Below are 57,334 nucleotides of genomic sequence, written 5' to 3' on the forward strand. Positions count from 1 at the left end.
CAAAAACTCAGCTACTTTTACCAAGCGGCGTTTGGCAGCGCTATCAAGGGTTTAACCTAATGAAGCTAGAAATAGCACGAGGTTTGTTTCTGTTGGGGGCCTTGGGCATCGCATCCCTGGCCCTGGCTGCCTGGGAGCAGCCCCGCACAGAAGTCCTCAGCGCGGTGCACAGTGGCGGGCAATGCCCGCTGCCACGGATCGCCAAGACCGCTGGGGTCACGCAGCCTGATCATCAGCTTTTGCTGTTTATGTTTGGGATGTCCCAAGGCATGAGGCCTGCGAGTTGAAGAGATTGACGCCCCGATAAAAGGCCTCGCATAGCGAGGCCTTTTTTGTGGACCACGGCAGAGCCCGAGCGCGCAACTACATCCCTTGTAGGAGCCGGCTTGCCGGCGATGACGCCAGTAAGAACACCTCGGGGATGTCAGGTATCCAACGTGATCGTTAACGACCATCGCCGGCAAGCCGGCTCCTACAGTGGGCGTCAACGATCAGGTCAGTGCCGTTACCGCGCCCATGGATAGGTACTCAATCAGCCAAGGGATCACGCTTGGCCAGCAACGTATAAACACACGGCAACACAAACAAAGTGAACAAGGTGCCCACCGACATCCCCGTGGCAATCACCATTCCGATATCAAACCGACTGACCGCCCCGGCCCCCGTGGCAAAGATCAACGGCACCATGCCAAACACCATCGCCGCCGTGGTCATCAATACCGGGCGCAGGCGAATCGCCGCGGCTTCTTCTACCGCTTCTCGGGGTGTCAGGCCCTTGTCCTTGCGCAACTGGTTGGCAAACTCGACGATCAGGATCCCATGCTTGCTGATCAGACCGATCAACGTCACCAACCCCACCTGGGTGTAGATGTTCATGCTCGACCAGCCGAGGAACAACGGGATCAACGCGCCGCAGATCGACAGCGGCACCGTCACCAGTATCACCAGCGGGTCACGGAAGCTCTCGAACTGTGCCGCCAGCACCAGGAAGATGATCGCCAGCGCCAGGCCAAAGGTGACCCACAGCGCGCTGCCTTCCTGGATGAACTGGCGCGAGGCGCCGCTGTAGTCGAAGGCATAGCCGGCCGGGGTTTCTTCGATGGCAATCTGGCGCACGGTGTCGATAGCCTCGCCCATGCTGACAATCGGGAAGCCCGAGATCAGCGCCGAGTTGAGTTGCTGGAACTGGTTCAGTTGGCGCGGGCGGGCACGGTCGCTGACGCTGATCAAGGTCGACAGCGGCAGCAGTTCGCCCTGGGTGTTTTTCACGTAGTAATTGTTCAGCCACTCGGGGTTGTCCCGGTAGGCCCGTTCCACCTGGGCGATCACCTTGTAGCTGCGCCCATCAATGGTGAACCGGTTGATCTCTGCCTCCGCCAGCAAGGTCGCCAGGGTGCTGCCCAAGTCCTGCATCGACACCCCCATCTGCGCCGCCTTGGCGCGGTCGATGTCCACCACCACCTCGGGCTTGTCGAACGCCAGATCGATATCCACGAAGGCGAACTTGCCCGACTCCATGGCGCGCTTTTTCACACGGGCGGCCACTTGCAGCAACGACTCGTAGTCATTGGGGGTGTTGATCACAAAACCGAAGGGCAGGCCTTCACCGGTGCCCGGTAGCGACGGCAAATTGAAGCCGAACACCTGCAAGCCGGGGATCTGCTCCAGGCGTTTCTGCACCTCAGGCAGGATCTGCATTTGCGTGCGGTCGCGCTCGTTCCACGGCTTGAGCAGGAAGCCGCCGATACCCGATTGCACCCCGTTGAACCCATTGATCTGGAACGAGGAGTAGTACTCCGGGAAGTCCTTGAAGATTGCGATGAACTCGTCGGTGTAGGTGTTCAGGTAGTCCAGGTTGGTCGGCTGCGGCGCGCTGGCCATCATGAAGATGATGCCCTGGTCTTCGTCGGGGGCCAGTTGCGACTGAGTGAACTTGAGGAACACCGGGATCAGGCACAGCACGATCAAGGCAAACACAATCACCATCGGCCGGGTGTTCAATGTGCCATGCAGCATTGTCTGGTAGCGGCGCTTGAGGCCTTCGAAGATGCGGTCCAGGCGGTGGCTCAGGCCGCTGGGGTTTTCGTCGTGGCGCAACAGCAGGGCGCACATCATCGGCGACAGGGTCAGGGCGACGATGCCGGAAATCACCACCGCACCGGCCAGGGTCAGGGCGAACTCCTTGAACAACGCCCCGGTCAGCCCCTCCAGGAAGCCGATGGGCGCGTACACCGCCGCCAGGGTGATAGTCATCGACACCACCGGCACGGCAATCTCCCGCGCACCTTCCAACGCGGCGTCCAGCGGCGTCTTGCCGTCTTCTATGTGGCGATGGATGTTTTCCACCACCACAATCGCATCATCCACCACCAGGCCAATAGCCAGCACCATCGCCAGCAGCGTCAGCAGGTTGATGGAGTAGCCCATCAATTGCATGAAAAACAGCACGCCAATCATCGACAGCGGGATGGTCACCACCGGGATCACCACCGAGCGCAGCGCCCCGAGAAACAGGAACACCACGACGATCACGATCAACACCGCTTCAAACAAGGTCTTGACCACCTCGTTGATGGAGGCCTGGATAAACAGCGTGGCGTCGTAGGCGATTTCTGCCTTGAGGTTGGGCGGCAACTGGGATTCCAGCTCCGGCATCAGTTTGCGCACTTCCTTGATCACATCCAGCGGGTTGGCGCTGGGCGTGGCCTTGATGCCGATGTACACCGAGGGCGTGCCGCCAAAGGAGCTGATGGCGTTGTAGTTTTCCGCGCCCATTTCCACCCGCGCCACGTCGCCGAGCAGCACCCGGCTGTCGCCATCGGTCTTGACGGTGATGGCGGCGAAGGCTTCGGCGGTCTTCAGGTCGGTATTGGCGTTGATGCTGGTGACCACATACTCACCCTTCACTTCGCCGGCGGCGGAGAGGAAGTTGTAGTTGCGCACGGCATTGGTGACGTCGCTGGCGCTCAGGCCAAAGCCGGCGAGCTTGACCGGGTCCAGCCACAGGCGCATGGCAAATACCTGGTTGCCGAGGATCTCGGCTTCGGCCATGCCGGGCAGGGTCGCCAGCTTGGGCTGGATCACCCGCGACAGGTAATCGGTGATCTGCGGGTTGCTCAGTTGCTGGCTGGAGAAGCTGATGTACATCAGCGCCGAGGCATCCGCGGCCTCCTTGCTCAACACCGGGTCTTCGGCGTCCTGGGGCAGCTTGTTCTTGACCTCGTTGGCCTTGGCCAGCAGTTCGGTAAACAGCCGGTCGCTGTTGGCGCCGATCCGCGCATAGATGGAAATCACCGAGAAGTTCTGGCGACTGACCGAGGTCATGTAGTCGATGCCTTCGGCGCTCGCCAGGCTTTGCTGCAGCGGTTGGGTGATGTAGCCCTGGATCGTCTCGGCATTGGCCCCGGGGTAAGCGGTAGTCACCGTGATCAGGGCATTTTCCATGGACGGGTATTGGCGCAGCGGCAGTTTGCTGTAGGCCTGGAAACCCAGGAGCACGATCAGCAGGCTGACCACCATCGCCAGTACCGGGCGGCGGATAAACGTGTCGGTAAACGCCATGGCTCAGTTCCTTGAACCGTCGTTGCGCGGAGGTTGGCCAGGGCTGGCCGGCAAGTTTTTATCCGCCGTGATGGCGATGTGCGCACCGGTGTCGAGCTTGATCTGCCCGGCGCTGATCACTTGCTCGCCACTGCTCAGGCCCTGGGTGACCAGCACCAGGCCGTCGCGTCGTTCGCCGGTCTCGATAAAGCGCCGCTCCGCGATCAGGATCGGTTGGCCATTGGCATCTTCTTCGAGGCTGCCGTCCTCGGTCTTTTTCTGCGCTACGACGTAGGCGGAATTGCCGTAGAGGGTGTAGGTAATTGCACTTTCCGGTATCACCACCTGGGCCTGCGGGTCGGGCAACAGTACCTGCAGGCTGCTGAACATGCCCGGCAGCAGTTTAGTGTCCGGGTTGGCCAGGGTGGCCCGCACCAGCACGTTGCGGGTGCTGCTCTCGACTTTCGGGTTGATCGCACTGAGGGTGCCGGGGAAGGTCTGCCTGGGGTAGGCCGAGACTTGCACCTGCACCCCCTGGCCGACGGCCAGCTTGGGCACCGATTGTTCGGGCACATAAAAGTCGACGTAGAGGCTGCTCAGGTCCTGCAAGGTGGCGATCACCGTGCCACTGGCCAGGTAGTCGCCCACATCGACCTGACGGATGCCGATAGTGCCGCTGAATGGCGCGACGATGTGTTTCTTGGCCAGGGAAGCCTTGAGCTGGTTGACCGTGGCCTTGTTTTTTTGCAGTTGCGCCGAGAGCCGGTCGAACTCGCCTTTGGAGATCGCCTGGCTGCCCACCAGTTGGCTGCCGCGCCCGTAATCGAGCTGGGCCAGGCCCAGGTCGGCCTGAGCGGTTTGCAGCAGGGCGTCTTCGACCGCGCTGTCGAGTTGCACCAGCGGTTGCCCGGCCTTGACCTTCTGGCCGGACTCGAACTGTACGTCCTTGACCGTTCCGGCAATCTCCAGGGCCAGGTTCACCCCCTGCAAGGCCTTGAGCGTACCCACCGCCGGCAGGCGCTGTTGCCAGGGTTGCTCGACCGCCGTGGCCACCGCCACGCTGATCGCCGGCTTGGGCGCGGAAAAGACCTGGATCTGCTGATAGATGGAAAAGGCTTTATAGCCCGCCAACAGCAGGACGATTAACAGGACAACGGCCAACATGATCAGCATGCGACGACGCAGCATATTCCGGTTCCTTGGAAAAAACTGAGGCAGACGAAGACGAACGATTGGGCACATTACTCCGAGTTTCGGCGCGATTCCAACTGGTAAATGCCGCCGCGTGCGCACAGGCTCAAGGGCAATGGTTTTGAGGCGCAGGGGAGTGGGAAAGGGGGGCAGGCCTTTCCCGCAGGAGGTCAGGGGGCGGGCGTATCGCGCTTGGCCAGCACCGTATACACGCAAGGCAGGACGAACAACGTGAACAAGGTGCCGATGGACATGCCGGTGGCGATCACCATGCCGATATCAAAACGGCTGACCGCCCCCGGACCGCTGGAAAACACCAGCGGGACCACCCCCAGTACGGTGGCGATCGTGGTCATCAGTACCGGCCGCAAGCGAGTCGCGGCGGCTTCCTCGATGGCGGCCCGCGCAGACAAGCCTTGCTCCTTGCGCAACTGGTTGGCGAATTCGACGATGAGGATGCCGTGCTTGCTGATCAGGCCGATCAGTGTGACCAGGCCTATTTGTGTGTAGATGTTCAGGGTCGACCAGCCGAGGAACAGCGCGATCAGCGCACCGCAGATCGACAGCGGCACGGTCACCAGGATCACCAGTGGGTCACGCAGGCTTTCAAACTGTGCCGCCAGCACCAGGCCGATGATCGCCAGGGCCAGGCCGAAGGTGCCCCACAGCGCATTGCCCTCCTGCACGAACTGGCGCGTGGCATTGCTGTAGTCAAAGGTGTAGCCCGCCGGTGCCTCCTCCCGGGCGATGGTTTGCACGGTCTCCAGCGCGTTGCTCATGCCGACGATCGGATACGCCGAGACCAGCACCGAATTGAGCTGCTGGAACTGGTTCAACTGCCGTGGGCGTACCTGTTGGCTGGACACGCTGATCAGTGTCGACAACGGTAACAACTGGCCCTTGGCATTTTTTACGTGGTAGTGACTCAGCCAGCCCGGATTGTCCCGGTAGCTGCGTTCGACCTGGGCAATCACTTTGTAGAGATTGCCATCGATCCTGAAACGATTGATTTCTGTCTCTGCCAGCAGGGTCGCCAGGGTCAGGCTCAGGTCTTCCATGGACACGCCCATCTGCGCGGCCTTGACCCGGTCGATGTCAATCATCACCTCGGGCCGGTCGAACGCCAGGTCGATATCCACGTAGGCAAATTTCCCAGAATCGATTGCCCGTTGCTTGACGCGTTCGGCCACCTCCAGCATCGATGTGTGGTCCTGCTGGGAACTGATCACAAAACCAAAGGGCAGGCCCTCGCCGGTGCCCGGCAAGGACGGCAGGTTAAAGGCAAACACTTGCAGGCCGGGGATGCTGTCGAGCTTTTTGCGCAGGGGCGCCAGGACCTCCATCTGCGTACGCTTGCGCAGGTTCCAGGGCTGCAACTGGAAACCACCAACCCCTGAATGCACACCGTCCAGGCCATTGATCTGGAACGAGGCCTGGTATTCGGGCAGGGTCTTGAACTGCTCGATAAACGCCTGAGTGTAGGTATTGAGGTAGGCCAGGTTGGTCGGCTGCGGCGCACTGGCGAGGATAAAGATCAGGCCCTGGTCCTCATCGGGGGCCAGTTCCGAGAGGGTGAAGATGAGCATGGCCGGAATCAGGCCGAGTACCAGCAGGGCGAACACGATAACCACCGACTGTGCCCCCATGATCTGGTGCAGGCGGCGCTGATAGCGTTGTTTCAGGCTATTGAAGAACCGGTCGAGGATCAGCGCCAGGCCCTGTGGCTGTTGTTCCGGGCGCAGCAACAGGGCGCACATCATCGGTGACAGGGTCAGTGCGACGATGCCGGAAATCACCACGGCGCCGGCCAGGGTCAGGGCAAACTCCTTGAACAGCGCACCGGTCAGGCCCTGGAGAAAGCCGATGGGCGTATACACCGCCGCCAGGGTGATGGTCATGGAGATCACCGGCATACACACCTCCCTGGCACCCTTGATCGCGGCCTCGAGGGGAGATCGGCCTTTTTCGATATGCCGGTGGATGTTTTCCATCATCACAATGGCGTCATCGACCACCAGGCCGATGGCCAGCACCATGGCCAGCAGCGTCAGGACGTTGATCGAATAACCCATCAGTTGCATGAAAAACAGGCTGCCGATCAGCGACAGCGGAATGGTGATGACGGGAATCACCACCGAGCGCAAGGAGCCGAGAAACAGGAACACCACCAGCACCACAATCAGGATGGCTTCCATCAGGCTCGACAGAACGTGCTCGATTGAGGCGTTGATATACAGCGTCGAGTCGTAGGCAATGTCCGCATGCAGTTGGGGCGGTAGTTGCGCCTGCAATAGTGGCATCAGGTCGCGCACGCGCTTGCCCAGCTCCAGCGGGTTGGCATCGGGGGTGGGCTTGATGCTGATATAGGTTGCGGGCAGGCCGTTGAAAGAGCTGAAGCTGTCGTAGTTCTGGGCGCCTAGCTCCACTCGCGCTACATCACCGAGACGCACCTGGCTGTCGCCGCTGGTTTTCAAGGTAATGGCCCGGAAGCCTTCAGCCGATTGCAGTTCGGTATTGGCCGTGACGCTGGTTACCACGTACTCGCCGGTGGCATCGCCGGCGATAGACTGCACGTTGTAGCGCTTGATGGCCTGGGTCACATCGCTGGCGCTCAAGCCAAACCCGGCGAGCTTCAGCGGGTCGAGCCACAGGCGCATGGCAAAGCTCTGGTTGCCGATGATCTGCGCCTCGGCCATGCCCGGTAACGTCACCAGGCGCGGCTGTACCACCCGCAGCAGGAAGTTGGTGATTTGCGCGTTGTTCATGGTGTCGCTGGAAAAGCTCAGGTACATCAGCGCGGTGTTGTCTGCGGCGACTTTGCTCAGGACCGGATCGTCAATATCCCGGGGCAGTTGATTGCGCACTTCATTGGTCTTGGCCAGCAGCTCGGTGAACAAGCGGTCGCTGTCGGCACCGACGCGGCCATAGATGGAAATACTCGACACATTCTGCCGGCTGGAAGAGCGCATGTAGTCGATGCCTTGCGCGCTTGCCAGGCTTTTCTGCAACGGTTGCGTGATATAGCTCTGCACGGTCTCGGCGCTGGAGCCCGGCGCGAGCGTGGTCACCGTGATCAGTGCACTTTCCATCTGCGGGAACTGGCGCAGCGGCAGTTTCCCGTAGGCCTGCCAGCCCAGCAGCACGATCAACAGGCTGACGACCAAGGCCAGCACGGGGCGGCGGATAAACAGGTCGGTGAAGGTCATTCGGCGTGCTCCGGAGGGGGCGCCAAGGGCGGTTCATCGGGTTGCGTGCGATCAATACTGATATGCACCGGGGTGCCGTTCTGCAGCTTGATCTGGCCCGCCGTGACGACCTGTTCGCCTTTGGCCAGGCCCTTGGCAATCACGATATCGCCATCGCGTCGCTCGCCCGTTTCAACCAGGCGTTGTTCAGCGATCAGGCCCCCTGGGCCCTCATTGCCGGTGTGGGGTTTCACGACGTATACGTACTGGCCGTATGGGCTGTAGGCGATCGCGCTTTCCTGGATCACGACATGGGAGGAGGGGGTGTCCAACAGCACCTGCAAATGGGCGAACATCCCCGGTAGCAGATATTTGTCCGGGTTGGCCAGGGTCGCACGCACCAACACATTTCGCGTGTTGTCGTCGACGATGGGGTCGATGGCACTGATGCTGGCGCGACTGAAAAGCCCTGGCCGTGCCGAAACTTCAACCTGCACCGGCTGGCCGATCTTGATCAGTTGGACGGCCTGCTCGGGGACATGAAAGTCCACGTAAAGGCTGCGGGTGTCCTGCAGGCTGGCGATCACCGTGGAGCTTTGCAGGTAGTCACCGATGTTGACCTGACGGATACCGATAGTGCCGTCGAACGGCGCGACGATCTGTTTTTTTGCCAGGGCCCAGCGGCGCTGTGCAACCAGGGCCTTGTTGCGGTTGAGCTCGGCGGACAGGCGATCGAACTCGCCCTGGGAGATGGCATTGATACCCACCAGTTGGTGCCCACGCTGAAAGTTCTGCAGCGCCAGGCTGCGATCGGCCAGGGCCACGTCCAACTCGGCCTGTTCGGCCTGGTGTTCGAGCTGCAGCAGGGTTTGCCCGGCCTTGACCGCCTGCCCCGAGTCGAAGTGCAACTGAGTGACGACGCCGGGTACCTCGATACTCAGGTTGATACCTTGCAACGCCTTGAGCGTACCGGCCGCGGGCAACTGGCGCTGCCAGGGTTTTTCCACGGCATTGGCCACGGCCACGCTGACGGGGGGCTTGGGCGCATGCAGCAATTGCAGTTGCTGGTAAATCCAGAATGCCTTGTAGCTGGCAAGCATCAGCACGACCAAGAGGACGATGCTGAGCATGGTAATCATCCGGCGGCCCGGCATAGTTGCTTCCTTGTGAGGGTGACGTGGTGCGTGGGGCGCACGCAGGAGCGCCGCTGGCACGGTGAGCCACGCAGTCTTCACGAGAAAGGCGGGTGCTATAAGACGCAAAGTCGCGAGTGTGTGTGTGAAGTCTGCTCCCTCGTCGAGGGGCGTTTTCACAGGTCGCGTAGGATTTTTTCAGTGGGGCGGCTCCCAGGTATCAGCCCGGGAGCGCTGCGATGGCGTCAGATCAAATGCAGGTGGTTATCCCAGAACCCAGTTGGCAGATCCAGGGGCTTGGCCACCAGTTGAGGCTGGCGGCAATCGTAGAAACGGCAGCGGCCCTGGCCGGATGTCACGACAAACCCGTCCGCTACCGCACCCACGCCGGCACAGTCGGGCAACGGTCCGTCCAGGCGCAGTTCGCCGCTGTCCATGTCCCAGATAAAGAAGCGATTGCCCCGTGGCGCGGTCAGTGCCACCAGGCGCAGTTCACTGTGTACCGCCACGCTGGCGGTGTAGTGCCCCATGGCCTGCAACTGCTCGTCCGCCACCGGGAACGCCACGAACGGCTGGCCCGGACGCTTGATCGCCAGCAGCTCGGAACGCTCCTGTGACGGGCCCATGAACTGTTGCCCGGTGAGGATCGTGCCATCGCTGGCGATCCCCATATGGCGCACGCTGTTCATGGGCTGGCCGAGGGTTTCCTTGCTCAGTAGCGTGCCGTCGCGCTGCATCAGTACCAGGCTGGGTTCCATGGCGTTGAGGTTCATCTCGACCCGGCTTTCGGCCTCGGTGCGGATCCCGCCATTGGCCACGATCAGAGTCTCGCCATCGGGCATCCACGACACCTGGTGCGGGCCGATGCCGTGGGTGGAAAGCTCCCCACTGTGCACCAGGCGCTCACCTTCGAACCGGTACACCCCCAACAGGCCGCGACCGGGGTCGGTGGTGTCGTTTTCCGTGGCATACAGCCAGTCGCCACTCTTGTGGATCACCGCATGCCCATAAAAGTGCCGGTTGGCCTGGGACGTCACGGTTTGCAGCAGCGTGCCGTCGCGCAGGTCCACCAGGTAGCTCTCGGTGCCCGGGCGGCGGGCCACGAACAGCGCGATGGGCAGGCTCGGGTGGTTGATGATGTCGTGGCAACGCTGGCCAACCTGGGTGGCGAACACCTGGCTGCCATCCAGGCGATAGCCCACGGCGTAGTGCTTGCCGTCGCCATCATCCCGGGCCGACAGCAGCAGCGGGCTGTCGCCCTTGCGCTTGAACAGCGTCCAGCCGCCCAGGGTGATTGCACTGAGCAGCACGCTACCAATGGCCAAAGCCTGTCGCCTGAGCATCATCAGTCACCGTCGTTGGCATTGAAGCCCAGTTGGATGCCCAGCGCCTTGGCCAGTTCGCCTTCGTGCAGGCGGTGGACGACGTTGAGGCTGTCGTAGATAGCGTTGAGTTGCTCGCGCCCGGCGTCGTCGGCCAGCAGTTCATTGAGCGAACGCTGGTTGCTGTCGAACAGTTTCAGGGAGGCTGCGTAGGCTGCGTCGATCTTCTCGGCCAGAGGCTTCTGGTCGGCAGGCAGCAGGCCGCGCAGGCCCTTGTTGTCGACCCCGGCCCAAACGGTCTGGGCCGCCGCGAGGCTGGCTCGCAAGCCTTGCAGGGACGATTGGCTGCGCCACGCATCGGCCTGGAACGGCTGGGGGATGCCCTTGGACAGGCGACCCATCGGTGTGCCGAGTTTTTTCTTCAGGGTGTCCAGGGCCGTGACCTGCACGCGCAGCAGTTCGGCGATGGCTTCGTGGGAATCGGCGTAGCGCTGGTTAGGAAACTTGGTCATCTGCGCCAGCATGCCGTCGGTGCTGTTCCAACTGGCCAGAATTTCTTCGGCCAATTGCTTCTGGCGCTCGCCGATGGCGATCAGCAGCGGGCAGTAGCGGGCTTTCTGGGCGTCGTTGGCAATGTCGGTCTTGGCGTCATACAGGATGTATTCGTAGGCCGACAGGCCTTGCACCACAACGCTGGACTTGGCCAGGGCAGCGGCATCGATCTGCGGCTGGGCGGTGGCCAGTTGCTCGACCTGACGGCCAACGAGGTTTTTCTTGTCTGGCCAGAACTGCACCTGCCAGGCGCGATTGCCCTCGGCCAGCGGGCCGATCAGCAGCGGTTGCAACTCGGCCCAGGCTTTTTGCGCGTGGAGGAAGTCGGCGCGGGCGGTCTCCAGGGATTCCTTGCCTTGGCAGTAAGCCAGGGCGCTGACGGCCAACTGCCGGTCAGCTTCGACCCAGCGGCTGTAGGTCGGCAGGATCACTTGCTTGGCAATGGCCGCCGAGGTGACCGCTTGCGGATCCTGCGGCGCGCAGGCGCCAAGGGCCAGGGCGGCGAGGCTGGTGAACAACAACTTGGGACGGAACATGTCGAGCTCCCTTCAATAATTGGGGCAAAGCTTATAGAGAATTCAGGAACGCGAGCAATGCTGCTCGCTGCTGCGCATTAAAAGACAACACCTGTTGCTGCGCCGCCTGGGCTTCACCGCCGTGCCACAGCACGGCTTCAAGCAGGTTGCGGGCGCGGCCGTCATGCAGGAACTGGGTGTGGCCACTGACGTTTTGTGTCAGGCCAATGCCCCACAACGGCGGCGTGCGCCAGTCGCGGCCACCGGCCTTGAATTCGGTACGGTTATCGGCCAGGCCCTCGCCCATGTCGTGCAGCAGCAAGTCGCTGTACGGGCGGATGACCTGGTTGGCCAGCTCCGGCTCGGCGGCATTGCTGGCCGTGGTGAACGTGGGCGTGTGGCACGCCTGGCACCCGGCCTGGAAAAACAAGTTTTTGCCGGCCAGCACCTGTTGCGCATTGACATCACGGCGCGCCGGTACGGCCAGGTTGCGGGTGTAGAACAGCACCAGGCGCAGGATGTTATCGCTGACTTCCTGCTCGCCATTTTCGCCATTGCCGTTGGGCGCCTGCTTACAGGCAACCTGTGCGTCGGTGCAGTCGTCCATGGGCCGCAGGCGGGTGGTCAGGCCCATATCACCAGAGAACGCGTGAACATTTTGTTGATTGAGGTTCGGCTGCCCGGCTTTCCAGCCAAAGCGCCCGAGCACGGTTTTTTGCTGGGCATCATCCCAGACCCAGTTCGGGCGGCCGAGCACGCCGTTTTTGTCCGGGCGTTTGCTGGCGTTTTGCAGGATGTCCGCGTCGCTGATGGCTTCGAGCAAGCCCAGGCCGATCATCGGCGGTGCTACACGGGCGGAAAACCGCGTATCCGGGTGCATCGGCCCGTAGCCGAGCTGGGTGATCTGCAGGCTCGGCTTGCGCAACTCCACCACCGTGCCGTCCTTGAACGTGACGTTGACCGGGGTGTAGTCGACCCGCACCTTGCCTTCCGGGACCACGCCGGGCACGGCCATGTCCTGCAACTGCCCGCCATACACCGGCTCGGGCACGATCCCCAACTGTTCGATGACCTTGGCATAGGGCGGCGAATCCGGGATCGACAGGCGCACCAGCATGGACACCGCGTTGCTGGCCTCAGGCAAGGGCGGATGACCGCGGCCATCCTTGATATGGCAGTTCTGGCAGGCATTGGTGTTGAACAGCGGCCCCAGCCCATCACGGGCGGTGGTGGTGGCCGGGGCGATCACCCACGGATTGCGGAAAAAGCTGTTGCCGACGCTGAAGTCCAGGCGGCGCGTTGGCGCCAGGTTGGCCGAGGGCAGCGAAAAGGCATTCTGGTCGGTCTTCCTTACCGTCGTGCTGCCTCCCGAACGCGCCTCACCCGGCTCGGCCTGGGTAAACGTCGGCGGCGGGGCGTCATCGCAGGCACTCAGGCTCATGGCCATCAAGAGTGCAGACAGGCGAAGAGGCAAGCGGGGCATCGATAATCCTGGAAGACGGGCGACGGTGGATGAAATTCAGGGGGCAAAGTCTAACAGGGCGGGGCGGATTGAATAAGAGCAATTATCGTTTGCTCCAATCTGATGCATTCCCGCTAGAATGGCCGCACATTTTTCCTGGAGGTGGCCAATGCAGGCTCTCGACGCTTTGCTCAACCGTGTTTCCGTACCGCGCCTGCTGGAGCCGGCCCCCACTGCCGAGCAGCGCGAAGTGCTGTTCGCGGCAGCCATGCGTGCACCGGATCACGGCCAACTGCGGCCTTGGCGCTTCCTCACCGTGGAAGGCGCGGCCCGTGAGCAAATGGGCACCCTGCTGGCCGAAGCGGCCCGCCTGCAAGACCCCGAGGCCCCGCAAGCGGTGATCGACAAGGCGCAGAACGGCCCATTGCGTGCGCCGCTGGTGGTGGTGGTGATTGCCCGTCTGCAGGAACACTTCAAGGTGCCCAAGTCCGAGCAGTTGCTGGCGGCGGCCTGTGCGGCCCACGGTATTTTGCTGGCGGCGTATGCCCAGGGGATCGGTGCGGTGTGGCGCACCGGCGAGTTGTCGTATTCGGCGCATGTGGCCAAGGGCCTGGGGTTGAGCGCGGGTGAGGAAGTGATTGGCTTCCTTTATCTGGGGACCGCGCAGAACCCGCCGCGTACGGCGGCCAAAGAAGACATCACGGCGTTTGTCAGCGCCTGGACCGGTCTCTGACCCACCGCAAACCTATGTGGGAGCGGGCAAGCCCGCTCCCACATTTGATCTTCACTGCTTTGAGCATTGCGTTCGCTTAACTGATCGGTATTAGGGCAAGTCCCCTCCCACATGGGGTATTTCATTGTTTTCAGGACCTGGGCTTACACCCGGAACTGATCCATCAGTTTCATCTGCTGATTGGCCAATGCATTCAATTGGCTGCTGATCGCCGCTGATTCAGTGGCCTGGCCAGTCAATGTCTCGGTCACGGTACGGATCGCCGAAACGTTGCGGTTGACCTCTTCGGCCACGGCGCTCTGTTCTTCGGCGGCGCTGGCGATTTGCAGGTTCATGTCGCTGATCACCGTCACCGCATCGCTGATCTTGCCCAGGGCCTGGACCGCCTGCTGGATCTGCCCGGCGTTGTTCTGTGCCTGGCTCTGGCTCGAATGCATGGTGGTCACCACCCCACGGGTCGCACTCTGGATGCGTTCGATCACCAGGCGGATTTCTTCCACCGAATCCTGGGTGCGCCGCGCCAGGTTACGTACCTCGTCCGCCACTACCGCAAACCCCCGCCCGCTTTCCCCGGCGCGCGCGGCTTCAATCGCGGCATTGAGGGCCAGCAGGTTGGTCTGCTCGGCAATGCTGCGGATCACCTCCAGCACCGAGCCGATCTGCTCACTGTTGACCGCCAGGGCTTCGACTTCAGTCACCGCCTTGCTGACTTCTTCGGCGAGGGTGGTGATATCGCGGGTGCTGCGCTCGATAATCGCCAGGCCTTCGCGGGCCGATTGATCGGCGCCGCGCGCTGCACTGGCCGCGTTTGAGGCGCTGTTGGCCACATCATGGGCGGTGGCGCTCATCTCGTTGGAGGCGGTTGCCACCTGGTCGATCTCGCGGAACTGTACCTGCATGCCTTCGCTGGTCTGGCGGGCGATTTCCGAGGACTGGTCGGCGGTGCCGCGGGCTTCGGTGATGCTCTGCTTGATCTGGGCGATGGTCGGTTGCAGTTTGTCGAGGAAGCGGTTGAACCAACTGACCAGCTCCCCCAGTTCGTCTTTTTTCGTGTAGGCCAGGCGTTGGGTCAGGTCGCCGTCGCCGCTGGCAATGTCCTTGAGCATCGCCGCCACGCTGTTGATCGGGCGGGTCACGCCGGTAGCGGTCAGCCACATCAGCAGCAGGCCCAGCAGGCCGGCTACGGCGCCGACCAACAGCGCTTGCAGCGTGTCACGGGCCTGGGCCTCGTCGAGGACCCCTTGCAGCTTGACCGAGTCGGCCAGCAGCACGTCCTTGGGCAGTTTGATCACCACGCCCCAAGGCTTGGCATCGGCAATCGGCTTGACCGGATACACCGCGCGAATCGTATCGTCCTGCTCGCGGACCTTGCGCGTGTCACTGGACAGCAGTTGCACGATCTCTTTGCCTTCGGCGCCGAGCACATCGACGATGCTCTTGCCGACCTTGTCCGGCTCGCCGCTGAAGCTGGCAATCAGGCCACTGCTGGAGAGGATTTCCATGATCCCGGCGCCGTCAAACAGCTCTTTTTGCGCGGTATTGGCCGCCGCTTGCAGGGCATCCAGCGCAATGTCGACGCCGATCACCCCAATGACCTTGCCGTCGGCCAGCAGCGGCAGGGAGATGGTGGTCATCAGCATCGACTTGCCGGCGACTTCATCGGCGTACGGGTCCAGCAGGCAAACGTTGCGGGTATCCCGTGGGCAGGTGTACCAGATGTTGTAGGGCGTACCGCTGAGGTTGAGGGTGGTCTTGGTCAGGTCCGCTTCCACCATCACGGTGTTCAGCCCTTCGCCACCGGCACGGCTCCAGTAGCTGGAGAACCGCCCGGCCTCGTTGGAGGCGCGCAGCTTGTCGTCGATAAATTCGCTGTCCTTGCCATCCAGGCCGTTGGGTTCAAACGACAACCAGATCCCCAGCACCTTGGTATTGCGCTCGAACGCAGTCTTGATCCGCTGGTTGAGTTCCTCGCGCACGGTGGCCGCTTCCAGCGAACGCTTGGCGGCCATGTTACGCAGGTCCTTGACCTGGTCGGCGAGGGCGGTGACCACCAACAGGCTCTCGCCGAAGGCTTTCTGCACCTGCACGGCCTGCTCGGCGGCCTTGGCCTGGAGCAGGTTCTCCACGCTGGCGGTGAGCATGCGCGAGCTGGACGCGCTGACCAGTTGGTCGTTCTGGTTGGACTGGTAGATATTCAGGCTGACGATCAGCGCAATCACCCCCAACAGGCAGAGACCGGACAGCAGCACGATTTTCAAGCGGATGGAGAGGGTGTCGAACATGGGCTTACTCGCGATTGGACTTGTTGGTGTGCAAGCAGGGCAACGGCCAAGTCCATTCGGCGCTATGCCCGGAACATCGGCACCGACGGGTAATTCATGAGGAATAGGCGATGAGCGGTAGGGCGCTCAGGCAGCGGTTCGCGCGAGGCGTTCGGGGCGTGACCAGATCCACAGGTTGCCCAGGCTCATACCGGCGATGGCCAGGTAGATCGGCCAGCCGTGATCGAGCATCACCAGCATCAGGCCGGCACACAGCAACATGCTCACGGTGGCGCTGACCTTGGCTCGACGGGCGATGATCTTGCCGTTGCGCCAGTTGAACAGGATCGGCCCGAACAGCCGGTGGTTTTCCAGCCAGGCGCTCAGGCGCGGCGAGCTCTTGGTGGCGGCCCAGGCGGCCAGCAGGATGAATTCGGTGGTGGGCAGGCCCGGCACGACAATCGCGATCAAGCCGATCCCCAGGCTGACATAGGCCAGCAGGCCGAACAGGATTCGGGCGAGTTTGGAGGAGGATTGGACGGGGGCTGTCATAGGTACGATTTGTCAGGGTTTCGAAAAATCTGAAAATGGAGCGCGATCAACATGTGGGAGCGGGCTTGCCTGCGATGCAGACGCTGCGGTGTATCAGTTAGACCGCAGCGATGCTATCGCAGGCAAGCCCGCTCCCACACAACCCCGCTCTCACATTCATTGCATTCCAGCAGCGCGATCAGGCCAGTTCTGGGGCGCTAGCGTACGCCTGTTCCAGCAACACGGTGAAGCGTACAAACGCATCCACGGCACCTTTTTCTGCTGCGGCTTCTTCTTCGGCGCTCAGTTCCAGGCTGTCGAGGGTGCGGGTGAAGCTCTTCCAGCCTTCTGCACGACCACCGGCTGGCTCGCCCAGGTGACGGGCACCGAAGGTTTCGCTCAGGCCCAGGCCGACGGCACGCTTGATCAGGAACGCTGCGCCCAGCTTGGAACCTTCGGACACGAACAGCCAGCCCAGGGCCTGGGCCTTGCTCGGGTTCTGCACGGCACCGGCCACGGGGGCGGGTACTTCGGTTTCCAGGTCGGCCAGGTCCAGCTTGGCGGCTTCGGCGCGGCAGCGCTCGGCCAGGTCCGGCACCAGCTTGATCAGCTCGGGATCGTTGTACAGCGCCACCAGTTCCGATTGGAACAGGTACTGCGCCACCACGAAACGGGCGAAGTTGGCCTGGGTTTCAAACGGGGCGTGAGCCTTGACCAGGGCATCGAGCTTGGTGTGCGGCTCGTGGGTGATCTGGTTCAGGCGCTGGGAGCGCAGGCTTGCGCGTTCTGCGGTAGTGGAAGCGGTCATTGGATGTCCTTGAGAAGGAAAAGCGCCTTGTTGCCAGGCTGTTATTACTAGACGAACAAGAAGACGCGTCACAGTAAAAAATCCTCACCCCGCCGGCGATAAAACCGGCGAGGTGGGGCTGCATGGGTCAGATGTCCCAGATCAGGTTGATCGCAAAGTTGCGTCCTGGCTGGGTCAGGCGGTCCAGGCTGGCTGGCGAAGTCACGCCGGCTTCGCCCACACCGTCGTAGCTGCGCACGTCATCCCAGTTCCAGTATTTCTTGTCGGTCAGGTTGTACAGGCCGCCGTTGACGGTCAGATCGTCGGTGACTTTGTAGAAGCCGGTCAGGTCGACGATGCCAAAGCCCGGGGTCTTGAACGGGCCATTGGCCTTGATGCCGGTCGGGGTAAAGAACGTGGCGCTGTCGACCCGGTTCTGTTTCTTGACCAGGGTCCAGCTGACCAGCGCACCGTAGGTGTCCTGGTCGTAGCCCAGGCCGAACACACCCTTGAGCGGGTTGACGCTGTTCAGCGGCTGGCCGGTTTCGTCGTTGCGCCCGTGGGCGTAGGCAATCGCGCCCTTGGTATACAGGCCTTGCGGTGCGCCGAAGGCGTCCAGGTTCAAGCGCCCTTTGACCTCCATGCCCTTGATGGTGGCACGCTTGATGTTGCCTGGCTGGAAGATGGTGCCGGTGGGGCCCAGCGCGGCGTTGTCCTCGTCGATGAAGTCGCGGTACTTGTTATAGAACACCGCGACGTCGAAATTGCCTGCGTCGAAGTTGCCACGGATCCCGGTTTCGTAGCTCTTGCTGGTTTCCGGCTTGAGGTTCGAGTTGGGCTCGACGATGTAGCCTTCGCCCAGGTTTTCAAAACGGCCATACAGCGCTTTGGCTGATGGCGTACGGAAACCTTCGGCGTACTGGCCAAACCAGGTGTACTGCTCGGTCAGTGCGTAGGTCACGCCCAGTTTTGGCGAGAAACGATGCCAGGTTTTGTTCGAGTCGTCGTGGGGGAACTTGCGGTCCGGGTCGGTGGTATTGAGGAACTCTTCGGTCAGCTTGGGTTTGAGCTGGATGTAGTCGTAGCGCACGCTCGGCAGGAAGGTCCAGTCATTCCAACTGATCTGATCCTGGGCGAACAGCGCGTAGCTGTTGATGGTCGGATCGGGGAAGTCGCTGGCTTTTTTCACGCTGTCGGCAGGGGTTGGGCTCGGTGCGCCGATGGCCGTGCAGCCCGCGCCTACAGCCAGGCAGGTCGCCGCACCTTCGCGCGAACCGGTGACTTTCTGCTGCTTGATCGTGGTGCCGTAGGTCAGCAAGTGATCGGTGTCGCCGATGACGAAGGCCTTGTCCAACTGCGCGTCGAACACCCACTGCTTTTCTTCGTAGAGGGTGTCGCGGGTCCGCAGCACGCGGCGGCCGGCCTGATAGATTTCGCTGGTGGCCTGGTCGGTCTTGGCGATCTGGTAGTTGAGGCTGGTCTTGATGTGATCGGCAATCGGCGAGTCGAGGGAAAACTTGTTTTCCAGGCCAAAGCGCTCGCGGGTGATGGTGTCGTTACCGCGACGGTCACGGTACATATTCATACCCTGGCCTTCGAGGAAGATCCCGCCTACCGCGCTTTTCTGGTTGATGTCGCGGTCGTCCTTGTACTTCTCGTAGGTCAGGCCCAGGCGGTTGTCTTCGCCGTAGTTCCAGCCCAGCTTGGCCAGCACGTTGGTGGTGCGCACGTCTTCCGGGTTGGCGCCGGTGCGGGCCAGGCCGGTGGCGTTGTTGCCGTTGTAGGACTCCATCTCGTGGCCATTGCGCTGGCTCAGGTGCAGCAAGCCGTCGAAGTCCTGCACCCGCCCGGCGACGGTGCCGGAGGTCAGCCAGCTTTCGTCCGCCGAGCTGTAGCCGGTCTTCAGGCGCGCGCCCACATCCTGGCCGGGCTTGATGATGTCGTCCGGGTCGAGGGTGAAGTAGCTGACGGCGCCGCCGATGGCGCTGCTGCCGTACAGGGCCGAGGCCGGGCCGCGGATAATCTCGACGCGCTTGACGATTTCCGGGTCGACATAGTTGCGGCGGGTCTTGGCGTACGGGCCGTTGAAGAAGTTGTCCGGCACCTCTACACCGTCCACCTGGGTGAGGATGCGGTCGCCGTCGATGCCGCGAATGTTGTAGCCGGAATTACCGGAGCGGGTGCCGGCGCCACCGACCGAGACGCCCGGTTCGTAGCGCACCAGTTCGCGGATGGTGTTGACGTTCTGGCGGTCCAGCTCCTCGCGTTCATGCACGCTGACGGTGCTGGGCACGCTATCGACCGCCTGTTCCGTACGGGTGGCGCTGATAGTCATTTGTTGCAGGGTGAGAGCGCTACCCGCCGTGCGCTTTTCCAGGACGATGTTGTTATTGCCCAGTTTGCGGTAGTTCAGGTTGGTCCCCACCAACAGCCGGTCCAGGGCTTTTTCCGGGGTCAGCGAGCCGCGCACGCCAGGGGAGGAAACCCCTTGGCCCAGTTCGGCGGGCAGGCCGATCTGCCAGCCGGTGACGGCGGTAAAGGCGTTGAGTGCCGAGACCAGGGATTGCTGCTCGATGCTGAAGGTGTAGTTGGCGTGGCTGCGCGCCGCGGGTTCGGCGGCAGTGGCCGTGAGGACCGGGCTGCCCGCCAGCAGGATGGCGGCGGTCAGCAGGCACAGCGTAGGCGAAGAGGACCGGCGGTTGAAACGAGAGGACATCGAGAGCGCTCCGAGGGACGAGTCTTATAGTTGCGAGCCTGAATCAAATAGGAATCAGTTGCATTGGCTAAGACGAGACGTACCAGCGGTGGCTATCGAGTAAAAATAATTATTCTCAGTTGAGAATCACTAGTGCAGGGAACTCCGAGAGTTTGGCCGAGGTGATATGGGCCAGGGAACGCACCACGTCCAGCGGTTGGTCCAGACGGTAATTACCGGTCACGGCGACGCTGGCCAGTTGCTCGTTGGTATTGACGATCCAGCCCGGGTAGTAGCGCCGCAGCTCTGCCAGCACTTCGCTCATCGGGCAGTTTTCAAAGACCAGCCGGCCCTGGACCCACGCCAGTTCCTTGGTGGCGTCGAGCTTGGCCGGTTGGCCGAAACCCTTGGGGCCGACGCGAATGCTCTCGCCGGCACTCAGGCGCACCCGGTTGTTGCCGAAGGTGGTGCTCAGGTCGACATCCCCGCGTTGTACCTGCACCTGCGCCTCACCGTTGAGATAGCGCACGGCAAACGCCGTATCGCTGACGCTGGCGCGCACCGGGCCGGCGTCGATCTGCAGGGGCAGGCCACGGTTGGCCGCGACTTCGAAAAACGCCTCGCCCTGATACAGGCGGGCGATGCGCTGATGCTCGTCGATGGTGCTGGAAAACGCCGAGTTGGTGTTGAGCAGCACCTTGGAGCCGTCATCCAGTTGCAGGCGCTGGCGCTCGCCGACCACGGTCAAATGGTCGGCCTGCAGGCGCACCGGCAGGTTGCTGAAGCTGAACAGCCCCAGCAGCAACACCGCCGCCGTGGCCAAGGGCTTCCAGTGCGGCTTGATGCGCCGCCAGGCGCTGGGCTTGCGCGGCGCATTCAGGGCCACGGCGGCGCTGTGTACCGGCGCACCGCACCAGGCGGCCTGGGCTTTGGCGAAGGCTTGGGCGTGACTCGGGTCGGCATCCAGCCAGGCCTGGAACTCGGCTTGCTGGCCAGGCTGCGGGCACTGCAAAGCGATCAGCCAGTCGAGGGCTTGGTCCATGGCCGCATGTTGCAACACCTCATGAGCCAGCTCATGGGGGTGCAGTTTGTTCGGGTCCGTCACGGTGTTCCTCGGGTCTTCGCCACGTTTTATTCAATAGCTTTTGTGACATTGCTGTCGGCTTGTCCCGACAAAGCTTAAGGGTGATCGAGCCGTTCGGCCACACCTATGCAGATGGCCATGATCAATTTCAGTTCCTTTTGCACGGTGCTCAAGGACACCTGCAACTGGTCGGCAATCTCCTGGTAGCTGCAACCGTGCAGGCGGCTGAGGATAAAGATCTGCTGCTGGCGAGCGCTCAACTGCCCGAGGCTGACGCTCAGGTGCTCCAGCAATTGCTCGGCGTGGGCGGCGTCTTCGGGCGTGGTGACTGGCGAGGCGACGCTTTGCAGGACATCCATCGGGACATCTTCCTGCAAGGTGCGGGACTGGATCCGACGCGAGCGCAGATGATCCAGGGCCAGGTTGCGCGCGGTCTGGAACACGAAAGGCTCGAGGTGATCAATCGGTCGTTCGCTGAGGGCCCGTGTGACGCGCAGGTAGGTTTCCTGCAACAGGTCCTCGGCGGTGCTGTGGTTATTCACCATCCGCTGCAAGGTGCGCAGTAGCACCACCCGTTGGGTGAGGAAGACTTGATTGAAGCGAGATAGGCTCACAGTGATACCGGACCGATTGGCAGTTAATGATAATGCTTATCATCAGCGCAAATGGCAAGTGGCTATTTCTCTGAACCCACGCAAGACAAATGTGGGAGCGGGCTTGCTCGCGAATGCGGTGGGTCAGTCAATACATTCATTACTGACCCACCGCATTCGCGAGCAAGCCCGCTCCCACAGGGGGGGGTTACTCGGCGTTACACAGCGCCAGGCAGTTATCCAGCATACGGTTGGAGAAGCCCCATTCGTTGTCGTACCAGGCCAATACCTTGAGCAGCTTGCCGCTGGACTTGGTGTGGTTGGCGTCGAAGATCGACGACAGCGGGTTATGGTTGAAGTCGCTGGAAACCAGCGGCAGGGTGTTGTAGCCGAGGATTTTCGAGTGCTGGCTGGCTTCTTTGAGCAGCGCGTTGACCTCATCGGCCGTGGCTTCTTTTTTCAGTTGCACGGTCAGGTCCACCAGCGACACGTTGATCACCGGCACCCGCACCGCCATGCCGGTCAGCTTGCCTGCCAGTTCCGGCAGCACCAGGCCCACCGCTTCGGCAGCGCCGGTCTTGCTCGGGATCATGTTCTGCGTGGCCGAACGGGCGCGGTACGGGTCGGTGTGGTAGACGTCGGTCAGGTTCTGGTCGTTGGTGTAGGCATGAATGGTGGTCATCAGGCCGCTTTCGATACCCAGCTCGCGATGCAGCACCTGGGCCACCGGCGCCAGGCAGTTGGTGGTGCAGGAGGCGTTGGAGATGATCTGGTGGGATTGGCGCAAAATGTCATGGTTGACCCCGTAGACCACGGTGGCATCCGCGCCCTTGGCCGGGGCCGAGATGATCACCTTGCGCGCGCCGGCGCTAATATGGGCGGCGGCCTTGTCACGGTCGGTGAACAGGCCGGTGCATTCGAACACCACGTCGATCTTGTGTGCAGCCCACGGCAGGTCGGCGGGGTTGCGAATGGCACTCACGGCAATCCGGTCGCCATTGACGGTCAGGCTTTCCTGATCGTGAGCGACCTCTGCATCGAAAGTGCCATGGACGGTGTCATATTTAAGCAGGTGGGCATTGATCGAACTGTCGCCCAGGTCATTGATGGCGACGATCTGCAAATCCTGACGGTAGCCTTGGGTATAAAGTGCGCGCAGGACGTTGCGGCCAATGCGGCCAAAACCATTGATTGCAATTCGAAGAGTCATTTGAAAGCGCCTGTCGTCGATTTGTTGTAAGAATTACAAGATTATTCGCATAAAAATAGAAAACAAGCCTTTTTAGTGGCAATATTTTGTTCAATCTACAACGAGTGACCTGAATCAACTGGTCCGATTGGTCAAGTAACTCCCTGCCAACCTCTTCGCGGCGGGCTTTTGACCAGCATAGACACTCAGGTCGCCACATCCGTTAGCCTGGAGTTCTACACATGCATCCCCGCGTACTTGAGGTCACCGAACGCCTTATCGCCCGCAGCCGGGCAACCCGTGAGGCGTACCTTGCGCTGATTCGCGGCGCGGCCAGCGACGGGCCGATGCGCGGCAAGCTGCAATGCGCCAACTTTGCCCACGGCGTGGCCGGCTGCGGCACTGAAGACAAAAACAGCCTGCGCATGATGAATGCCGCCAACGTAGCAATTGTTTCGTCATATAACGACATGCTCTCGGCGCACCAGCCCTACGAACATTTCCCGGAACAGATCAAAAAAGCCCTGCGCGAAGTCGGCTCGGTCGGCCAGTTCGCCGGCGGCACCCCGGCCATGTGCGACGGCGTGACCCAGGGCGAGCCGGGCATGGAGCTGAGCCTGCTGAGCCGTGAAGTGATTGCCATGTCCACGGCGGTAGCGCTGTCCCACAACATGTTCGACGCCGCGCTGATGCTGGGGATCTGCGACAAGATCGTCCCCGGCCTGATGATGGGCGCCCTGCGTTATGGCCACCTGCCGATGATCTTCGTGCCCGGTGGGCCGATGCCGTCGGGCATCTCCAACAAGCAGAAGGCCGATGTGCGCCAGCGCTACGCCGAAGGCAAGGCCAGCCGCGAAGAGCTGCTGGAATCGGAGATGAAGTCCTACCACAGCCCCGGCACCTGCACCTTCTACGGCACCGCCAATACCAACCAGTTGCTGATGGAAGTGATGGGCCTGCACTTGCCGGGCGCCTCGTTCGTCAACCCGTACACACCGCTGCGTGATGCGCTGACCCGTGAGGCCGCGCACCAGGTCACGCGCCTGACCAAGGCCAACGGTAACTTCACGCCGATTGGCGAGATCGTCGATGAAAAATCCCTGGTCAACTCCATCGTCGCCCTCAACGCCACCGGCGGCTCGACCAACCACACCCTGCATATGCCGGCCATCGCCATGGCGGCGGGCATCATCCTCACCTGGCAGGACATGGCCGACCTCTCGGAAGTGGTGCCGACCCTGTCCCACGTCTACCCGAACGGCAAGGCCGACATCAACCACTTCCAGGCGGCGGGCGGCATGTCGTTCCTGATCCGCGAGCTGCTGGAAGCCGGCCTGCTCCACGAAGACGTCAACACCGTCGCCGGCCATGGCTTGAGCCGCTACACCCGCGAACCGTTCCTGGTGGACGGCGAACTGATCTGGCGCGAAGGCCCGATCGAAAGCCTCGACGAAAGCATCCTGCGCCCGGTAGCCCGGGCCTTCTCCCCGGAGGGCGGCTTGCGGGTGATGGAAGGCAACCTCGGCCGTGGGGTGATGAAAGTCTCGGCGGTGGCCCTCGAACATCAAATCGTCGAAGCGCCAGCCGTGGTGTTCCAGGACCAGCAGGACCTGGCCGATGCGTTCAAGGCCGGCCAGTTGGAGAAGGATTTTGTCGCGGTGATGCGCTTCCAGGGCCCGCGCTCTAATGGCATGCCGGAATTGCACAAGATGACGCCGTTCCTCGGCGTGCTCCAGGACCGAGGTTTCAAAGTCGCATTGGTGACAGACGGGCGTATGTCTGGCGCCTCGGGTAAAATCCCCGCCGCGATTCACGTCAGCCCCGAAGCCCAGCGCGGTGGCGCGCTGGCGCGGGTCAAGGATGGCGATATCATTCGCGTCGATGGCGTCAAAGGCACCCTGGAGCTTAAGGTGGACGCCGAAGAATTTGCAGCGCGCGCGCCTGCCACGGGCTTGTTGGACAATAACGTGGGGGCCGGTCGCGAGCTGTTTGCATTTATGCGCCTGGCCGCAAGCTCCGCAGAGCAGGGCGCCAGCGCCTTTACCTCTGCCCTGGAGACACTCAAGTGAAGCTTGCGCTGGTTGGTGATATTGGCGGTACCAACGCCCGGTTTGCGTTGTGGCGGGACCAGGCACTGCATTCGATCCGGGTGCTGGCCACGGCGGATCACGCCAGCCCCGAGGAGGCGATCCAGGTCTACCTCGCCGAGGAAGGATTGGCGCCGGGCTCCATCGGCGCGGTGTGCCTGTCGGTGGCCGGGCCGGTGAGTGGCGACGAGTTCAAGTTCACCAACAACCACTGGCGCCTGAGCAAGACCGCGTTCTGCAAGGCGCTGCAAGTGGACGAACTGTTGCTGGTCAATGACTTCTCGGCCATGGCCCTGGGCATGACTCGCCTGCAGCCTGATGAATACCGCGTGGTCTGCGCCGGCACACCGGAGCCGTGGCGCCCGGCGGTGGTGATCGGCCCGGGCACGGGGCTGGGCGTGGGCACTCTGCTCGACCTGGGCGCCGGCCGCTGGGCTGCGTTGCCGGGGGAGGGCGGGCATGTCGACCTGCCCCTGAGCAGCCCACGGGAAACCCAGTTGTGGCAGCACATCTACAACGAAATCGGGCATGTCAGCGCCGAGACGGCCCTGAGCGGCGGCGGTTTGCCCCGCTTGTACCGGGCGATCTGCGCGGTGGACGGCCACCCGGCGGTACTGCAAACCCCGGAGGCGATTACCGCTGCGGGGCTGGCTGGCGATCCGGTGGCGATGGAGGTCCTGGACCAGTTCAGCATCTGGCTGGGCCGCGTGGCGGGCAATAACGTGCTGACCACCGGCGCCCGGGGGGGTGTGTATATCGTGGGCGGGGTGATCCCCCGGTTTGCCGAGTTCTTTATCAACAGTGGTTTTGCCAAGAGCTTTGCGGACAAAGGCTGCATGAGCGACTACTTCAAAGGTATCCCGGTGTGGTTGGTGACGGCGCCGTATTCCGGGTTGACCGGGGCGGGCGTGGCATTGGAGCAGGCATTTGCGTAGGCAGTGATGGCCTTATCGCGGGCAAGCCCGCTCCCACATTTGATTGTGTTCACAAATCAAAATCTGGGAGCGGGCCTGCCCGCGATGGGGCCCTAGAGAGCACCCCATAACAACAAGGAGGCCCCCGTGAGCGTAATCAGTAAATCCATTCTCCTGGTCGACGACGACGAGGAAATCCGCGAGTTGCTGCAAACCTACCTCAGTCGCGCCGGCTTCCAGGTGCGGGGCGTGCCCAATGGCGCGGGGTTTCGCCAGGCCATGGACGAGGCCCCGTGCGACCTGGTGATCCTCGATGTGATGCTGCCCGACGAAGACGGCTTCAGCCTCTGCCGCTGGGTGCGCCAGCACCCGCGCCAGGCCCAGGTGCCGATCATCATGCTCACTGCCAGCTCCGACGAAGCCGACCGGGTCATCGGCCTGGAACTGGGCGCCGACGATTACATCGGCAAACCCTTCAGCCCGCGGGAGTTGCAGGCACGCATCAAGGCCCTGTTGCGCCGCTGCCAGTTTGGCCAGGAGCGTACGGGTGGCGACGTGCTGGTGTTCGATGAGTGGCGGTTGGACATGATCAGCCATCGGCTGTTTCACGTTGATGGCGAGGAAGTCATCCTGTCCGGTGCCGACTTTGCCCTGCTCAAGCTGTTCCTCGATCACCCACAGCAAATTCTTGATCGCGACACCATTGGCAACGCCACCCGTGGCCGTGACCTGATGCCCCTCGACCGTATTGTCGACATGGCTGTCAGCCGCCTGCGACAACGCCTGCGTGATACCGAGAAACCTCCACGGCTGATCCGCACCGTGCGCGGCAGCGGTTACCAACTGGCGGCCAGTGTGGTTGCCAGCAATGCCCACTGAACGCCGGCGCATTCCGGTCCCGCGTTCATTGCTGGGGCGCATGCTACTGCTGACCCTGTTGGCGGTGCTGTTTGCCCAGGCGTTATCCAGCGTGATCTGGGTCTCGCAACTGCGCGCCACCCAGCTTGAAGGCCTGGTCACCAGCGCCCGCAGCCTGGCCCATTCGATGACCGCCAGCGTCAGCTATTTCCGTTCGCTGCCGGTGGCTTATCGGCCGCTGGTGCTCGACCAGTTGCGCAGCATGGGTGGCACGCGTTTTGTGGTGACACTCAACGACAAGCCGCTGGATATGCAGATCTTGCCGCAAACCCCGCGCAAACAGGCGGTGCTTGGTGCCGTGGACGAAGTGCTGCGCCAGACCCTGGGCAGTGACGTGCATTTTTCGGTGGAGTTTGTCAGTGCCGAAGACCTGCGCATCTTCAATGCCGGCCTGAAACTCGATGAATTGCCACGCTCCTGGGCGCATTACGCGCTGACCCTGGAGCCGGTCAACCCGCCGGTACTGGTGACGCAGATCGAGTTGGGCGCCGGCGAATGGCTGTATATCGCCTCGTTGTTGCCCGAGCCCTACACCAGCCTCGAAGAACAGGGCCTGCCGTCCCAGCAGGTGTGGTTTATCGTGCTGACCAGTGGCTTTCTGTTGCTGTTTATCGGCTTGCTGGTGCATTGGCAGAGCCGGCCGCTCAAGCGCCTGGCGCGGGCGGCGCGGGACCTGTCCCTGGGCGCCGACGTGGAACCGGTGGCCGAAGGTGGCGGCAGCGAAGTGGTGGAAGTGGGCCGTGCGTTCAATGCCATGCGCGAGCGGATCAGCCGCTACCTGACTGAACGCAGCCAGTTGTTCAGTGCAATTTCCCACGACCTGCGCACCCCCATCACACGCCTGCGGCTGCGGGTGGAACTGCTGGAAGACGAAAAGCTGCAAGCCAAGTTCGGCCGCGACCTGGATGAGCTGGAACTGCTGGTCAAGGGCGCGTTGCAGTGCGTCAAGGACACCGACATCCACGAGAACATCGAGCCGGTGGACCTCAACCATGTGCTCGACTGCCTGGTGGAACCGTATCTTGCGCCCAACGGCAATGGCCGGGTGACCCAGCATGGCCGGGCGTTGACGGCCTATCCGGGCAAGCCGCTGGCGCTCAAGCGCTGCATTGGCAACCTGATCGATAACGCCCTGAAGTACGGGCAGAACGCCCATCTGCGTATCGAGGACGATGGCGCGCAGTTCATCCTGCATGTGGATGACGAGGGCCCCGGGGTGCCGGAGCAGCGTCTGGAGCAGGTCTTCGAACCGCACTTTCGCCTGGCCGGGCAGCAGCAGGGTTATGGCCTGGGGCTGGGGATCGCCCGCAATATCGCCCACAGCCATGGCGGCGAAGTCAGCCTGCAAAATTTGCGCGAAGGTGGCCTGCGTGTGACCTTGCAACTGCCCCGCACCCTGGACTAAACAACACCGCGTCACCCTGTAGGAGCTGGCTTGCCAGCGATAGCTATACATCACTCACATTTGCAGTACCTGACCTACCGCAATCGCTGGCAAGCCAGCTCCTACAGACGGGCGTTGGGTCAGATGCTCTGGCGTAGCCTGGCCAAGTCGCGCAACGGCGGCGCGCCAAACAACCGGCTGTATTCCCGGCTGAACTGCGACGGGCTCTCATACCCCACCCGATACCCCGCCGCCGAGGCTTCCAGGCCTTCGGCGATCATCAGGCGCCGGGCCTCCTGCAAGCGCAACTGCTTCTGGTACTGCAACGGGCTCATGGCGGTGATGGCCTTGAAGCGGTGGTGCAGGGTCGACACGCTGAGATTCACTTCCTTGGCCAGATCATCGATGCGCAGCGGTTGTTCATAGTTGCCGTTCAGCCAGGTGATCGCCCGGCTGACCCGATGGCTCTGGCTATTGGCCACGGCAATTTCGTACAGGCGATAGCCCTGTGGCCCACGCAGTAGTCGGTAGAGAATCTCGCGATTGATCAACGGCGCCAACATCGCGATATCTTTGGGCGTATCCAGCAGGCGTGCCAGGCGCAATACGGCGTCGAGCAACTGGCTGTCGATCCGGTCGACATACATGCCGCGTGCGGTCGGGCGCGTGGGCACGCCCATCGGCCCGGCTTCGGCAATCAGGGCGGTCAGTTGCGCCGGGTCGATATTGATGCGCACCGACAGGTTGGGGTCTTCGACTGTGGCGTCGATGACTCGCCCGGCCACCGGCATCGCGACCGAGAACACCAGGTAGTTGAGGGGGTCGTAGGCAAAAATTTCGTCGGCCAGGCGCACTTCCTTACTGCCGTTGGCGAGGATGCACAGCGCAGGTTCCACCAGCACCGGCATGAAGTCGCGTGGCGTGTTGTGGCGGTTCAGGTACAGCGAGGTGATCGCTGTGCCGTAGGAACCGTCTTCCCAGGTATGCCGGTGCACAATGCTCGCCAGTTCGGCGCGCTGTTTTTCCATCTCGGCATCGAGGGGAATGGACTGCTGTTCGGGCGACGACATGGGGCGTCCTCTGCATGCTTCTTTGATGGGCACAGCTTAGCGGTGGCGGTGCAGCAGCGTTATGTCGATTCTGCACAATCCTTGCCTGATCCTGCGGCGCGTCTTGAATCAGGCAAGCACACAGCCTGTCATCTGCCTGAAACAAGGCGCTAACCCCTGCAATAAAGCCTGACGCCAAACCCTGGGTCTACGCTTCTGGCAGGATTGTGCAATAAGCCGGCAGGAATCGACTAACCGCGCTGGGGCCTGCGCCCGTATCTTTGACCCTGTGGCAACACGCCCCCACAGTGCTTGCCGAGCATCACTTCTCAACGGGAGAGTCGAACATGTCCACCCCCATTCCCGCGAGCCATATGGCCTTTATCCGCGCCCGCAGCGGGTGCAGCACCGAACTGGGTGCACGCTTGAGCAGTTTGATCGAACCGGGCCGCCAGGCTCAGGGTTGCCTGCAATTCTCGTTGCAGCACTCCCAGGTTGACCCCGATGTATGGCTGGTTTCAGGTTTCTGGAGCAGCGAACAGGCGATGAGCGCTTATTTCAGCTCGCCGGCCCTGATGCTGTTTACCGAGCTGTTGAACGACATGGTCGTGCGCAGCATGGACTTCCAGACCTTCACCGACGCATCCGCCGCCAATGCCTACGGCGAGTACCTGCAACTGGCAGGTTAAGGTTTAGAATGGCCGACTTTCCATTGGCCAGGACCTGCAACATGGCACGTAAAGAGTTTGCCCACCACGAAGCTGTTTCCGCCCTTGTACGCGAAGACCAGGGTGGCTATAGCGCCGCCATCGCCGTCAAGGCACTGGACGGCATGAGCGCACCGCGCTTTCACAAGATCCTCGATGGCCAACTGTTCAAGACTGCCGACGACGCCGACGATGCGGCGGCCCAGCAATTGGAGCGCTTGATCGTTATCGATGAAGAGGGCCAGTTGGCCTGGGCAACTGCAGCAAACTAAAGAACACCACCGACCCAACTGTGGGAGCGGGCTTTGTGTGGGAGCGAGTAAGCCCGCTCCCACACAAGCCCGCTCCCACATTTTTGACTGCATTGCATCCAATCAGGGTTTGGTAGCACCTGGTCGGTACATCTTGAACAGAGCTTGCGGTCCCAGCTGGAAATAATCCGCCGGGCCGCCGCCCCGCAGAATCGGCTCGGCCGCTGCGGTGTCGTACACCCCATCCTTGAGCAGCCATTTGGCGATGTGCACCGCGACCACTTCGCCAAGTACCAGCCAACTGGGCACCAGCTCCTTGTCGGCCCGCTGCAACTGAATGATCTGCGTGACCTTGCACTCGAACGACACCGGGCTTTCGCCGACCCGTGGCACGGCAATCACCTTGGACGCCACTGGCGTCAGCCCGGCCAGTTCAAACTCGTTGACCTCTGGCGACACGGCGGCGCAGCTCTGGTTCATCTGCTCGGCCAGCGGGCGCGTGGCCAGGTTCCAGACAAACTCGCCGGTCTGTTCGATGTTATTCAGGCTGTCTTTACGCCCGACACTGGAAAAACCAATGATCGGCGGGATGTAGTTGAAGGCATTGAAAAAACTGTAGGGCGCCAGGTTAAGGCGGCCTTCGCGGTCCTGGGACGAAATCCAGCCAATCGGGCGCGGGCCGACGATGGCGTTGAACGGGTCATGGGGCAGGCCGTGGCCGTTGGCGGGTTCATAGAAATGGATATCGTCAGGCATGGACGGCGGTTCCTGCGGCGGGGAAAGCGCAATAGTGCAGGCCCAAGGGCAGGATTTCCACCGGATTGGCGCTGCCCTATGGAATTTTCATCCATCGCCCACCTATTTTTCACAGCTGCACGGCCAGTCTGCACGCCAGGTCGATACCCCCCCATGAGTCGGCCTTTCGAGACTGAACTCTGGAGCCTTCTGCACAATGAACAAACTACCTCAGATTACCCTGGCGTTCTGGGTCATGAAGATCTGTGCGACCACCCTTGGCGAAACCGCCGGGGACTTGTTGTCGATGACCCTGAATGTCGGCTACGCCATCAGTTCGATGATCCTGCTCAGCGTGTTCCTCATCACGTTGCTGACGCAGTTATGGTCGAAAACCTACAACCCGGTGCTGTACTGGATCGTGATCCTGTCGACGAGCACGGCGGGCACCACCATGTCCGATTTTATGGACCGTACCCTGGGCCTGGGGTACGCCTCCGGTTCGATGATCCTGATTGTCCTGTTACTGATGGTGTTCGCCCTCTGGCACCTGAGCGGCAATTCGCTGAACGTGAACAAGGTGCAGACCCCGCGCGGCGAGCTGTTCTACTGGGTGGCAATCCTGCTCTCCAACACCCTGGGCACGGCCCTGGGGGACTTCCTGGCCGACGACTCGGGCCTGGGCTTTGCTGGCGGTGCGATATTGATCGGCGCGAGCATCCTGCTGGTGGTGGCGCTCAAATACTGCACGACGGTTTCGTCGGTGGTGTTGTTCTGGGTAGCGTTTGTGTTGACCCGGCCCTTTGGCGCGACCCTCGGGGACTTCCTGACCAAACCCCATGAAAAGGGCGGCCTGGACTTTGGCACTATCGGCTCATCGGCGGTGCTGGCGGCCGTGCTGCTGGTGATGATCGCCGGTGCCTGGTATGTACAGCGCCGGGATAACCGCCAGCCGCTGGCAGAGCTGTCCTGACGGGATAAAAAAGGGGCCATGTCATTTGCATGACATGGCCCCTTTTCTACACCTGGCGAACGCTTAGTCCGTGGTGATCCGCGAATGCTTGCGGGTGTCTTTCATGGTGATGTAGACCAACAGCGATACGGCAATACACGCGGTGACGTACCAGTAGTAGCCGGTTTCCATGCCGATGCTCTTGAACCACAGCGCGATGTATTCGGCGGTGCCGCCGAAGATCGACACGGTCAGTGCGTAAGGCAGGCCTACACCCAGCGCACGGATTTCGGTGGGGAACAGCTCGGCCTTCACCACGGCGTTGATCGAGGTGTAGCCGCTGACGATGATCAGCGCCGCCATGATCAGGAAGAACGCGCCCCACCAGGTCTGGACAGTGTGCAGAGTGGTGAGGATCGGCACGGTGAACAGGGTGCCGAGGATGCCGAAGGCGATCAGGATCGGCCGGCGACCGACCTTGTCCGACAGGCCGCCGACAATCGGTTGCAGGCACATGAACAGGAACAGCGTGGCCGCAGAGATGGTGGTGGAGTCGGAGATGCTCATGCCGACGGTGTTCACCAGGTACTTCTGCATGTAGGTGGTGTAGGTGTAGAAGGCCAGGGTGCCGCCCATGGTCAGGCCGACCACGGTCATCAGTTCCTTGGGGTGGCGCATCAAGGTGCGCATCGCGCTTTCCTTGGCTTTTTCCTTCTTGGTGAACGACTCGGTTTCTTCCATGCCACGTCGCAGGTACAGGGCCACCACCGCGCACAGGGCGCCGATGGCGAACGGGATACGCCAGCCCCAGGCATACAACTCTTCAGTGGTGAGGAGCTGTTGCAGCACGATCAGTACCGCCAACGCGATGAGCTGGCCGGAGATCAGGGTCACGTACTGGAAGCTGGAGAAGAAGCCGCGACGTTCCTTGGTCGCCATTTCACTCAGGTAGGTGGCCGAGGTGCCGTATTCGCCACCCACCGACAGGCCTTGCAGCAAGCGGGCGAACACCAGCAGGATCGGCGCGCCGACCCCGATGGTTTCATAACCGGGGCTCAGGGCGATGATCAGCGAGCCGAAGCACATCAGCAGCACCGACGCCATTAACGCGGCTTTACGGCCTGCGCGGTCGGCGTAGAGGCCCATCAGCCAGCCGCCAATCGGGCGCATCAAAAAGCCCACGGCAAAAATCGCGGCGGTGTTGAGCAGTTGGGCGGTGGTGTCGCCTTTAGGGAAGAAGGCTTTGGCGAAGTACAGCGAGAAAGCGGCGTAGACGTACCAGTCATACCACTCGACCATGTTGCCGACCGATCCGCTGAAGATCGACTTGATACGGCTGGAAGTGGTGCGTTCTTGCGCCGGCGCAGCCGCCGACCCCAGAGGCAGGGAATTGGAGTTATCCATTGAAGGATCCTTCATGTCATTGTTTTTGTGGAGCGCGCGTCAGCGCAGCCTGGTTGCAGCTATAGCAGGAGCTGTGCCAAGCAGGGGGAGGCCCGGTCTAGAAGGGTTGGGGGATTTTTTTGAGCGGAAAGCCGCTGATGGTTTTTTGGTGATGAGCGGAAATCCGCTTATGGCGGCTATCCTCATCGCAGGCAAGCCAGCTCCCACATTTTGATTTGCGAATACATTCAAGTGTGGGAGCTGGCTTGCCTGCGATGAGGCCCTAAGGGGCCTTCTCAATCGGGCGACAGAAACATTTCCCGGGTCAGCCCATGGCGCTGCAGCTTTTCATTGAAGGTCCGCCGTGGCAGTTGCAGCTCGGCCAGCACCGCCTTGATATCGCCCTTATGCCGGGTCAGCGCAGCTTTCAGGCAATGGGCTTCGAACGCTTCCTGCTGGGCCGCCAGGGATTGCCCGGCCTCGATGCCTTCCGGCTCCGGCTCGCCGAGGCCCAGCACCTGGCGTTCGGCAACGTTGGCCAGTTCGCGCACGTTGCCCGGCCAGTCATGGCTGAGCAGCCGCCCCAATTGCGGCCCGCTGAGGGGCGCGGCCTCGCGGCCCAGGCGTTCGGCGGCGCTCTGGGTGAAGTGGCCGAACAGCAGCGGGATATCTTCGCGGCGCTCACGCAGCGGCGGCAGGCGCAGTTGCGCCACGGTCAGGCGGTAGGCCAGGTCTTCGCGAAAACGTCCGGCGCGGGCTTCGTCCAGCAGGTCGGGCTTGGTCGCGGCAATGATGCGCAGGTCGACCTTGATGCTCTGGTTCGAGCCCAGGCGCTCCAGCTTCTGTTCCTGCAACACCCGCAGCAGCTTCACCTGCTGGGCCAGGGGCATGCTTTCGATCTCATCGAGAAACAGCGTACCGCCGTCGGCGTACTCCAGCTTGCCGATGCGCTTGCCCTGGGCGCCGGTGAAAGCGCCGCTTTCATGGCCGAACAGTTCGGCTTCAAACAATTGCTCGGGAATCGCCGCACAGTTGAGCGCGACAAAAGGTTTTTTGGCCCGTGGCCCGAAGTCATGCAGGCAGCGGGCGACCAGTTCCTTGCCGCTGCCGGTCTCGCCACGGATCAGCACGTTGACCGGCAAGGCGGCGAGGTCCAGCACCTGGCGGCGCAAGTTCTGCAGGCTGCGCGACACCCCCAGCAGGCTCGACTCCAGTTGGGCGCGATGATCGGCCTGTTGGTGCAGGCGGCGGTTCTCCAGGATCAGCCCGCGCTTGTCCAGGGCCCGGCGCAGGCTGGCGAGCAGGGCGTCGGGGCTGAAGGGCTTTTCCAGAAAGTCGTAGGCACCGTCGCGCATGGCTTCGACGGCCATCGGCACATCGCCATGGCCGGTCAGGAGGATCACCGGCAGGTCGGCGTCGCGCCGTTGTACTTCGGCCAGCAGCTCCAGGCCGCTGAGACCCGGCATGCGCACATCGCTGAGAATCACCCCGGGAAAGTCCCTGGGCAGGTGGGCCAGGCAGTCCTCGGCGCGGCTGAACAACTGGACCGCGAACCCGGAGAGGTTCAGCCACTGTTCCACGGCCGTGCGGATGCTGGCCTCGTCATCAACCACGATCACCGCGTTCAGCATAGGTCCGGCGCCTCCAGCGCGATGGGCAGGGTCAGGGTGAAGACGGCGCCGTCGCCCTGATTGGCCGCACTCAGGCGTCCGCCCAGTTCATGCACGATAGCGTAGGACACCGCCAACCCGAGCCCGAGCCCGTCACCCACCGGCTTGGTGGTGAAGAACGGGTCGAACACGTTGTTCAGGTGTTCCTCGGCAATGCCGCCGCCGCTGTCGCTGACGCTCAGGTGCCACAGTTGTTGATCGGCATGCAGGCGGATTTCCAGGCGCTTGCGCGGTTTGTCGGCCATGGCATCCAGGGCATTGCGCAACAAGTTGATCAGCACTTGCTCCAGGCGAATGGCATCGCCGCGTACCCAGGCCGGGCGAGTCAGGTCGAGCACGGTGCCGATGGCTTCGTCGCGCAGGCGTGCGTCGAGCAAGTGCAGGGACTGGTCGACCACGGTTGCCAGGTCCAGGCGTTCGCGCAGGCCGCTGGGGCTTTTGCGGGCGAAGGTCTTGAGGTGGCCGGTAAGGGCGGCCATGCGAGTGAGCATGTCGTCCAATGGCGTCAGCGCCTGATAGGCGTCATCGATGCGCCCGTGATCGAGCAGCAGGCGCAAGGTAGCCAGTTGCATGCGCTGGGTGGTCAGCGGCTGGTTGATTTCATGGGCCAGGGCCGCAGACATCTGTCCCAGCGCCGCCAGCTTGGCCGATTGCACCAAGCCATCCTGGGCGGTGCGCAAGGCGCGTGTGCGTTCTTCCACCAGGCGCTCCAGCTCTTCGCGGCTGCGCTGGCGCAAGCGGGCCAGGCGCCAGCGCTGGCTGAGGAACAGCACCAGGAACACCAGGGTCAACCACAGGCCCGCCGCGGCGAGGCCGGCGTTGCGTTGGTCTTCAAAGGCCACCTGGGGTTTGCGCAGCAGGTGCAGGGTCCAGCCTTCGGCTTTGAGGGGCAGGGACTCCCAGATGTAGTTGGCGTTGCCTTCGGGCCCGGCCACGCGCACCAGATGACTGTTCTCGTCAAAACGCTGCAAGGTCTGGGTGTCCAGGGGCTGCAATTGCTTCTTGTCGTATTGGCGCGTGGCCTTGAGTTCGGCCAGATCGTTGGCCGACAGCGGGCGCAGGTTGCGGTAACGCCATCCGGGTTTATTGGCGATAAACACGATGCCCCGGGCATCGCTGACCAGCAGCAGGTCGTCGCCCTGGGCCCATCCGCGCTCCAGCTCCGGAAACTCCAGTTTCACCACCATGGCGCCGATGAACTGCTCCTGCTCATCCACCACCGCGCTGGAAAGGAAGTACCCCGGAATCCCGGTGGTCACCCCCACCGCATAAAAACGCCCGGTGCCCTGGCTGCGGGTCTGGCTGAAATAGGGGCGGAACGCATAGTTGTGGCCGACATAACTGCTGGGCAGGCGCCAGTTGCTGGCGGCCACCGCCAGGCCGGTGCGGTCCATCAGTTCCAGGGTCGATGACTGCGCCGCACCGTTGATGCGCTCCAGTTTGTGGTTGAGCACCTCCTGGGTCGCCGGATCCAGCGGGCCTTTCAGGGCGCGGATCATTTCCGAATCCAGGGCCAGCACGGCGGGCAGGGCGCGGTAGCGTTCGATCAAGGTGTGCAAGGAGTTGGCATACAGCGCCAGTTGCTGGTTCGCACGGCCGGCATCGTCCACCAGGGACTGGCGTTCCGCCTGGCGCATGGCGACTGCGGCGGCCAGGACGGCACCGGCAATAATCAGCAGGGAGTAGAAGGTCAAACGCAATGGGCGAGGGATCGCGATCATACGAGAATGAACAGCTGCAGTAGGGGGCGAGCACCATAACATGCAGCAGGACGAGCGCAGTACTTGTGGGAACGGGCTTGCCCGCGATTGCATCGACGCGTTCTGCTGCCAGACCGCAGTGCCTGCATCGCGGGCAAGCCCGCTCCCACAAAATCCCCGGTCATAAAAAAGGCGACTGTGGCATGGAGCCACAGTCGCCTTTTATCCTTGCGGGGACGTGCTTACTGCACTTCTACCGCCAGGCTTTCACTGATTTTTTGCTGCCAGATGGCGGGACCTGTGATGTGGACCGACTCGCCCTTGCTGTCGACTGCAACAGTGACCGGCATGTCCTTGACGTCGAACTCGTAGATCGCTTCCATGCCCAGTTCGGCGAAGGCCACCACGCGCGACTTCTTGATGGCTTGCGCCACCAGGTAGGCCGCACCGCCGACTGCCATCAGGTACACGGCCTTGTGGTCCTTGATCGCTTCGATGGCGGTCGGGCCGCGCTCGGATTTGCCGATCATGCCCAACAGGCCAGTCTGCTCGAGGATCTGGCGGGTGAATTTGTCCATCCGCGTGGCGGTGGTCGGGCCAGCCGGGCCAACCACTTCTTCGCGCACCGGATCTACCGGGCCGACGTAGTAGATGAAACGGCCCTTGAGGTCTACCGGCAGGGTTTCACCCTTGTTCAGCATCTCGACCATGCGCTTATGCGCCGCGTCGCGACCGGTGAGCATCTTGCCGTTGAGCAGTACGGTTTCGCCCGGTTTCCAGCTTTGTACGTCTTCCGGGGTCAGGGTGTCGAGATTGACGCGGCGGGCCGATGGGCCGGCTTCCCAGACAATTTCCGGGTAGGCGTCCAGCGGCGGCGCTTCGAGCGAGGCCGGACCGGAACCGTCGAGCACGAAGTGCGCGTGACGGGTGGCGGCGCAGTTGGGGATCATGCACACCGGCAACGAAGCGGCGTGGGTCGGGTAATCCATGATCTTCACGTCGAGCACGGTGGTCAGGCCACCCAGGCCCTGGGCGCCGATCCCCAGTTGGTTGACCTTCTCGAACAGCTCCAGGCGCATCTCTTCGATACGGTTGGACGGGCCGCGCTTTTTCAGCTCGTGGATGTCGATGGATTCCATCAACACTTCCTTGGCCATGACGGCGGCTTTCTCGGCAGTACCGCCGATGCCGATGCCGAGCATGCCCGGTGGGCACCAGCCGGCACCCATGGTCGGAACGGTCTTGAGCACCCAGTCGACGATGGAGTCGGACGGGTTGAGCATGGCCATTTTCGACTTGTTCTCGGAACCACCGCCCTTGGCAGCCACGTCCACTTCCACGGTGTTACCCGGGACGATGGAGTAGTGGATCACGGCCGGGGTGTTGTCCTTGGTGTTTTTGCGCGCGCCGGCCGGGTCGGCGAGGATCGAGGCACGCAGGACGTTTTCCGGCAGGTTGTAGGCGCGACGCACGCCTTCGTTGATCATGTCGTCCAGGCCCATGGTGGCGCCATCCCAGCGTACATCCATGCCCACGCGCACGAACACGGTGACGATCCCGGTGTCCTGACAGATCGGGCGGTGGCCGGTGGCACACATGCGCGAGTTGATCAGGATCTGGGCCATGGAGTCACGGGCGGCCGGCGATTCTTCGCGCAGGTAGGCTTCGTGCATTGCCTGGATGAAGTCAACGGGATGGTAGTAGGAAATGAATTGCAGGGCGTCGGCAACGCTCTGAATCAGGTCGTCTTGCTTGATCACGGTCATGAGTCGCGCTCCTCTATAAGGGAACATTCAATAAAGGTGGCTTCAGATGGGTGTATCGGTCGCTGAAGCCACCTTTTCCAAGGCACGCCGGGTAGTGCTGGCGCGACGCTAAAAAGGCGCGGCAGTATAACCCGGCGCGATGGCCGATACACCCGACGATGGTCAAACTCTCCCGACCACCCTAGGAGCCGGCTCCTGCAAAAAGCAGTTACAGTGATCGCACATTTTGATTCGAGGCCTTTCATGCCTGAACTGCACGTCGGCGAACGCCAGTGGTCGGTCTCCACCGGCAGCAATCTGCTGGATGCCTTGAACCAGGCCGGTGTGGCCGTGCCTTACAGTTGCCGCGCGGGCAGTTGCCATGCCTGCCTGGTGCGTTGCCGGGGTGAGGTCGAGGACAAGCAGCCCGACGCCCTGAGCCCGGCCCAGCGCCAGGACGGTTGGCGCCTGGCCTGCCAGTGCCAGGTCACAGGCGATGTACAGGTCGAGGCCTTTGACCCCTTGCGCGACGGCGCGGCGGCAACGGTGCTGAGCGCCGATTGGCTGAACCCGACGGTGTTGCGCCTGCGCCTGCAACCCCAGCACGGGCTGCGTTACCGGGCCGGGCAGCACCTGGTGTTGTGGGCGGGGACGGTGGCGCGGCCTTATTCCCTGGCCAGCCTGCCCCAGGAAGATCCGTTTTTGGAGTTCCACCTCGATTGCCGCCTGCCCGGCGAATTCAGCGATCGTGCCCGCCGGCTTGAGGCCGGTGACCCATTACGCCTGGGCGAATTGCGCGGCGGGGCGTTGCATTACGATCCGGACTGGCAAGCGCGGCCGCTGTGGCTGCTGGCATCCGGCACGGGGCTGGGGCCGCTGTGGGGCGTGTTGCGCGAAGCCCTGCGCCAGGATCACCAGGGCGCTATCCGCGTGATTCACCTGGCCCATGATACGGACGGGCATTATCTGGCCGAGCCCCTGGCCCAACTTGCCGCCAGCCACGGCAACCTCACCATCGAACTGTGGACGGCGGCGCAGTTGGCCGGTGCCTTGGCGCAACTGCGGCTTGTATCCCGGCAAACCATGGCCTTGCTCTGCGGGCACCCCAGCAGTGTCGAGGCGTTTTCCAAGCGCCTGTTCCTGGCTGGCTTGCCGCGTAATCAACTGTTGGCCGATGTGTTCTTGCCCCGTGGTTGAGCGCTGATGGCTATCTGCGAGAACTCACCATGTGTATTTGAAATGCATTGCAATGTGGGAGCGGGCCTTTGCAGTCAATCAATCACTCTCCTTTGGAATGCAAAAGGCCCTGGCATTCACATGCCAGGGCCTTTGCTTTGAGCAGGTCAGTCACTCAGACCATTGGGTCGCCAACGTGCAGGATCTTCATGCCGTTGGTGCCACCGATGGTGTGGTAGCTGTCGCCCTTGGTCAGGATCACCCAATCGCCTTTCTCGACTACGCCACGCTTGAGCAGTTCGTCGATGGCAGCCTGGCTGACTTGCTCAGGCGGCAGCGACGCCGGGTCGAACGGTACGGTGTAGACGCCACGGAACATGGCCGCGCGGGCCTGGGTTTCGCGGTGCGGGGAGAACGCGTAGATCGGGATCGAGGAGCGGATGCGCGACATGATCAACGGCGTGTAGCCACTTTCGGTCAGGGCGATGATCGCCTTTACGCCCGGGAAGTGGTTGGCGGTGTACATGGCGGCCAGGGCAATGCTCTGATCGCAGCTTTCGAACACTTTGCCGATGCGGTGGCTGGAGGTCTTGCTGGTCGGGTGCTTTTCAGCGCCGACGCAGATACGTGCCATGGCCTGGACCGCTTCCAGCGGGTACGGGCCGGCAGCACTTTCTGCCGAGAGCATCACGGCGTCGGTGTAGTCGAGCACGGCGTTGGCCACGTCGGACACTTCGGCACGGGTTGGCATCGGGTTCTGGATCATCGACTCCATCATCTGGGTCGCAACGATCACCGCTTTATTGTGGCGGCGTGCGTGCAGGATGATTTTCTTCTGGATGCCGATCAGCTCCGCGTCACCGATTTCCACGCCGAGGTCGCCACGGGCAACCATCACTGCATCGGACGCCTTGATCAGGCCGTCGAGGGTTTCGTCGTCGGCCACGGCTTCGGCGCGCTCGATCTTCGCCACCAGCCAGGCAGTACCACCGGCTTCGTCGCGCAGTTGGCGGGCGTACTCCATGTCGGCGGCGTCGCGTGGGAAGGACACGGCGAGGTAGTCCACTTCCATTTCGGCGGCGAGCTTGATGTCGGCCTTGTCTTTTTCGGTCAGGGCCGGTGCAGTCAGGCCACCACCGCGACGGTTGATGCCTTTGTGGTCGGACAGCGGGCCGCCGATGATCACGGTGCAGTTGAGCTCGGTGACGGTGGCGGTGTCGACACGCATGACCACACGGCCGTCGTCCAGCAGCAGTTCGTCGCCGACGCCGCAGTCTTTCACCAGGTCCGGGTAGTCGATACCCACGACTTGCTGGTTGCCTTCGGTCAGCGGATGGCTGGTGGAGAAGGTGAATTTGTCACCGATCTTCAGCTCGATGCGCTTGTTGGCGAATTTGGCGATACGGATCTTCGGACCTTGCAGGTCACCCAGCAGCGCGACGAAGCGGCCATGCTTGGCGGCGAGGTCACGTACCAGCTTGGCGCGAGCCTTGTGCTCGTCCGGGGTGCCGTGGGAGAAGTTCAGACGGGCAACGTCCAGGCCAGCCAGAATCAGCTGTTCGAGGACTTCCGGCGAGTTACTGGCCGGGCCAAGGGTGGCGACGATTTTGGTACGACGGACGGACATGCACGGACTCCTGAGTTCTAGCGCTGGGGAAGGCTACTATGCTCTTTGGCTGTAGTCATTGTTCGTTTGCACTACTTATTGTCGATTCGCTTGTTTTCACTCTATGACGCCAGACGAACAACCTTGAAGATTTTCGCCCAAGGGTCGATACACTGCTCAAGACAGGAGAACACCCCATGCGAGTTTTGATCATTGCTGCCCTGGCCGTCAGTGTTGTCGGCTGTACCCGTTGGTCGATGGACCATCATTTGAACAATGCCTACCGTGCCTACAACGTGGGCGATTGTGAGCGGGTCACCCTGGAATTGTCCCAGGTCGACCGTGAAAGCCGGTCCCGTCGCTACGTGCAGCCGGAAGTCTCGATGCTGCGTGGGCAGTGCCTGGAACGGCAGAAGTTGTTTGTGGATGCGGTGCAGACTTATCAGTTCATCATTAGCCAGTACCCATCGAGTGAGTACGCGTTCCGGGCCCGTGCACGCCTGGATACGCTGCAACAACTGGGGCATTACCCTGGCGCAAGTGCAGCGCGCGCGCGACCTGCAGCCTTGTGATGATATACGCCATTTAATTGCTGGCCTCTTGCCAGAGTTGGGCTATTCTTTTGAAGTACGTTTGTATAACTTTCAATTCAAACAGACACAAAAACAGGATTCGGTGGTTGTAGAGTGACAGGGCAGGGGCCGCTGTTGCACCGGGATCCAGGAGAGCGGGGGGGCATGTAGCTTCCCGGCCCGAATCACAGCAACGGCCACAGTCTTGGCCATTGGACGGCGATCTGATCATGTTGACTGACCGACGGATTGAGCGGCACCAGTTGCCCTATTTTTTAGAGGTGTTCAATCGCTTCACAGGTAAGCCCATCGGTTACTTGGGTAATATTTCCAGTGAAGGGCTGATGCTAGTCAGCCAATTACCCATGATGCTCAACGTGGATTTTGATCTGCGCTTGAAGATTCCAGGTCCTGAGGGTGATATGCACGCCATTGATTTCACTGCGACCTGCCTGTGGAGTCGTGAAGATATCAACCCCAGGCATTACGACTCGGGGTTTTGCCTGTTGGAGGCGCCCGCGGAGTACGGTCAGCTGATTGTTGCGCTGTTGCAGTACTTCAGCTTTGACCCCTTGCAGGCTTCGGCCTAGCGTCACACACCATTCATAGAGCGCCGGCTTTTTTCCAGCCCAGGTATCGGGTTACCAGGTCGGCGCCCAGCTCAGAGGGATGGGCATCCATTACCATCAGGCCCTGCGCCTTGAGGCGGTCATGAAGTTCTTCCCGTGCATTGAGGTAATCGACGCTGCCACAGTAGGCCAGCGCCTGCGCCAAGGTCTGCACGGGAGCCTGGCGCAATTGATCCAGCACTCCTTCGCGCAGGCTCGCCACCAATACCCGGTGCTGGCGGCTGATGCGCTTGACGGCCGTCAGTAGTTCCTCATCGTCCTCATCGCGCAGGTTGGTCACTACGATCACCAGCGCCCGCCGTTTCTGGCGGGCCAGCAGCTGATTGGCGGCAGCCTGGTAATCGGCCGTGCGCCGGGTGCTGTCCAGGTCGTATACCGCGTTGAGCAACTGGTTCAACTGACCGCTGCCCTTGACTGGTGCCAGGTAGCGCGGCTGGTCGCAGGCGAAGGTACACAGGCCCACGGCATCGCCCTGGCGCAAGGCCACATAGCTGAGCAGCAGGCAGGCGTTGAGGGCGTGGTCGAAATGTGACAGTTCGCCGTCCTTGCTGCGCATCCGTCGGCCGCAATCGAGCATGAACATAATCTGCTGGTCGCGCTCATCCTGGTATTCCCGGGCAATCGGCGTGCGTTGCCGTGCCGTGGCCTTCCAGTCGATCTGGCGCAGGCTGTCGCCCTCGCGAAATTCGCGCAGCTGATGAAACTCCAGGCCCAGGCCGCGACGCTGGCGCTGGCGTACACCCAGTTGGCTGAGCCAGTTGTCTACCGCCAGTAACTGCGCACCGTACAGGCGGGCAAAGTCCGGGTAAACCCGGGTTGCATCCTTGACCGATACCTGGCGTTTTGCGGTCCACAATCCCAGGGGGCTGGGCAGATGCACCTCACAGCGCTCAAAGCTGAAATGCCCACGGCTCAAGGGGCGCAGGCGGTAGCCCAGGTCACTGTGTTCACCGGGGCGCAGGGCGATGAACTGCGGCAGGTTCTGCACGCTCAAACCATCCGGTACGTGATCAAACACCTTCAGCGTCAATGGCTGTGTGTAGTCATGCTCCAGGGTGATCCGCACCTCGCTCCAGCGTCCTAGCGCCAGGCTGCCTGGCATATGCCGCCGCAGGCGTGGCGAGGGACGGCGTTTCAGGCGGGCAGCATCGAGCAATGCCAGCAAAAGCAGCGCCAGGAGCAGGCCCCAGGCCACGGAGTGCAGGGCGGCCGGCACCTTGAATTGCAGGGCCATGGCCGTTCCGAGGGCGATGTTCAGGCCCAGCAGCACCGCGAGCCAGGCCAGCAACAGGCGAGTAGGTCTCATGGGCATGTCACTGGCGTGGCGCTGGCACTTGGTCGAGCAGTTGGGCCAGTACCTGATCCACCTCGAGGCCTTCGATATCCAGCTCCGGGGCGATGCGTACGCGATGGCGCAACACTGCCAGCGCGCAACTCTTGATGTCGTCCGGGGTCACGAACTCGCCACCGCGCAGCAGAGCCCGGGCGCGGGCACCACGTACCAGGGCGATGGAGGCGCGAGGCCCGGCGCCAAGGGCCAGGCCGGGCCAGGTGCGGGTGGTACGGGCCAGGCGCACGGCGTAGTCGAGTACCTGGTCATCCAACGGCAGCTCACTGGCGACCTGTTGCAACAGCAGTACATCATTGGCTTGCAGCACGGTGCGCAATGGCTGTACGTCGAGCATGTCGGCGCGGGAGGAACGAGTCACTTCGCGCACCATATCCAGCTCTTGCTGCGCCTCTGGGTAGTCCATGCGTACCTTGAGCATGAACCGGTCGAGTTCGGCCTCCGGTAGTGGGTAAGTGCCTTCCTGTTCGATGGGGTTCTGGGTGGCCAGCACCATGAACGGCTGGCCGATGGGCAAGGCTTCACCCTCGAGAGTGACCTGTCGTTCCTGCATGGCTTCGAGCAGGGCGGCCTGGGTTTTCGCCGGGGCCCGGTTGATCTCGTCCGCCAGGAGCAAATGGGTGAACAACGGCCCTTTGCGCAGCTTGAATTGCTCGGTGTGCAGGTCGTACACCGCATGGCCTGTGACATCGCTGGGCATCAGGTCCGGGGTGAACTGGATGCGTGCGAAGTCGCCGTCAAAGCAGCGCGCCAGGGCCCGTACCAGCAAGGTCTTGCCCAGGCCGGGTACGCCTTCGAGCAGCACATGGCCGCCGGCGATCAACGCGGTCAGTACGTCATCGATCACCGCGTCCTGGCCAATCACTGCCTTGCGCAACTCGGTGCGCAGCGCCTGGGCGAGTTGGGTGGCGCGCCCGGTGTCGAGGGTATTGGGTAAATCCACTGGAGAATCGCTCATAGGGCATTCCTGAGGGTTTGCAGGCAGGCCACCTGGCGGCTGAAATCGGCGCTGGAAAGCCGTTTTGCCGGGAGTGGGCCCAGGGCCTGGCTGATAATTGAAGCGGGTTGGCGGGTCAGGCGTTCAAGGGCCTGCCATTGTCCTGCGGTATCCAACTGTTCGAATCCGGGGTGGCGGCGACGTGCGGTACGCAGGATGTCGCGCTGCAAGGCTTGCAACAGGCTGTTTTGCCCGCTGCGGCGCAGCAGGAAGTCGGCACTGGCATTCAGGTGTTCCTGCAGCTGACGGCGGGCTTTCGGGGCTGGCGCCTGGATGGGCCCCTGGCGCACGCCGGCGCGCCACAACCCCAGCAGAATCAAGGCGGCCAGTGCTACCAGGGCCTGGGGGAAATACCGCAGCACCAGACTGAACAGGTTTTCGACGTCCGTGTTCGATAGCAGGGTGACATCGCTGCCCTGGGTCAGGTACCACAGCAGCCAGGCGTTGTCGTGCAAGCCGATGGCCGGGGTCTTCCACAGCTCGCTGTCGGTGATCACTGTTACACGACCCAGCCCGAGATCGAGTTGCATCAGGTGGCTGGACTTGGCGCTGTTGGCCGAAAACTGTGCCAGGTGCCTGGGGTCGATCAGGGTGAAGTCAGTGTCGAAACTGAAAAACGCCGGCGCGGTTTCGTTATCGACATACAGCCGTGTCAGGTCCGGTTTCTTGTTCTTGCGGGCGGGGGGCGGCTGGTCAAAGCCATCGCTGAAGGCCTGGCGCAACTGCAGGCGATCGAGCAGCAGGTCGCCGCTGTCCTGGGTTTCTTCATCCCATATGGCTTCGGCCACCAGCAGCAGATGGCCGCCAGCCTTGGTCCACTCCAGCAACTGATCAACCTGGCGCGGGGTCATGTTGCTGCGTTCGCTGAGCAACAGCAGGCTGCCGCCCTTGGCGGGCAGGGTGGCCAGGCGTTCCAGGCTGCGGGCATGCTCGACGGCCAGGCCTTGCTGGCGTAGGAAGTGTTCCGCCGCCAGGTAGGGGTTGGCCTGGGCTTCAGGTGAGGGCCCGCGGTCAACCACTTCTTCGTAGGGAATCGCCTTGTGCCAGGCATAGAAGCCCCCGGCCGTCAGCAGGCAAGCCAGGATCAGTCCAATCCAGATCAGTGGCCGGTTCATCGCGCGGCCTCGCTGTCGAACAAGCTGCGCCAACCGGCGCAGAGCTGTTGCTGGGCCAGGGCAGGCGGTATGCGATGGCCGTAGGCGAGGTTTTGCCAGTGCCGGGTCAGGTCGTCGCTAAAGGCCAGCAATTGCGGCTGTTGCAAGTGGCGCACCCGTTCCAGGACCTGGCCTTCGGTATCGGCGTTTTTCAGTGGCAGGTGGAAGTCATGCAGCAGCCGGCTCAGCAGGCCGCGATACAGCAGGCCAAGGGCCTCGCGGGGCTGTGTGGCCCACAGTTGTTCGGCGGCACCGGCAATATCCTCGGGCAAGGTCTGCACGCCCATGTCCAGGCCGAACAGTTGCGACGGCACGGGCTGCACGGCCTTGGGGCGTTGGACGCGGCGGCGACTGACAAAGGCGTGCAGCCAATCACGATAACGCCAGGCAACCAGGGCAATGCCGGCGATCAGCAGGCCCCAGAGCAGCACCTCCATCACCAGGGCCAGGGGCTTGAAGGTGTCGCTGTTGAGATTGTCCAGCAAGGATTTGAGCCAGGCCGGCAGATGGGCACCTCCCGGGGACTTGGCGTTGCTGCTGCTCTTGTCCTCGCCGAAACGGTAGTGGGTAACGGTTTGCGGATTCTTGAACGGGGGTTGTTCCAGCAGGCGCTTGATCGATTGACTGGCTTGCGGCGTGCTCAACGGTTTTGAGTCGACCGGCGGGTTGGCCATGGCCTGGGGCGTTGGCGCGATCACTAGCAGGCCGACAGCCAACAACAGGGCGGCCACTGCCGACCCCAGGCGCTGGCGCAGGCGGCGGAACACCAATTCCAGGTCCCAGGCTTCAAGCACGGTACGCCGGTTCAGGTAGAGGCTGAATCCACATGCCACGTAGATCGGCTCCCAGAACACCAGGATCAGGGCGTAGAAGGCATTGCTCAGGTGCTCCAGCCAGAGCCAGTCCTGGCTGCTGGCCAATGCCAGTTGCTGCCAGTCCCAGTCCAGCTCTACCTGTTGCGGCAGGAACAGGTAGAACAGCGCCATCAAGCCGATCCACAGCGCCGTTTCCAGGTGCATGCCGATCAGCGTCAGCCAGCGCGCCGCGCCGGCATTGCGTTGCAGGAGCACACCCAGCCGTTGTTGGCGGGCCAGGCCGCCGAGGCCCTCAAGTTGCATCACGGGCATGGCAAAGCTGCGACTGAGGCTAAAGCGCCGCCAGGTCAGGCTGGCCAGCAGTTGCCCCTTGAGCAGCCGTGGCCATTGGCGCAGCGCCTGTTTGAGAGTCGGCGTCTCGCCAAACAGCGCTTTGGACAGGATATACAGCGGCAGGCGCTCAAAGGCCGGTTTCAACCACCAGAACAACAGCACGGCAACGGAGGGGTAGTCCCACAGCACGACGCTGATCAGGATAAAAATCGGCAGGCTGACCAAGGCCCAACTGCTCATCAAGAGCACGCGGTGCTCACGGGCGAGCAACACTCCGAGGTCCATGGCTTCCCACGAGGAGCGGGGGCGAATCACCACGCTGGCGTCACTCAGGCGCATGACGACTCCTGCCGGCGAACAGCAGATAGGCGATCACCATCGCCCAGAGCGCCGCGCCCACCAGGTATTTGCCCCAGGGCTCCACGGCCGTGGTGGAGGACCAATAGGCTTCTATAAAGGCCGCGATCAGCAGGAACAGAATCACCCCGCAGATCATTTGCACGCTCTTACCGGCTGCCAGGCGCAGTGCTTCCCCCCGGGGCAATGCTCCCGGTGCGATCAACGCCCAGCCCAGTTGCAGGCCGGCCGCACCGGCCAGGGCGATGGCCGTCAGTTCAAACGCGCCGTGGCCGATGACAAAGGACCAGAAGGTTTGCCCGTAGCCGATTTCGGTCAGGTGCCCGGCGATGGCCCCGATCATCAGGCCATTGAAAAACAGGAAGAACACGCTGCCCAGGCCAAACAGCAGGCCGCCGGCAAAGGTCTGGAACGCGATGCCGATGTTGTGCATCACGTAGTAGCCGAACATCATCCAGTCCTCACTCGAGGCCCGCTCGGCCGCGCGCCCCAGGCGACTGGCGTCGGGGTCGTACATGGTTTGCATCTCGGTCACTTGCTGGGTACTGACGATGGTGTAGATCAGGTCGGGGAACAGATAGACCAGCAGGGCGATGCCAACCAGGCTGCCAAAGAACAGCAGGCTGGCCACCAGCACGAAGCGCCATTGTTCGCGGACCGTGCGGGGAAAGTCGGCCAGCAGGAAGCCCAGGACCTTGGCGCCGAGCTGGCTGCGATGGCGATACAGCTGTTGATGGCCGCGCAGGGCCAACTGTTGCAACGGGTCTACCAGGTAGCTGCTGTAGCCACGCTCCTGCGCCAACGCCAGGTGCTGGCACAGGCGTCGGTAATCATGGGGGAAGTGCGTCAGCTCCTGGGCCTTGGCCTTGCCTTGCTCAAGCAATGCCAGTTGCGCGGCAAAGGCTTGCCAGTGCGGCTGGTGACGGTTTTCGAACAGGCTCTGTTTCATGTCGGCCCCAGCAGGCCGCGGGCCACGCCATTGAGCTGGTCCACGGCGCGTGCCGGGGAAACCTGCAAGGGCGTGGCCAGAATCGCCGCCAGCTCTTGGGTGCGCTCGGCGGACAGTTCACCCTGGCGCTCGGCAAAACCGAGGATCGCGCGCTGCTCGTTCAACGCCAGGGCAAAGGGCAGGCGCAATGCCGGGGCCTGGGGCAAGAGAGGGCGGGCCACGGGCTGTTCGCGGTAAACCACCAGGGTCCCGGCTGCGATGTCGCCCAGGCGTTTGAAGTGGGGATGTTGCAGGCAACTGATGGCGCCGAGGAAATAGCCGAACGGCAACATATCGACAAAACGCAGCAGGTTGCGGATCAAGGAGGCGGACCAGCCAATGGGCGTGCCGTCATCCTGTACCACGCGCAGGCCCATGATCTGCTTGCCCGGTGAACAGCCCTGGTTGAGCACTTCGAACAGCACCATGTACCACCAACTGACGAGGAACAGCAGGATCGAGCCCAGGCCGATGCCCAGGTCGCCGAGAAACGCCAGGGCGATGAACAGGATGCCGAGGATCAGGCCGCGCAGGCCCAGGTCGAAGCCGAATGCCAGCGCCCGGGGCATCAGCCCGGCGGGGCGCAAGGGCAGGTCGATGCCTTCCGGGGTCTCGATCTGGTAGCGAGTGTCCAATGGGGCGGTGGGCATTGCGTTCCCTGGCAGTGCGGCGTGGCTGGGCATGGGCAACCTCATCGGGCGGCCGGCGAAAATGAGAGGTCGATGCTAGCAGTGTCATCGCTGCAAGTAACACCTGAAAATGCGCCAAGGTTTCACTGAATGTTTATCCAGTGCATATGGCGCTGGCCCCGGGCGGCGTCCAGCGCCTAGACTTTGTCGGTCTTCAGCACAGGAATAGCCCGTGACCTCGATCTTCTGGTACGACTATGAAACCACCGGCATCAACCCGCGCAGCGACCGCCCGCTGCAGGTTGCGGGAATTCGCACCGATCATGACCTCAACGAGGTAGGGCCGCCGGTCAACCTCTATTGCCAGCCCAGCGACGATATCCTGCCGCACCCGGCGGCTTGCATGATCACCGGCATTACCCCTGGCCAACTGGCGGAAAAAGGCCTGGCCGAAGCCGACTTCATGACGCGGGTGCATGCTGAGCTGGCGGCCCCCGGCACTTGCGGCGCGGGTTACAACACCCTGCGTTTCGACGACGAAATGACCCGCTACAGCTTGTACCGCAATTTTTTCGACCCCTATGCTCGGGAATGGCAGGGCGGCAACAGTCGTTGGGACTTGATCGATGTGCTGCGCACGGCCTATGCCCTGCGCCCAGACGGAATCGTCTGGCCCGAGCAGGACGGGCGCGTGACCCTCAAGCTGGAGCGCTTGACCCAGGCCAACGGGATCGACCATGGCCAGGCCCACGAGGCCTTGGCCGACGTGCGCGCCACCATTGCCCTGGCGCGATTGGTCCGGGAAAAACAACCCAAGTTGTACGACTGGTTGTTTCAACTGCGCAGTAAACAGCGGGTCATGGATCAGATCCGCCTGTTGCAGCCCATGGTGCATATTTCCGGGCGTTTTTCTGCCGAGCGTCATTACCTGGGAGTGGTCCTGCCGTTGGCTTGGCATCCGCGCAATCGCAACGCGTTGATTGTCTGTGACCTGGGGCTCGACCCACAGGGCCTGCTGGACCTGGATGCCGAAACCCTGCGCCGGCGCCTGTACACCCGGCGCGATGAGTTGGCCGACGGCGAATTGCCGGTGCCGCTCAAATTAGTGCATATCAATCGTTGCCCGGTGGTCGCGCCGCTGAGTGTATTGCGCGCGCAAGATCAGCAGCGTTTGAACCTGGACATGCCTGAATATCAGGCCCGGGCGCTGCGGCTAACTGACGCACAGGAACTTTGGCGGGATAAATTGCCGGCGATTTATGCCGAAGAAGATTTCGCCGCCAGCGCTGACCCGGAGCAACAGCTCTACGATGGTTTTATTGGTGATCGGGATCGGCGGTTATGTGAACAAGTCCGCACTGCCGAACCTGCGCAACTAGCGCGCCAGCAGTGGCCTTTTGATGATCATCGTTTGCCGGAATTATTGTTTCGCTATCGTGCCCGTAACTTTGCGTACACCTTGGACGATGAAGAGCAACAACGCTGGAAATTGTTCTGTCAGCAACGCTTGTCAGACGCGGATTACGGTGCCCCCAATACCCTCGAGAGTTTCAATAAGGCCAGGCTTGAATTGGACGTTAGTGCTACATCGTTTCAGCGCCAGGTACTGGATGAATGGCAAGAATATGTTGATGCTTTACGCCGGCGGCTGAGCCTGTAATCGACCTTTGATAAACAGTGGGCAATAAAAAACGCCAGCGAACTGGCGTTTTTTATTGTGTCGCGAATCAGGTGGCGACCTGGCGAGCCTTAGCCCAGCAGGGTAGCCCAGCCTTCAACCACGTCACCGCCCCACTTGGCTTTCCACTCTTTCAGAGTTTTGTGGTTGCCACCTTTGGTTTCAATCACTTCGCCGTTGTGCGGGTTTTTGTACTGCTTGACCTTACGCGCGCGCTTGGTGCCGGTAACTTTTACCGCGCCGCGTGGGGCTTTAACTTTCGATTCCGGATCCAGCAGCGCAATGATGTCACGCAGGGACTTGGAGTATTCACCCATCAGGGTGCGCAATTTGCCTTCGAATTCCAGCTCGGTTTGCAGTTTGTCGTCTTGGGACAGATTCTTCAAACGGGCTTGCAGCTCTTTGATAGCTTCTTCGGTGGCACGGTATTCGTTGATCAGGGACATGTGGACTACCTTATGCGGGGCGCTGAGGGACAGGGATAGTGGCCTAATAATAGTCAGACAGTTTCCCCAAGTAAACATTTAAGCTCGGTTTTATGTAATTTACTTTGAATGTTTGTAGCCAGAGGCTCGGAGTGCATTATTTAGTGCGCTCGAGCGGCTAAAGATATTCTCCTTAGATCTTGGGTAATTGTGGTAACAGATGCTTGTACACACATAACGCCCAGGTAAAAACCGTACTCTGTTTAGGGACACCACAAGGAATTGCGCGAATAAGCGTTGAGGAATACTGCAGTTTTTCTACGGTATCGCTAGAATGGCGGCCTTTGCGAAGTTCTGGAGTTTGCCCCTAATGCGCACTTTTCGTCTGGTGATTGCCTGCCCGGATCGGGTTGGTATCGTCGCTAAAGTCAGTAACTTTCTGGCCTCTCACAACGGCTGGATCACCGAAGCGAGTCATCACTCGGACAATCTCAGCGGTTGGTTTTTCATGCGCCACGAAATCCGTGCCGACACGCTGCCCTTTGGCCTGGAGGCATTTCGCGAGGCATTTGCACCGATCGCCGAAGAGTTCTCGATGACATGGCGCATCACGGACACCGAGCAGAAAAAGCGTGTGGTCCTGATGGCCAGCCGCGAGTCCCATTGCCTGGCGGACTTGCTGCACCGCTGGCACAGCGATGAACTGGACTGTGAGATCGCTTGCGTGATTTCCAACCACGATGACCTGCGCAGCATGGTCGAGTGGCACGGCATTCCGTACTACCACGTGCCGGTCGACGCGCAGAACAAACAGCCAGCCTTCACCGAAGTCTCGCGCCTGGTCGAGCAGCATGAAGCGGACGTCGTGGTGCTGGCGCGCTACATGCAAATCCTGCCGCCGGAACTGTGCCGCGAATATGCAGGCAAGGTGATTAACATCCACCACAGCTTCCTGCCGTCGTTTGTCGGGGCCAAGCCGTACCACCAGGCGTCCCTGCGCGGTGTGAAGCTGATTGGCGCAACCTGCCACTACGTCACCGAAGAGCTGGACGCAGGTCCCATCATCGAGCAGGACGTGGTACGCGTCAGCCATAGCGACAGCATTGAAGACATGGTGCGCTTCGGCCGCGATGTCGAGAAGATGGTCCTGGCCCGTGGCCTGCGCTATCACCTGGAGGACCGCGTGCTGGTACACGGCAACAAGACTGTAGTGTTCTGATAAAGCAAAAAGGGCCTGGGCGTTAAATCACCCAGGCCCTTTTTATTTGTGTCAGCTATGAGGGTCGAACGATGAGTGATCCCCTGGATAAAGCCACGTCCAAGGCACCCGCCACCTTGGGCGAGGGTTGCTTGAGCCGCTACGATCCGGATGCCCTGGATGCCGAGGACGGCACGGATTTCCCCGACGCCGCCCGGTTGTGGGAGCAATTGCAGGAAGAGTCAGAGCCGCACGACAAGCCCGGCCCTGGCAAACACAACGCAGATTGAATGTAGGAGCTGTCGAGCCTGATCGAGGCGGCTCCTACAGTTGATTTGCGATGTCCTCGGGTTTAGATACGGAAGCTCCCCACCAGTTGTTTCAAGCGTGCCGCTTGCTGCTCCAGGTCAGAGCAGGCGCGCAAGGTGGATTGCAGGTTTTCCACGCCTTCCTGGTTGAGCGTATTGATCTCGGTGATATCGATGTTGATCGACTCCACCACCGAGGTCTGCTCCTCGGTGGCGGTGGCCACCGATTGGTTCATGCCGTCGATTTCCCCGATACGCTGGGTCACGCTGCTCAGGCGTTCGCCTGCCAGGTTGGCGATTTCTACGCTGTCGAGGCTGTGGCGCTGGCTTTCGCTCATGGTGCTGACTGAGTCTCGGGCGCCGACTTGCAGCTCCTCGATCATCTTTTGCACCTGTTGCGCCGACTCCTGGGTGCGATGGGCCAGGTTGCGCACCTCGTCGGCCACCACCGCAAACCCGCGTCCGGCTTCCCCGGCGCGCGCCGCCTCGATGGCCGCATTGAGCGCCAGGAGGTTGGTTTGCTGGGAAATACTGGTGATCACTTCGAGGATCTGCCCGATATTCACGGTCTTGCTGTTGAGCGCCTCGATATTGCTGCTGGAGGCGCTGATCATTTCGGACAGTTGCGTCATGGCCTTGATGTTGCGCTCCACCACTTGCTGGCCATCTTCGGCCAGGTGGCGGGCATCGCTGGCCTGGTGCGAGGCCTGCGCGGCATTACGGGCAATTTCCTGGGCGGCGGCGCCCAACTGGTTGATCGCTGCCGCGACACTGTTGGTGCGGTTGGCCTGTTCGTCGGAGTTGACCATCGACGAGTTGGAGGCGCTGACCACGCGCAACGCCACTTCATTGACCTGGCCGGTGGCGGAGGACACTTCGCGAATCGAGGTGTGAATCCGTTCCACAAAGCGGTTGAAGGCTTTGCCGAGGATGCCGAATTCGTCATGGTTCTGGATCGTCAGGCGGCGCGTGAGGTCGCCTTCGCCATCGGCGATGTCTTCCATGGCCCGGGTCATTACATGCAGCGGTTGCATCAGCACGCGGATCAGCATGCCCAGCAACGCAATGATGATCGCCACGGCAATCACGGTGGCAATGATGGCCGAAGTGCGGAATTCGCTGAGCATGGCGAAGGATTTGTCTTTATCTACTGACAGACCGATATACCAGTTCACCGACGGCAAGCCCTTGATCGGGGCAAAGGTGACGATGCGGGTTTTGCCATCGACCTCTATTTCGCTGAAGTCAGCACTGATCTTGATGGTCTGGTTCGGGTACGCCTCGCCCAGGGTCTTCATCACCAGGCTTTTATCCGGGTGCACCAGAATCTTGCCGTCGGCACTGACCAGGAACGCATAGCCCATGCCGCCGAAGCTCAGGGCGCCGATGTTGTCCACCAGGGTTTGCAGGCTCAGGTCACCGCCCACCACGCCGACGCTTCGCCCGGCCTGGCTGCTGGGAGTGGCGATGGAAATGATCAACTGGCCGGTGGCCGCGTCGATATAGGGTTCGGTCAGGGTCGAGCCATTGCTGGCCTGGGCGCCTTTGTACCAGGGACGTGCACGCGGGTCGAAGCCGTCGGGCATCTTCGCGTCGGGGCGGATGGTGAAGCCGCCTTTGCTGTCACCCAGGTAGGTTGCCATGAACGATGACGTCAGGGCTTTCTGCTCGAGCAGGTTGGCGACCACACTCGGCTCGGGATTGATGGCGATGTTCTGGGCGGCGTTTTCCACCAGGACAATACGCCCGGCCAGCCAGCTCTGGGTATTGCTGGCGGTGACGCCGCCCATTTCATGCAGGTAGCTGTCGAGGTCGTCGCGAATCGCGTTTCGTTGCAGGTAGTCGTTGTACAACGTGAACAACGCAAATGCGGCAATGACGATAAGGGCGGCTGCAAGCAGGATTTTGTGGCTGAAGCGCAGATTTTTATTCATGGCTCGTCGTGTCCGCTAAGGTCTTAATGTCCGAGGCGCGTCTTTTATGGAAACGCACAAATGGCAGCGTTAAATAAAGTGTGATATTTCCATCTGCTCCTGCAGGAATTATCCGGTCTAACTTTTTTAGACTTTTTGGGTCTCTCGCTTTGTCTGTATCGACCGTGCAGCGCTAAAGATTAACCATGGGTGACAAAATGCCTGACTCCTCGCAACTTCTTATTGGCGCAGACCTTGAAGGCCAGCCCATTGCCCAGGCCATGCGCCTGGCTAATCGCCATGGCCTGATTGCCGGCGCCACCGGCACCGGCAAGACCGTGACGTTGCAGCGGCTGGCGGAGGCGTTCAGTGATGCTGGCGTCGCGGTGTTCGCCGCCGATATCAAGGGTGACCTGTGTGGCCTCGGCGCCGCGGGCAACCCCCAGGGCAAGGTGGCCGAGCGGATTGCCGGCATGCCTTTCCTGAATTACGCACCTAAGGCATATCCGGTAACTCTGTGGGATATCCACGGTCAGTCCGGTCATCCACTTCGTACAACCTTGAGCGAAATGGGCCCACTGTTGCTGGGCAGCCTGCTGGAGTTGACCGACAGCCAGCAGTCGACCCTCTATGCAGCGTTCAAAGTGGCAGACCGCGAGGGCTTGCTGCTGCTGGATCTCAAAGACCTCAAGGCCCTGCTCAACCACCTCAAGTTCCACCCCGAGCTGCTGGGCGATGATGCTGCCCTGATGACCACTGGCTCCAGCCAGGCTTTGCTGCGGCGCCTGGCCGTGCTGGAGCAGCAGGGCGCCGAAGCCCTGTTCGGCGAGCCGGCGCTGCAACTGGAAGATATTCTGCAACCGGCCAGCGATGGGCGAGGGCGCATTCATCTGTTGGATGCCAGCCGCCTGGTGCACGAGTCGCCCAAGGTCTATGCGACCTTTTTGCTGTGGCTGCTGGCGGAGCTGTTCGAGCAGTTGCCGGAGCGCGGGGATGCCGACAAGCCGCTGCTGGCGCTGTTTTTCGACGAGGCGCATTTGCTGTTTGCCGATACGCCCAAGGCCTTGCAGGACCGCCTGGAACAAGTGGTGCGGCTGATTCGCTCCAAAGGCGTGGGGGTATATTTTGTCACCCAATCGCCGGGCGACTTGCCGGACAACGTGCTGGCCCAGTTGGGCTTGCGGATCCAGCATGGCCTGCGCGCATTCACCACCAAGGAACAAAAATCCCTGCGGGCGGTGGCCGATGGTTTTCGGCCGAACCCGGCGTTTGATGCGCTGGCGGTGTTGACCGAACTGGGCACGGGTGAGGCGCTGGTGGGCACGCTGCAGGAAAAAGGCACGCCTGAGGTAGTCCAACGGGTGCTAGTGGCACCGCCGCAATCACGGATCGGGCCATTGACCGCCGCCGAGCGTACGGCCTTGATCGCCAGTTCGTCGCTTTTGGGGCGCTACGACAAGCCGGTTGATCGTGAGTCGGCCTATGAAGTGCTGATGGCACGCAAGGAACTGGGACCTGCGGCAAGTGCTGCGCCTGCCGCTGAAGAACCGAGCTTCACCGACAAGGCCGGCGCGTTCCTGGGAACCACCGCGGGCAAGGCCCTCAAGTCTGCGATGCAGCAGGCGGCCAACCAGATGGGCCGCCAGTTGGTGCGCGGGCTGTTGGGGTCCTTGCTTGGCGGTAGCAAGCGTAAGTAGCCATCAAGGTCTATACAACCCATTGTGGGAGCGGGCTTGCCCGCGATTGCGGTGTCTCAGTCGATACATGTGCCGACTGGCACGCCGCAATCGCGAGCAAGCTCGCTCCTACATGGGGTTGTGCAGTGTTCAGGCCTTGGGCTTGCCATGACTGGCCAGCCGCTCCAGCGCCGCACGCAGCTTTGGATCGCTAATCCCGTCCGCCGTCGCCTGGATGGTTTCGGCGGCATTCACCGACAAATCCATGGTATGCCCCACCGCACCTTGCTGTACGGTCGGTGGCTGGACCTTGAACTGAATGCGCAGCAGGCTGGCAAACACATCAAACGCCTGTAACTGGCGCTGCAAGCGTTTTTGCTGGTAGCGCAGGCGGGTCGCCCAATGCCCATCGGTGACGATCAGCAGGAGCGTGCCTTCACGCCATGACGCCACATGACAGTGCTCGCGGGCCGCAGGTTGCAGTTGGGTTTCCAGGAGGCGTTGCAGGTGGCCCAGGCGTTGCGCATGGCCAAAGATGGCTTTTAACGGCTTGGCTTCGCGCAGCAACACGGCGGGAGCACGGGCCGTAAGAGGGCGAAATGCCATGATCTAGACACCTTAGGTAACAGAGCGGCCATGGTAGCAGAAAGCGTGTGCGGCACCTTGGTCATTGCTTTGTCAGCAGTTTATCCATTAAATCAATAAGTAACTTCTCGCTCGAATGGGTTGAAGTTCAGCAAAAAGCCCTTATTTTAAACAAGCCCTCCCGTAACGCTGTGTCTGCATCGTGGAACAACGCCACTTTCCTCACCCTCGTTTCCGGGTAGAATGCTCGTTCGCATGCGGCCGTGAGGGCTGCTCGGGCGACTTACGGGGCGCCCCTTCATCCCTAATGTGTGGAAGAACCTGCCGATATGTTTGCGCCTTTGTTAAAGAAACTTTTTGGAAGCAAGAATGAGCGCGAAGTCAAACGCATGCTCAAGACGGTGCAGCTGGTCAATGCCTTCGAAGAGCAGATGGTTGCTTTGTCGGACGAGCAATTGCGCGCCAAGACCGAAGAGTTCAAGGCCCGCATAGCCAAAGGTGAAACCCTCGACAAACTGCTGCCCGAAGCCTTTGCGGTCGCCCGCGAAGCCGGTAAGCGGGTGATGGGCATGCGCCACTTCGACGTCCAGTTGATCGGCGGCATGACCCTGCATGAAGGCATGATCGCCGAAATGCGTACCGGTGAAGGCAAGACCCTGGTAGCAACCCTGGGTGTTTA

At 61.8% G+C, this 57,334-nt stretch carries 48 protein-coding genes and 2 pseudogenes (2 of these 50 running past the window's edge); 18 read left to right on the forward strand and 32 right to left on the reverse strand.

The genetic code is table 11. The features are described 5' to 3' along the window. A protein-coding gene (locus tag HBO12_RS07860; protein ID WP_169954616.1) for a lipopolysaccharide kinase InaA family protein crosses the window boundary here: on the forward strand, positions 1-60 show its end. Its footprint begins 657 nt before the window's first position; the window shows 60 of its 717 coding nt (coding positions 658-717); its start codon lies off the left edge, out of view; its stop codon occupies positions 58-60. Further along, a complete protein-coding gene (locus tag HBO12_RS28325; RefSeq protein WP_262376938.1) occupies positions 60-287 on the forward strand; it encodes a hypothetical protein in 228 nt (75 codons plus the stop codon). Before HBO12_RS07860 ends, HBO12_RS28325 begins: the two co-directional genes overlap by 1 nt. A 241-nt stretch (positions 288-528) precedes the next feature. On the opposite strand, the gene HBO12_RS07865 is transcribed toward HBO12_RS28325, so the two are convergent. From HBO12_RS07865 to HBO12_RS07895, 7 genes are all read right to left on the reverse strand, one after another. Next, a complete protein-coding gene (locus HBO12_RS07865) occupies positions 529-3,561 on the reverse strand; it encodes a multidrug efflux RND transporter permease subunit (protein ID WP_170041867.1) in 3,033 nt (1,010 codons plus the stop codon). Positions 3,562-3,564: 3 nt separating this feature from the next. Further along, positions 3,565-4,728 (reverse strand): efflux RND transporter periplasmic adaptor subunit, encoded by a 1,164-nt coding sequence (locus tag HBO12_RS07870; protein WP_170041868.1) that lies wholly within the window; start codon positions 4,726-4,728, stop codon positions 3,565-3,567. 173 nt (positions 4,729-4,901) lie between these two features. Next, positions 4,902-7,937, reverse strand: a complete 3,036-nt coding sequence (locus tag HBO12_RS07875) for a multidrug efflux RND transporter permease subunit (protein WP_170041869.1) — start codon at positions 7,935-7,937, stop codon at positions 4,902-4,904. Beyond that, positions 7,934-9,070 (reverse strand): efflux RND transporter periplasmic adaptor subunit, encoded by a 1,137-nt coding sequence (locus HBO12_RS07880; RefSeq protein ID WP_170041870.1) that lies wholly within the window; start codon positions 9,068-9,070, stop codon positions 7,934-7,936. Before HBO12_RS07880 ends, HBO12_RS07875 begins: the two co-directional genes overlap by 4 nt. A 224-nt stretch (positions 9,071-9,294) precedes the next feature. After that, on the reverse strand, positions 9,295-10,392 hold the full coding sequence (locus HBO12_RS07885) for a DUF1513 domain-containing protein (RefSeq protein ID WP_169954700.1): 1,098 nt from the start codon (positions 10,390-10,392) through the stop codon (positions 9,295-9,297). A gap of 2 nt (positions 10,393-10,394) precedes the next feature. Then, positions 10,395-11,459, reverse strand: coding sequence for an imelysin family protein (locus HBO12_RS07890; protein WP_170041871.1), 1,065 nt, complete (start codon positions 11,457-11,459; stop codon positions 10,395-10,397). Positions 11,460-11,490: 31 nt separating this feature from the next. After that, positions 11,491-12,921: a di-heme oxidoreductase family protein gene (locus tag HBO12_RS07895; RefSeq protein WP_170041872.1), complete on the reverse strand. Its 1,431-nt coding sequence runs from the start codon at positions 12,919-12,921 to the stop codon at positions 11,491-11,493. Between the two features lie 148 nt (positions 12,922-13,069). Here HBO12_RS07895 and HBO12_RS07900 point away from each other — a divergent pair, with 148 nt between their 5' ends. Further along, complete coding sequence (locus tag HBO12_RS07900; RefSeq protein WP_169954623.1) at positions 13,070-13,633, forward strand: nitroreductase family protein; 564 nt, start codon at positions 13,070-13,072, stop codon at positions 13,631-13,633. Between the two features lie 143 nt (positions 13,634-13,776). Here HBO12_RS07900 and HBO12_RS28700 read toward each other — a convergent pair whose 3' ends face one another. The 8 genes and pseudogenes from HBO12_RS28700 to gap all read right to left on the reverse strand — a co-directional run bounded on the left by HBO12_RS28700 (position 13,777) and on the right by gap (position 22,794). Beyond that, positions 13,777-14,532, reverse strand: coding sequence for a methyl-accepting chemotaxis protein (locus HBO12_RS28700; protein ID WP_373323108.1), 756 nt, complete (start codon positions 14,530-14,532; stop codon positions 13,777-13,779). A gap of 102 nt (positions 14,533-14,634) precedes the next feature. Then, a pseudogene (locus HBO12_RS28705) lies at positions 14,635-15,915 on the reverse strand (methyl-accepting chemotaxis protein); the annotation flags it as partial. Positions 15,916-16,041: 126 nt separating this feature from the next. Next, positions 16,042-16,446 (reverse strand): YbaN family protein, encoded by a 405-nt coding sequence (locus HBO12_RS07910; RefSeq protein ID WP_169954625.1) that lies wholly within the window; start codon positions 16,444-16,446, stop codon positions 16,042-16,044. Between the two features lie 178 nt (positions 16,447-16,624). Continuing rightward, entirely contained in the window at positions 16,625-17,233 is a 609-nt protein-coding gene (locus tag HBO12_RS07915) for a biliverdin-producing heme oxygenase (RefSeq protein WP_170041874.1), read from the reverse strand. A 127-nt stretch (positions 17,234-17,360) separates the two neighbouring features. Next, complete coding sequence (locus tag HBO12_RS07920) at positions 17,361-19,928, reverse strand: TonB-dependent receptor (RefSeq protein WP_170041875.1); 2,568 nt, start codon at positions 19,926-19,928, stop codon at positions 17,361-17,363. 115 nt (positions 19,929-20,043) lie between these two features. Continuing rightward, positions 20,044-21,012 (reverse strand): FecR domain-containing protein, encoded by a 969-nt coding sequence (locus tag HBO12_RS07925; RefSeq protein WP_170041876.1) that lies wholly within the window; start codon positions 21,010-21,012, stop codon positions 20,044-20,046. 74 nt (positions 21,013-21,086) lie between these two features. Continuing rightward, positions 21,087-21,605, reverse strand: coding sequence for an RNA polymerase sigma factor (locus HBO12_RS07930; RefSeq protein WP_169954629.1), 519 nt, complete (start codon positions 21,603-21,605; stop codon positions 21,087-21,089). A 187-nt stretch (positions 21,606-21,792) separates the two neighbouring features. Continuing rightward, entirely contained in the window at positions 21,793-22,794 is a 1,002-nt protein-coding gene (gene gap, locus HBO12_RS07935) for a type I glyceraldehyde-3-phosphate dehydrogenase (protein ID WP_029295415.1), read from the reverse strand. A gap of 221 nt (positions 22,795-23,015) precedes the next feature. Between gap and edd the strand changes: the two genes are divergently transcribed. From edd to HBO12_RS07955, 4 genes are all read left to right on the forward strand, one after another. After that, positions 23,016-24,842, forward strand: coding sequence for a phosphogluconate dehydratase (edd, locus tag HBO12_RS07940; RefSeq protein WP_170041877.1), 1,827 nt, complete (start codon positions 23,016-23,018; stop codon positions 24,840-24,842). Continuing rightward, complete coding sequence (locus HBO12_RS07945; RefSeq protein WP_169954631.1) at positions 24,839-25,795, forward strand: glucokinase; 957 nt, start codon at positions 24,839-24,841, stop codon at positions 25,793-25,795. The genes edd and HBO12_RS07945 overlap by 4 nt, the downstream gene beginning before the upstream one ends. 126 nt (positions 25,796-25,921) lie before the next feature. Then, positions 25,922-26,653 (forward strand): response regulator, encoded by a 732-nt coding sequence (locus tag HBO12_RS07950; protein ID WP_169954632.1) that lies wholly within the window; start codon positions 25,922-25,924, stop codon positions 26,651-26,653. Further along, positions 26,643-28,097 (forward strand): ATP-binding protein, encoded by a 1,455-nt coding sequence (locus HBO12_RS07955; protein WP_169954633.1) that lies wholly within the window; start codon positions 26,643-26,645, stop codon positions 28,095-28,097. The genes HBO12_RS07950 and HBO12_RS07955 overlap by 11 nt, the downstream gene beginning before the upstream one ends. Positions 28,098-28,216: 119 nt before the next feature. On the opposite strand, the gene HBO12_RS07960 is transcribed toward HBO12_RS07955, so the two are convergent. Beyond that, positions 28,217-29,146 carry an AraC family transcriptional regulator gene (locus HBO12_RS07960; protein ID WP_169954634.1) on the reverse strand — a complete coding sequence of 310 codons (930 nt, stop codon included), beginning with the start codon at positions 29,144-29,146 and terminating at the stop codon, positions 28,217-28,219. Between the two features lie 326 nt (positions 29,147-29,472). Here HBO12_RS07960 and HBO12_RS07965 point away from each other — a divergent pair, with 326 nt between their 5' ends. Both HBO12_RS07965 and HBO12_RS07970 read left to right on the forward strand, forming a co-directional pair. Beyond that, the gene (locus HBO12_RS07965; RefSeq protein ID WP_024077189.1) at positions 29,473-29,814 is read left to right on the forward strand and encodes an antibiotic biosynthesis monooxygenase family protein; all 342 of its coding nucleotides are present in this window, start codon (positions 29,473-29,475) and stop codon (positions 29,812-29,814) included. Between the two features lie 8 nt (positions 29,815-29,822). Continuing rightward, positions 29,823-30,104 (forward strand): hypothetical protein, encoded by a 282-nt coding sequence (locus HBO12_RS07970; RefSeq protein ID WP_170041878.1) that lies wholly within the window; start codon positions 29,823-29,825, stop codon positions 30,102-30,104. Between the two features lie 102 nt (positions 30,105-30,206). On the opposite strand, the gene HBO12_RS07975 is transcribed toward HBO12_RS07970, so the two are convergent. Continuing rightward, complete coding sequence (locus tag HBO12_RS07975) at positions 30,207-30,839, reverse strand: flavin reductase family protein (RefSeq protein ID WP_170041879.1); 633 nt, start codon at positions 30,837-30,839, stop codon at positions 30,207-30,209. Positions 30,840-31,035: 196 nt separating this feature from the next. Between HBO12_RS07975 and HBO12_RS07980 the strand changes: the two genes are divergently transcribed. Next, positions 31,036-31,791: a COG4705 family protein gene (locus tag HBO12_RS07980; protein WP_170041880.1), complete on the forward strand. Its 756-nt coding sequence runs from the start codon at positions 31,036-31,038 to the stop codon at positions 31,789-31,791. 63 nt (positions 31,792-31,854) lie between these two features. Here HBO12_RS07980 and HBO12_RS07985 read toward each other — a convergent pair whose 3' ends face one another. The 4 genes from HBO12_RS07985 to HBO12_RS08000 form a co-directional block, all read right to left on the reverse strand. After that, positions 31,855-33,174 carry an MFS transporter gene (locus HBO12_RS07985; protein ID WP_169954639.1) on the reverse strand — a complete coding sequence of 440 codons (1,320 nt, stop codon included), beginning with the start codon at positions 33,172-33,174 and terminating at the stop codon, positions 31,855-31,857. A gap of 275 nt (positions 33,175-33,449) precedes the next feature. Next, complete coding sequence (locus HBO12_RS07990) at positions 33,450-34,784, reverse strand: sigma-54-dependent transcriptional regulator (RefSeq protein WP_170041881.1); 1,335 nt, start codon at positions 34,782-34,784, stop codon at positions 33,450-33,452. Continuing rightward, on the reverse strand, positions 34,778-36,544 hold the full coding sequence (locus HBO12_RS07995) for an ATP-binding protein (RefSeq protein ID WP_169954641.1): 1,767 nt from the start codon (positions 36,542-36,544) through the stop codon (positions 34,778-34,780). The genes HBO12_RS07990 and HBO12_RS07995 overlap by 7 nt, the downstream gene beginning before the upstream one ends. Positions 36,545-36,765: 221 nt before the next feature. Then, a complete protein-coding gene (locus HBO12_RS08000; protein ID WP_131062231.1) occupies positions 36,766-38,289 on the reverse strand; it encodes a fumarate hydratase in 1,524 nt (507 codons plus the stop codon). Positions 38,290-38,532: 243 nt separating this feature from the next. On the opposite strand from HBO12_RS08000, the gene HBO12_RS08005 reads away from it, so the two are divergent. Next, entirely contained in the window at positions 38,533-39,465 is a 933-nt protein-coding gene (locus HBO12_RS08005) for an iron-sulfur-binding ferredoxin reductase (protein WP_170041882.1), read from the forward strand. A 154-nt stretch (positions 39,466-39,619) separates the two neighbouring features. Here the strand turns inward: HBO12_RS08005 and pyk are convergent, their stop codons facing one another. Beyond that, a complete protein-coding gene (pyk, locus tag HBO12_RS08010) occupies positions 39,620-41,071 on the reverse strand; it encodes a pyruvate kinase (RefSeq protein WP_029295454.1) in 1,452 nt (483 codons plus the stop codon). Positions 41,072-41,247: 176 nt separating this feature from the next. On the opposite strand from pyk, the gene HBO12_RS08015 reads away from it, so the two are divergent. Both HBO12_RS08015 and HBO12_RS08020 read left to right on the forward strand, forming a co-directional pair. Further along, the gene (locus tag HBO12_RS08015; RefSeq protein WP_170041883.1) at positions 41,248-41,622 is read left to right on the forward strand and encodes a tol-pal system YbgF family protein; all 375 of its coding nucleotides are present in this window, start codon (positions 41,248-41,250) and stop codon (positions 41,620-41,622) included. Positions 41,623-41,852: 230 nt separating this feature from the next. Then, a complete protein-coding gene (locus HBO12_RS08020) occupies positions 41,853-42,212 on the forward strand; it encodes a PilZ domain-containing protein (protein WP_170041959.1) in 360 nt (119 codons plus the stop codon). Positions 42,213-42,225: 13 nt separating this feature from the next. On the opposite strand, the gene HBO12_RS08025 is transcribed toward HBO12_RS08020, so the two are convergent. The 6 genes from HBO12_RS08025 to HBO12_RS08050 are packed head-to-tail and all read right to left on the reverse strand — an operon-like array spanning position 42,226 to position 48,893. Next, positions 42,226-43,557, reverse strand: a complete 1,332-nt coding sequence (locus HBO12_RS08025; protein ID WP_170041884.1) for a DUF58 domain-containing protein — start codon at positions 43,555-43,557, stop codon at positions 42,226-42,228. Between the two features lie 7 nt (positions 43,558-43,564). Next, positions 43,565-44,557 carry an AAA family ATPase gene (locus HBO12_RS08030; protein WP_170041885.1) on the reverse strand — a complete coding sequence of 331 codons (993 nt, stop codon included), beginning with the start codon at positions 44,555-44,557 and terminating at the stop codon, positions 43,565-43,567. Then, a complete protein-coding gene (locus tag HBO12_RS08035) occupies positions 44,554-45,711 on the reverse strand; it encodes a DUF4350 domain-containing protein (protein ID WP_170041886.1) in 1,158 nt (385 codons plus the stop codon). The genes HBO12_RS08030 and HBO12_RS08035 overlap by 4 nt, the downstream gene beginning before the upstream one ends. Beyond that, a complete protein-coding gene (locus HBO12_RS08040; RefSeq protein WP_170041887.1) occupies positions 45,708-47,237 on the reverse strand; it encodes a DUF4129 domain-containing protein in 1,530 nt (509 codons plus the stop codon). Before HBO12_RS08040 ends, HBO12_RS08035 begins: the two co-directional genes overlap by 4 nt. Next, complete coding sequence (locus HBO12_RS08045; protein ID WP_170041888.1) at positions 47,224-48,204, reverse strand: stage II sporulation protein M; 981 nt, start codon at positions 48,202-48,204, stop codon at positions 47,224-47,226. The genes HBO12_RS08040 and HBO12_RS08045 overlap by 14 nt, the downstream gene beginning before the upstream one ends. Continuing rightward, positions 48,201-48,893, reverse strand: coding sequence for an RDD family protein (locus HBO12_RS08050; protein ID WP_170041889.1), 693 nt, complete (start codon positions 48,891-48,893; stop codon positions 48,201-48,203). Before HBO12_RS08050 ends, HBO12_RS08045 begins: the two co-directional genes overlap by 4 nt. Before the next feature lie 211 nt (positions 48,894-49,104). Here HBO12_RS08050 and sbcB point away from each other — a divergent pair, with 211 nt between their 5' ends. Beyond that, positions 49,105-50,532, forward strand: coding sequence for an exodeoxyribonuclease I (gene sbcB / locus HBO12_RS08055; RefSeq protein WP_170041890.1), 1,428 nt, complete (start codon positions 49,105-49,107; stop codon positions 50,530-50,532). Between the two features lie 89 nt (positions 50,533-50,621). Here sbcB and mvaT read toward each other — a convergent pair whose 3' ends face one another. Next, entirely contained in the window at positions 50,622-50,996 is a 375-nt protein-coding gene (gene mvaT / locus HBO12_RS08060) for a histone-like nucleoid-structuring protein MvaT (RefSeq protein ID WP_029295469.1), read from the reverse strand. A gap of 349 nt (positions 50,997-51,345) precedes the next feature. On the opposite strand from mvaT, the gene purU reads away from it, so the two are divergent. Further along, positions 51,346-52,194 carry a formyltetrahydrofolate deformylase gene (purU, locus tag HBO12_RS08065; protein WP_169954651.1) on the forward strand — a complete coding sequence of 283 codons (849 nt, stop codon included), beginning with the start codon at positions 51,346-51,348 and terminating at the stop codon, positions 52,192-52,194. A gap of 71 nt (positions 52,195-52,265) precedes the next feature. Continuing rightward, positions 52,266-52,463, forward strand: coding sequence for a hypothetical protein (locus HBO12_RS08070; protein WP_169954652.1), 198 nt, complete (start codon positions 52,266-52,268; stop codon positions 52,461-52,463). Between the two features lie 62 nt (positions 52,464-52,525). Here HBO12_RS08070 and HBO12_RS28710 read toward each other — a convergent pair whose 3' ends face one another. Next, positions 52,526-53,290 carry a methyl-accepting chemotaxis protein gene (locus HBO12_RS28710; protein ID WP_371923390.1) on the reverse strand — a complete coding sequence of 255 codons (765 nt, stop codon included), beginning with the start codon at positions 53,288-53,290 and terminating at the stop codon, positions 52,526-52,528. Between the two features lie 93 nt (positions 53,291-53,383). After that, positions 53,384-54,415: pseudogene (locus tag HBO12_RS28715) on the reverse strand (cache domain-containing protein); the annotation flags it as partial. 197 nt (positions 54,416-54,612) lie between these two features. Here HBO12_RS28715 and HBO12_RS08080 point away from each other — a divergent pair. Further along, positions 54,613-56,091: a helicase HerA-like domain-containing protein gene (locus HBO12_RS08080; protein WP_170041960.1), complete on the forward strand. Its 1,479-nt coding sequence runs from the start codon at positions 54,613-54,615 to the stop codon at positions 56,089-56,091. Positions 56,092-56,220: 129 nt separating this feature from the next. Here the strand turns inward: HBO12_RS08080 and HBO12_RS08085 are convergent, their stop codons facing one another. Then, positions 56,221-56,676 (reverse strand): DUF721 domain-containing protein, encoded by a 456-nt coding sequence (locus HBO12_RS08085; protein ID WP_169954654.1) that lies wholly within the window; start codon positions 56,674-56,676, stop codon positions 56,221-56,223. Positions 56,677-56,984: 308 nt separating this feature from the next. Between HBO12_RS08085 and secA the strand changes: the two genes are divergently transcribed. Beyond that, positions 56,985-57,334, forward strand: partial view of a preprotein translocase subunit SecA gene (gene secA, locus HBO12_RS08090; protein WP_170041891.1) — the 5' end (the start) only. The gene runs 2,386 nt beyond the window's last position; 350 of the gene's 2,736 nt are visible here — the first part of the coding sequence; the start codon lies at positions 56,985-56,987; its stop codon lies beyond the right edge, outside the window.

The organism is Pseudomonas sp. WS 5059 (assembly GCF_012985525.1).
Classification (GTDB): Bacteria; Pseudomonadota; Gammaproteobacteria; order Pseudomonadales; family Pseudomonadaceae; genus Aquipseudomonas.

Excerpts from the sequence above, each read along its gene's own strand:
- HBO12_RS07875 (WP_170041869.1), bottom strand. The coding sequence starts at position 7,937 with ATGACCTTCACCGACCTGTTTATCCGCCGCCCCGTGCTGGCCTTGGTC.
- HBO12_RS07960 (WP_169954634.1), bottom strand. The coding sequence starts at position 29,146 with ATGTCGTCGCCCGAACAGCAGTCCATTCCCCTCGATGCCGAGATGGAA.
- HBO12_RS08085 (WP_169954654.1), bottom strand. The coding sequence starts at position 56,676 with ATGGCATTTCGCCCTCTTACGGCCCGTGCTCCCGCCGTGTTGCTGCGC.
- HBO12_RS07980 (WP_170041880.1), top strand. The coding sequence starts at position 31,036 with ATGAACAAACTACCTCAGATTACCCTGGCGTTCTGGGTCATGAAGATC.
- HBO12_RS07975 (WP_170041879.1), bottom strand. The coding sequence starts at position 30,839 with ATGCCTGACGATATCCATTTCTATGAACCCGCCAACGGCCACGGCCTG.
- HBO12_RS08030 (WP_170041885.1), bottom strand. The coding sequence starts at position 44,557 with ATGAGCGATTCTCCAGTGGATTTACCCAATACCCTCGACACCGGGCGC.
- HBO12_RS07955 (WP_169954633.1), top strand. The coding sequence starts at position 26,643 with ATGCCCACTGAACGCCGGCGCATTCCGGTCCCGCGTTCATTGCTGGGG.
- HBO12_RS08070 (WP_169954652.1), top strand. The coding sequence starts at position 52,266 with ATGAGTGATCCCCTGGATAAAGCCACGTCCAAGGCACCCGCCACCTTG.
- HBO12_RS08000 (WP_131062231.1), bottom strand. The coding sequence starts at position 38,289 with ATGACCGTGATCAAGCAAGACGACCTGATTCAGAGCGTTGCCGACGCC.
- pyk (WP_029295454.1), bottom strand. The coding sequence starts at position 41,071 with ATGTCCGTCCGTCGTACCAAAATCGTCGCCACCCTTGGCCCGGCCAGT.
- HBO12_RS07920 (WP_170041875.1), bottom strand. The coding sequence starts at position 19,928 with ATGTCCTCTCGTTTCAACCGCCGGTCCTCTTCGCCTACGCTGTGCCTG.
- HBO12_RS08005 (WP_170041882.1), top strand. The coding sequence starts at position 38,533 with ATGCCTGAACTGCACGTCGGCGAACGCCAGTGGTCGGTCTCCACCGGC.
- HBO12_RS28700 (WP_373323108.1), bottom strand. The coding sequence starts at position 14,532 with ATGCAGGTACAGTTCCGCGAGATCGACCAGGTGGCAACCGCCTCCAAC.
- HBO12_RS07910 (WP_169954625.1), bottom strand. The coding sequence starts at position 16,446 with ATGACAGCCCCCGTCCAATCCTCCTCCAAACTCGCCCGAATCCTGTTC.
- HBO12_RS07900 (WP_169954623.1), top strand. The coding sequence starts at position 13,070 with ATGCAGGCTCTCGACGCTTTGCTCAACCGTGTTTCCGTACCGCGCCTG.
- HBO12_RS08050 (WP_170041889.1), bottom strand. The coding sequence starts at position 48,893 with ATGCCCACCGCCCCATTGGACACTCGCTACCAGATCGAGACCCCGGAA.
- HBO12_RS07865 (WP_170041867.1), bottom strand. The coding sequence starts at position 3,561 with ATGGCGTTTACCGACACGTTTATCCGCCGCCCGGTACTGGCGATGGTG.
- HBO12_RS07895 (WP_170041872.1), bottom strand. The coding sequence starts at position 12,921 with ATGCCCCGCTTGCCTCTTCGCCTGTCTGCACTCTTGATGGCCATGAGC.
- HBO12_RS07885 (WP_169954700.1), bottom strand. The coding sequence starts at position 10,392 with ATGCTCAGGCGACAGGCTTTGGCCATTGGTAGCGTGCTGCTCAGTGCA.
- mvaT (WP_029295469.1), bottom strand. The coding sequence starts at position 50,996 with ATGTCCCTGATCAACGAATACCGTGCCACCGAAGAAGCTATCAAAGAG.
- HBO12_RS28325 (WP_262376938.1), top strand. The coding sequence starts at position 60 with ATGAAGCTAGAAATAGCACGAGGTTTGTTTCTGTTGGGGGCCTTGGGC.
- HBO12_RS28710 (WP_371923390.1), bottom strand. The coding sequence starts at position 53,290 with ATGGTCAACTCCGACGAACAGGCCAACCGCACCAACAGTGTCGCGGCA.
- HBO12_RS07990 (WP_170041881.1), bottom strand. The coding sequence starts at position 34,784 with ATGCTGAACGCGGTGATCGTGGTTGATGACGAGGCCAGCATCCGCACG.
- HBO12_RS08080 (WP_170041960.1), top strand. The coding sequence starts at position 54,613 with ATGCCTGACTCCTCGCAACTTCTTATTGGCGCAGACCTTGAAGGCCAG.
- HBO12_RS08015 (WP_170041883.1), top strand. The coding sequence starts at position 41,248 with ATGCGAGTTTTGATCATTGCTGCCCTGGCCGTCAGTGTTGTCGGCTGT.
- HBO12_RS07970 (WP_170041878.1), top strand. The coding sequence starts at position 29,823 with ATGGCCGACTTTCCATTGGCCAGGACCTGCAACATGGCACGTAAAGAG.
- purU (WP_169954651.1), top strand. The coding sequence starts at position 51,346 with ATGCGCACTTTTCGTCTGGTGATTGCCTGCCCGGATCGGGTTGGTATC.
- gap (WP_029295415.1), bottom strand. The coding sequence starts at position 22,794 with ATGACTCTTCGAATTGCAATCAATGGTTTTGGCCGCATTGGCCGCAAC.
- HBO12_RS08035 (WP_170041886.1), bottom strand. The coding sequence starts at position 45,711 with ATGAACCGGCCACTGATCTGGATTGGACTGATCCTGGCTTGCCTGCTG.
- HBO12_RS07965 (WP_024077189.1), top strand. The coding sequence starts at position 29,473 with ATGTCCACCCCCATTCCCGCGAGCCATATGGCCTTTATCCGCGCCCGC.
- HBO12_RS07890 (WP_170041871.1), bottom strand. The coding sequence starts at position 11,459 with ATGTTCCGTCCCAAGTTGTTGTTCACCAGCCTCGCCGCCCTGGCCCTT.
- HBO12_RS07995 (WP_169954641.1), bottom strand. The coding sequence starts at position 36,544 with ATGATCGCGATCCCTCGCCCATTGCGTTTGACCTTCTACTCCCTGCTG.
- HBO12_RS08025 (WP_170041884.1), bottom strand. The coding sequence starts at position 43,557 with ATGAGACCTACTCGCCTGTTGCTGGCCTGGCTCGCGGTGCTGCTGGGC.
- HBO12_RS08045 (WP_170041888.1), bottom strand. The coding sequence starts at position 48,204 with ATGAAACAGAGCCTGTTCGAAAACCGTCACCAGCCGCACTGGCAAGCC.
- HBO12_RS07915 (WP_170041874.1), bottom strand. The coding sequence starts at position 17,233 with ATGACCGCTTCCACTACCGCAGAACGCGCAAGCCTGCGCTCCCAGCGC.
- HBO12_RS07985 (WP_169954639.1), bottom strand. The coding sequence starts at position 33,174 with ATGGATAACTCCAATTCCCTGCCTCTGGGGTCGGCGGCTGCGCCGGCG.
- HBO12_RS08020 (WP_170041959.1), top strand. The coding sequence starts at position 41,853 with ATGTTGACTGACCGACGGATTGAGCGGCACCAGTTGCCCTATTTTTTA.
- HBO12_RS07880 (WP_170041870.1), bottom strand. The coding sequence starts at position 9,070 with ATGCCGGGCCGCCGGATGATTACCATGCTCAGCATCGTCCTCTTGGTC.
- edd (WP_170041877.1), top strand. The coding sequence starts at position 23,016 with ATGCATCCCCGCGTACTTGAGGTCACCGAACGCCTTATCGCCCGCAGC.
- HBO12_RS07870 (WP_170041868.1), bottom strand. The coding sequence starts at position 4,728 with ATGCTGCGTCGTCGCATGCTGATCATGTTGGCCGTTGTCCTGTTAATC.
- HBO12_RS08040 (WP_170041887.1), bottom strand. The coding sequence starts at position 47,237 with ATGCGCCTGAGTGACGCCAGCGTGGTGATTCGCCCCCGCTCCTCGTGG.